The organism is Stenotrophomonas sp. VV52 (genome assembly GCF_002893095.1).
In the GTDB taxonomy this organism is placed as follows: Bacteria; Pseudomonadota; Gammaproteobacteria; order Xanthomonadales; family Xanthomonadaceae; genus Stenotrophomonas; species Stenotrophomonas aracearum.
In genome coordinates this window covers 1-55,419 of sequence record NZ_KZ622864.1, presented here as the reverse complement: position 1 = coordinate 55,419, position 55,419 = coordinate 1, and the positions used below count along the sequence as shown (strand labels likewise).

Genomic DNA, 55,419 nt, shown 5'->3' with positions numbered 1-55,419 from the left:
ACCATCATCATGATCGTGGCCGGCTTCCTGTTCGTCTCGGTCTCGGCCTACCTGGCCGGCCTGATCGGCTCGTCCAACAACCCGGTCTCGGGCATCACCATCTCCACCATCCTGTTCGCCTCGGCGGTGCTGGTGGTGCTGCTGGGCAAGAGCGGCCTGACCCCGGTCGGCATCGGCGGTGCCCCGCTGGGCGCGGTGGCGGCGATCATGATCGGCGCGGTGGTGTGCTGCGCCGCAGCAGTGGGTGGCGACAACCTGCAGGACCTCAAGGCCGGCTACATCGTCGGTGCCACCCCGTGGAAGCAGCAGCTGATGCTGGGCATCGGCGCGTTCTCGTGCGCGCTGATCATGGCCCCGGTGCTGAACCTGCTGGCCACCGCCTACGGCATCGGTGCGCCGACCGCCGAGCATCCCAACGCGCTGGCGGCCCCGCAGGCCAACCTGATGGCCTCGGTGGCCAAGGGCCTGTTCGGCGGCCAGCTGCCGTGGGACTTCATCGCCATCGGTGCGGGCATCGGTGCGGCCATCATCGCCTTCGACAGCTGGCTGAAGGCGCGCGGTTCGCGCTTCCGCGTGCCGGTGCTGGCCGCGGCCATCGGTATCTACCTGCCGCTGGAACTGATGGTGCCGATCTTCCTGGGCGGCCTGATCTCCTACCTGGTCGAGCGCTTCCACAAGGTGCGTGCCGACGATGAAGAAGGCCGCGACCGCGTGCACAAGCCGGGCGTGCTGTTCGCCGCCGGCCTGATCACCGGTGAGGCGCTGATGGGCATCGCCATTGCGATCCCGATCGTGGCCAGTGGCCGCGCCGACGTGCTGGCGGTGCCGTTCAGCCTGCCGGCCGCGCAGTGGATCGGCCTGGCCGTGCTGTTCCTGGTGGGCTGGCTGATCTACCGGACCGGCAAGAAAGCCCATTCGGTCTGATCCGGCCGCTGATTGAACCCGACAAACCCCGCTCCGGCGGGGTTTGTTTTACCCATGACGTGTGGCCTTTGCGCGAGGGGTATTTGCGCCATTACCATCGGCGTTTTGCCGTTCCGCGGAGAACCCGATGAAGCTTCGTTACGCCCTGTTGCCGTTGTGCCTGCTGACCGCGCTGCCGTCGCTGGCTGCCACGCGTGGCCTGGATGTGCGCGACATGATCGCGCTGGATCGGGTTTCGGCCCCGCTGCTGACCGCCGATGGCGGCAACGTGGTGTTCGCCAAGCGCGTGCTCGGCAGCGACAGCAAGGCGAGCACCGGCCTGTTCATCCGCAACCTGCGTACCCGCGACGCCGCGCCGCCGAAGCCGCTCACCCCGGCCGGCTGGAACGTCAATTCGGCCGCGCTCTCGGCCGACGGCCAGACCGTGTACTTCCTCAGCGCCAAGGGCGGCAGCCAGCAGCTGTACGCGATGCCGCTGGCCGGCGGCGCCCCGCGCCAGCTGACCGACTTCGCGGTGGACGTGGACAGCTACCAGATCTCGCCGCAGGGCGACCGCGTGGCGTTCAGCGCCGGCGTGTTCCAGGACTGCGGCTCGGACCTGGCCTGCACCAGCAAGAAGCTCGACGCACACAAGGCGCGCAAGAACACCGGCGAGGTGTTCGACAGCCTGTTCGTGCGGCATTGGGACACCTGGAACGACGGCCGCCGCAACACCCTGTTCGTGGCCCCGCTGCCGACCGGCAAGGCGGCCGCAGTGAAGGGCGCTTCGGCGATCAGCGCCACCCTGGCCGGCGATGCGCCGTCCAAGCCGTTCGGCGGCAATGACGATTTCACCTGGGCGCCGGACGGCAAGAGCGTGGTGGCCAGCATCCGCGTGGCCGGCCGCGAAGAGGCCTGGTCGACCAACTTCGACCTGTACCGCCTGGACGCCGAGGGCAAGCAGGCGCCGGTCAACCTGACCGCCGCCAACCCCGCCTGGGACGCCGGCCCGGTGTTCAGCACCGACGGCAACACCCTGTACTACCGCGCCATGAAGCGCCCGGGCTTCGAAGCCGACCGCTTCGGCGTGGTGGCGATGGACCTGGCCTCGGGCAAGACCCGCGAAATCGCACCGGGCTGGGACCGTTCGGCCGGCGAAGTGGTGCTGTCCGAAGATGGCAAGAGCTTCTACACCGCGGCCGATGACCTCGGCGAACACCGTCTGTTCAACATCGACATCGCGACCGGCAAGGCGACCGTGGTGGCCGAGGGCGGCAGCATCGGTTCGCCGGTGATCGCTGGCGGTACGCTGGCGTATACGAAGAACAGCCTCAAGAGCGGCGACCAGATCGTGGTGGCCGGCGTCGACGGCAGCAGCCCGCGCGAGATCACCCCGAGTGCCGGCCAGATGCTGCCGGACGTGGCCTTCGGCGACTACGAGCAGTTCCAGTTCAAGGGCTGGAACAACGAAACCGTGCACGGTTACGTGGTCAAGCCCTACAACTACCAGGAAGGCAAGAGCTACCCGGTGGCGTTCCTGATCCACGGTGGCCCGCAGGGCAGCTTCGGCAATGGCTGGAGCTACCGCTGGAACCCGCAGACCTACGCGGGCCAGGGCTACGCCGTGGTGATGATCGATTTCCACGGGTCCACCGGTTATGGCCAGGCCTTCACGGATGCGATCAGCCAGCACTGGGGCGACCGCCCGCTGGAAGACCTGCAGAAGGGCTGGGCAGCCGCGCAGAAGCAATACCCGTTCCTCAACGGCGACAAGGCCTGTGCGCTGGGCGCGAGCTACGGCGGCTTCATGGTCAACTGGATCGCCGGCAACTGGAACGAGCCGTGGAAGTGCCTGGTCAACCATGACGGCGTGTTCGACCAGCGCATGATGGGCTACGCGACCGAAGAGCTGTGGTTCACCGAGTGGGAGCAGGGCGGTACGCCGTTCGCCAAGCCGGAAAACTACGAGCGCTTCAACCCGGTCAACCACGTGGCCGACTGGAAGAAGCCGATCCTGATCATCCACGGCCAGCTCGACTTCCGCATTCCGGTCGAACAGGGCCTGGGTGCGTTCACCGCCGCGCAGCGCCAGGGCATCGAGTCGAAGTTCCTGTACTTCCCGGACGAGAACCACTGGGTGCTGAAGCCGCAGAACAGCGTGCAGTGGCATGACACGGTGAACGGCTGGTTGAAGCAGCACATCGGCAACTGATTCTTCGGCGCATCAAACCGTAGTGCCGGCCGCTGGCCGGCTCCACGCGATATCGGGAGCCGGCCAGCAGCCGGCACTACGATCCGTTGCACCCATCGAGAACCCCCTGCATGCCCCTGATCCAGAACGACATCGTCGTCTTCGGTTTGATCGCCGCTACCCTGGGCGCCGTGTTCTGGACCGCCTCGCGCGAGCAGGGGCTGTGGAAGCGCTTCTACACCTTCGTGCCGGCGCTGCTGCTGTGCTACCTGATTCCCGGCGTCTACAACACGATCGGGTTGATCGACGGGCAGAACACGAGCCTGTACAACCCGGTCGCGCGTGACATCCTGCTGCCCGCCGCGCTGGTGCTGTTGACCCTGGCGGTGGACATCAAGGGCATCCTGCGGCTGGGCCCGAAGCTGATCGTGATGTACCTGGGCGCGTCGTTCAGCATCATGCTGGGCGCGGTGGTGGCCTTCATGCTGATGAAGTGGGTGCACCCGGAAACCGTGGCCGGTGATACCTGGTCGGGCATGGCGGCGCTGGCCGGCAGCTGGATCGGCGGCGGCGCCAACATGCTGGCGATGCGCGAAGTGTTCGACGTCAACGCCACCACCTTCGGCCAGTTCGCGGTGGTCGATGTGGGCGTGGGCTATGTGTGGATGGCGGTGCTGATCTTCCTGGCCGGGCGCGCGGCGAAGATCGATGCGCGTACGGGCGCCGATACCTCGGCCATCGACGAACTGAAACTGCGCATCGAAAAGTTCCAGGCCGAACATGAGCGCGTGGCCAGCCTGACCGACCTGATGCTGATCGTGGCGGTGGCGTTCGGCACCGTGGGGCTGTCGCATGCGATTGCCGGGCCGGTCTCGGCCTGGTTCAAGGGCCATGTGGCGTGGGCGCCGCAGTTCAGCCTGGACGCGCCGTTCGTCTGGGTGGTGGTGATCTCCACCACCTGCGGCCTGGCGTTGAGCTTCACCAAGGCGCGCAACCTGGAAGGGGCAGGCGCTTCGAAGCTGGGTTCGTTGCTGCTGTACTTCCTGATCGCCTGCATCGGCATGCAGATGGACCTGCTGGCGCTGCTGCAACGGCCGTGGCTGTTTGCGCTTGGGCTGATCTGGATCGCGGTGCACATCGCGCTGCTGCTGGCACTGGCAATGGCGTTGAAGGTGCCGTTCTTCTATTTCGCGATTGGTTCGCAGTCGAACATTGGTGGGCCCGCGTCGGCGCCGGTGGTGGCGGCCGCGTTCCATCCGTCGCTGGCGCCGGTGGGTGTGCTGCTGGGGACGATGGGGTATGCGACGGGCACGTACCTGGCGTACATCGTGGGGATTACGTTGAGGGCCTTGGCCGGGGCGGGGTGATTACGCGTCCAACAACCCGCGTTCAACCAACCACGCTTTGGCATCTTCGGCATCCTGTTCAAACCACGCCTTCGTCGACCCCAACCGATACGTATACCCCCACGCATCCATGTCGGCCATCAACTGCGTGCTGCCCACGCCGGGCAACTGTCCGGCCAGCACGATCTGCAGGTAGCAGGTGGCGTCTTCTTCCGGAACCGAATCGGTCGCATCGGTGTGCACCAGCGCACGCCGCTCCGGCGGCAGCACGATCAGGTGGCAGGCTTCGTGCAGCATCGAATGCACGGGAGTGTCGTTACGCACATACACGTCGCTGGCGATGATGCCCGCTTCAGGCTCGCCCCAGTAACTCCCGGGAATCGGTGCGCCATCCGCCACGCGGTGCAGCCGCAGCGCGTGCCGGTCCAGCAACGCCACGGCGTCGTTGAAATCGATGTCGCCCACCCGGGTGACCTGCGGTTCTGCTTCAGCGGTGGCGGTCATGGCGTGTGCGTCGTGCGCCCCTTCCCGGCAGGGAAGGGGCCTTGAGATGAATTACTGCTGCGGGCCTTCCGGCAACGCCACCGAAATGTCCAGTACGTCGTGCTCACCGTCCTTGACCAGGTCCACCTTGACCGCGTCGGCGTCGATGTTCACGTACTTCTTGATCACTTCCAGCAGCTCGCGCTGCAGCAGCGGCAGGTAATCCGGGCCGCCGCGGTGGCTGCGTTCCTGCGCGATGATGATCTGCAGGCGGTTCTTGGCCGTTTCGGCGGTGGTCTTCTTGGTCTTGAGGAAATCGAACAGGCCCATGCTTACCCTCCGAACAGCTTGCTGAAGAAGCCCTTCTTCTCCACCGAGGTGAAGCGCATCGGGCGCTCTTCGCCGAGGATGCGGGCAACCGCATCGCCGTAAGCCTGGCCAGCGGCCGATTCCGGGTCCAGGATCACCGGCTCGCCCTTGTTGGAGGCGTTCAGCACGTCGCCCGATTCCGGGATCACGCCGATCGCCTTCAGCCCGAGCACTTCTTCCACGTCGGCAATGCTGAGCATCTCGCCGGTTTCCACGCGGGCCGGGCTGTAGCGGGTCAGCAGCAGGAAGGCCGGCACGTTCTGGCCGGACTCGGCCTTGTGGGTCTTCGAGTCGAGCAGGCCGATGATGCGGTCCGAGTCGCGCACCGAAGACACTTCCGGGTTCACCACCACCACCGCGCGGTCGGCGAAGTACATCGCCAGGAAGGCGCCCTTCTCGATGCCGGCCGGCGAGTCGCAGATGATGTAGTCGAAGCCGTCGGCGGCCAGGTCCTTGAGTACCTTGCCCACGCCTTCCTGGGTCAGCGCGTCCTTGTCGCGGGTCTGCGAGGCAGCCAGCACGTACAGGTTGTCGAAGCGCTTGTCCTTGATCAGGGCCTGCTTGAGGGTGGCTTCGCCGTGCACGACATTGACGAAGTCGTACACCACGCGGCGCTCGCAGCCCATGATCAGGTCGAGGTTGCGCAGGCCGACGTCGAAGTCGATCACCGCCACCTTCTTGCCCTGTTTGGCCAGGCCGCAGGCCAGGCTTGCGCTGGAAGTGGTCTTGCCGACGCCGCCCTTGCCGGAGGTGACTACGATGATTTCAGCCAAAGGACTTCTCCTGATGATTCTGTTGGGTTGCTGCGTCAGTCCAGCGCAGCGATCTTGATCTGGTCCTGTTCCAGCCAGACCTGCACGGCCTTGCCGCGCAGGGTGTCCGGGACATCGTCCAGTACCTTGTAATGGCCGGCAATGGCGACCAGTTCAGCGTGGAAGTCACGGCAGAAAATACGCGCCGTGGTATTGCCCTGGGCACCTGCCAGGGCGCGGCCCCGCAGCGTACCGTAAATATGGATGCTGCCGTCGGCAATCACCTCGGCACCGGCGCCAACCGTGGCCATCACGGTCAGGTCGCAGTTCTCGGCATACAGCTGCTGGCCCGAGCGGACATTGCTGGTCTGCATGCGGCCGGGTTGCGGGGCACCGCCCGTGGCGGCCGGCGTGGCCGGGGCCGGGGCGGGCTCAGCGGCGCGCGGGCGGCGGGCCGGTTCCGGGGCCGGCGCTACCGCCGCCACCGCCGGTTCGGCCTCGGCGCGCTCGTACTGGGCGCGGAACTTGGCCAGCAGCGGCAGGCCCAGCTGCTGCGAAAGCAGGTCGGTTTCGTTGCTGCCGTAGGCCAGTGCCACCGGCAGCACGCCGGCGCTGCGCAGGCCGTCGAGCAGCGCCTGGGCGGTGGCCACGTCGGGCATCTGGCTGAGCCCGCCGAAGTCCAGGATCACCGCAGCGCGGCCAAACAGCTTCGGCGCGCGGGCCACGCGGTCGTGCATTTCACGGGTGAGACGTTCCACATCCAGGGTGCGGATGCGCAGGTTGGCGATACCCACCTGGCCGATCTTCAGCTCGCCGGCCTGTTCAAAATCCATGTTTGCCGCCACTTCAGGTCCCCGTCGGTCGAGGCGCGCGCTGCAGCTCGCGACGGTGGCCCACCCAGGGCACGTCGGGCAGCGCATCGCCGTAGGTGTCGTGCACCCATTGGTAACTGCACAGGTCCTTGAGCAGCATGCTGGCGCGCACGTCCACGTGCGGCATGTTGTTCTGGCCGACCTCGCGGAAGCCGAAGCTGCCATGGAACAGCAGCGCCGCGTCGGCGCCATGGTCCAGGAACACTTCGCAGGTCAGCTGCGGGTAGCGCAGTTCGGCAAAGCTCTGGGCATCGGCATAGAACGCCCGGCCCACGCCGCCGCCGCGGCGGCGGCTGGCCACCACGATGCGGTCGATATAGAAGAATTTGCTGGTCAGGTGCTGCTTGAACCAGGCGAAGTTGCTGCTGTCGTGCTGGCTGTCGCTGCCGAAGCCGATCAGGAAGCCGGCCAGGTTGCCGTCGCGCTCGGCGACGCGGAAATACTCAGCGGTTTCGAAAAACAGGCGCAGCCGGGCGGCATCCAGCGGAAGGATGGCCAGGCCGGCGTTGTTGTTCAGGGCCAGGACGGAATCGAGCTCGTGCTCGCGCACGTCGCGGATGACAATCGACATTGTGACTCCGTGGGGTAACGCGGTTGGCCCCTCGCGGGACCCTGCCGCCGATTATTACATGGGTGGCCGGGCAGGGCACAGGCCGGGCATGACTTCTGCCGGGGTGCAGCGGCACAGGTTCAGCCTAAGATGCCCCCATGTTGGGATACCTCAGCCAAACCCGAGTACTGCGACTGGCCGGCCTGTTTACCTGGGTCATGCTGGGCCTGCCGCTGGTCTATTCCCAGTACGAAGCGCTGGTCCGGCGCGGCGGTGGCATGGACCTGCCGACCGCGCTGCTGTTCGTGGCCTACTTCGCGTTCGGCGGCGGCTACCTGTGGCTCACCCGTGGCCTGCGCGACGGCGGCGGCCATTCGGCCTGGTACGACCGCGCCATCCTGGTCCTGCTGACCATTTCGGCCCTGGCAGTGAGCTTCCTGAGCGGCTCGGGGCTGGGCAGCATCCTGATGATGGTCGCGGCCGGGGTCATTCCGTGGATGCTGCCGGCCCGGTTCGGGGTGATCTGGCTGCTGGTCAGCCAGCTGGCGGTGGCCCCGGTGTACTACCTGTTCCTGCCGTTTTCGCTGTTCGAGGCGGTCATGCAGTCGCTGCTGTATGGCGGCTTCTCCATGTTCATCTTCGTGACCAGCCTGGTCGCCCGCCAGCAGACCGACGCCCGCGAGGAGCAGCGCCGGCTCAACACCGAGCTGCGCGCCACCCGCGTGCTGCTGGCCGAAAGCGCCCGGGTCAACGAGCGCACCCGCATCTCCCGCGAGCTGCACGACCTGCTCGGCCACCACCTGACCGCGCTGAGCCTGAACCTGGAAGTGGCCGGGCACATCACCGAGGGCCAGGCCCAGGAACACGTGCACCAGGCCCATACCCTGGCCAAGCTGCTGCTCACCGACGTGCGCGAAGCGGTCAGCCAGCTCCGCGACAGCGGCGCCATCGACCTGGCCGCGGCGCTGCGCCCGCTGACCGAGCAGGTGCCCTCGCTGGACATCCACCTGGACATCGAAGAGCCGCTCAGCGTGGAAGACCCCGAGCAGGCCCATGTGCTGCTGCGCTGCACCCAGGAGATCATCACCAACGCGGTGCGCCATGCCCGCGCGCGCAACCTGTGGATCCAGGTGCAGCGCGAACCGCCTGGCCAGGTGGTGGTGCATGCGCACGACGACGGGGTCGGCGCCGACGGCATCGTGATCGGCAACGGCTTGCGCGGGATGCGCGAACGCCTGCAACAATGCGGCGGTGAGCTGCAGATCGAAACCCACCGGGGTCAGGGCTTCCGCCTGCGCGCCTCGGTCCCCGGCGTGCCAGTGCTGATGCTGGGTGCCATCCTGGAAGGAGTGCGTTGATGATTCGCGTCTGCCTGGTCGACGACCAAACCCTGGTGCGGCAGGGGATCCGCTCGCTGCTGGCACTGGACGACGGGATCGAGGTGGTGGCCGAGGCGGCCGATGGACGCCAGGCCGTCGACCTCATCCCCACGGTCCGTCCGGACGTGGTGCTGATGGACATGCGCATGCCGGTGATGTCCGGCCTGGAGGCGCTGCAGCACCTGTCGCGCACCGGCCAGCTGCCGCCGACCATCATCCTCACCACCTTCGACGACGACCAGCTGGTGCTGGCCGGGCTGAAGGCCGGGGCCAAGGGCTACCTGCTCAAGGACGTGACCCTGGAGCAACTGGTCGGCGCGATCCGCACCGTGGCCGACGGCGGCTCGCTGGTGCAGCCGGCAGTCACCCAGCGCCTGCTGTCCGGCCTGGAGCACATGCGCAACGAGTTCGTGAGCCTGGACCGGCCCGACCCGCTGACCGACCGCGAGACCGAGATCCTGCGCCTGATGGCCAGCGGTTTCTCCAACAAGGAGATCGCCAACTCGCTGGGCGTGGCCGAGGGCACCATCAAGAACCATGTCTCCAACATCCTGTCCAAGCTGGGCGTGCGCGACCGTACCCGCGCGGTGCTGAAGGCATTCGAACTGCAGCTGGTGTGAAGGCCTACGAATATTGAAAATGAACGCCAGTTGAAAGCCTTGCAGGGCAAGGCCTGTGGCCGACGCGGGCGGCCCATTTGCCGATACCGGCAAATAAATATCGCGCGGGGCCACGTGCGGGCCCACCTGATGCGCTATCTTTCCGCTCCTTGCCTCAAAAAACCGCTCCCGGTATGGAAACCGGTGCGCCAATCCTGATCCATAACACCCGCGAAGCCTGCTAGGATTGGCGCTTCGCTTCAATCAACCCGGCCGTGGGATCGGCCCCGGAGACTCCTGAATGACCCGTATTATCGAGTTCCTGATCGCCTTGGGGATCGTGGCTGGCCTGTTCGTCATCATTGGCGTTGTGCTGCCGGGCGAGCGTCACATCACTGAAAGCATCGAGACCAACCGCAAGATGACGATCGTGTACGACACGGTCAACAGCCTGCGCCGCTTCAAGGACTGGAACCCGCTCGTGCTGCGCGATCCCGCCGTTGAACTGAAGCTCTCCGGCCCCGCTGCCGGCGTCGGTGCCCGTCTGGACTTCAACTCCAAGGAGCCGTCGCTGGGCCAGGGCAGCTGGGAGATCACCGAGTCCGAGCCGAACAAGCGCGTGGCCATTGCCATCGATGACGCCACCAAGGGTCACGACAAGAAGACCAGCTTCACCCTCGAGCCGACCGGCAAGGGTGGCCGCAACGTCAAGATCACCCAGGACTACAGCGTCAAGTACGGTTTCAACCTGTTTGGTCGTTACGCGGGCCTGTACGTCAGCCGTCACGTCGGTGACGACCTGAAGCTGGGTCTGTCGCGCATGGCCAACATGCTGGCCACCGTGCCGAACATCGACTACCGCACCGCCGAAGCCCCGCTGACCGACCTGGCCATCATCGATGCCCCGGCCGAAGACCTGCTGGTGGTCACCGCCGGTAACGTCGATCGTGGCGAAGGCACCATCACCAAGTCGATCAAGGACAACCAGGAGTGGATCAAGCGCGTGATGGAGGCCAATGACCTCGAAGCCGCCGGTCCGTTCCGCATCATCACCACCGACTTCGGCCAGGAAAAGTACGCCTTCGACGTGGCCCAGCCGGTCAAGAAGAAGGGTACCGAAGGCGCTTCGGCTGAAGCCCTGACGGTGAAGATCGACGGTGGCGCCCCGGTCAAGTACGTGCACGTCGCACCGCACCGCACCGCGCATGCGAAGTACACCGGCCACATGGCTGGCCTGGACATCGCCCGCAACGCCCTGCGCGCCTGGGCCGTGACCGGTGGCAACGAAGTGATCGACCGTCCGTACGAGTCCTGGAACGCAGGCGTTGAGAAGTCCTTCACGCCGGAAGCGACCTACGACATCTACTGGGCCGTCAAGTAATCCGACGGTTGCCGTGATGTAACGCAGAACAGAAAACGCGCCGCTTCCTGCGGCGCGTTTTTTTTTTGGAGGATGCAGCATGCTCAACCTGGAACGACGCGCGCGTAAACCTTCGCTGCTGGCCTGCCTTGGCGGCTTGCTGGCGGCCACCGCGGTAGGCCTCTCGGCCTATGCATCGCACGGCATCGCCGAGCCGTTGGCGCAGTCGCACGTGAACACCGCCGCGCTGTTCGCGTTCGGCCACGGCGTGGCCCTGGCGGTGCTTGGTCCGACCCAGCAGAACGCGGTCGGCAAGCTGGCGCTGTACGTGTTGCTGCTGGGCACGCTGCTGTTCTCCGGCAGCCTGGTGGCCGGCGCGCTGTGGAAGCTCAGCACCGGGCTGGCCCCGGTCGGCGGGACCGCGCTGATGCTGGGCTGGGCGGTGTACGGCTTCAACGCGCTGAGGCGCTGAGATGCCGCGCTTCCGCCGTGGGTTCGACGTGGACGAGGCGCACGACTGGCTCTCACGGCGCGACCGTCGGCTGGGCACGTGGATGAAGCGCCTGGGCCCGATCGAGCCACCGCCGGGCTGGGCGCGCCGTTTCGACCCGGTGGACGCGTTGGCCCGCGCGATCCTGTTCCAGCAGCTCAGCGGCAAGGCCGCATCGACGATTGTAGGACGGGTGGAAACGGCGATCGGCAGCACCCGCCTGCACGCGGACACGCTGTCGCGCATCGATGATGCCGGCCTGCGCACCTGCGGCGTGTCCGGCAACAAGGCGCTGGCCTTGCGCGACCTGGCCCGTCGTGAAGCCGCCGGTGAAGTACCGGACCTGCGCCGGATGTCGGTGATGGAGCACGACGCCATCGTCGAAGCGCTGGTTCCGATCCGCGGCATCGGCCGCTGGACGGTGGAGATGATGCTGATGTTCCGCCTTGGCCGGCCGGACATCCTGCCGATCGACGACCTCGGCATCCGCAAGGGCGCCCAGCGCGTGGACAAGGCGGAGGTCATGTTGACGCCGAAGGAACTGGCCCTGCGCGGCGAAAAGTGGGGCCCGTTCCGGACCTACGCCAGCCTGTACCTGTGGCGGATTGCCGATTTCAGCGAAGTGCCGAAGACGGCGACGAACCGGTCGCAGGATTGATCGGCTGCGGTGACGGTCCGCGCAGCCACGCAGGGCGTGGCTCTACCGGGGTGACGCGCATTGTCGGGGGCAGCCGTACCGGTCTCCGGAGGGTAGAGCCACGCCCTGCGTGGCTGGTCACCGGCGCCAGCACCAATGCCAAGGCTCGTAGATAATCCCATGCGGATTGCCACGCGGATAACTCATCTGGAACCCATGCGTCCCGGCATGCTGCTGCAACCACGCAAACGCCGGCGTCGCCTCAAAACTTTCCTCGGCAGGCGGTTCACCGGGGGCACTGATGTCCAGCGCCCGCCCGCCGTGATGTTCGCTGTAACCCGGCGCGGCGTTGACCTGCAGGATGTCCGCCACTTCAAGGCCGCGCGAACGCTTCCGTTCGAAAATGCCCAGCTGGTAATCATGGCTGCGATAGCCGGAGATCGCTTCCAGTACCACGCCTTCGCGCGCGGCATGCTGCTGCATGCGCTGCCAGCCCTGCGCCGCACCGTGCTGCAGCCAGAGCGGTCGGCGATAGCGATCGAAGCCGGCGAGTGACAGTCGCGCAGGCTCGGCTTCCAGCACCAGCCCGGTGTCGTCTTCATAGCTTTCCGCGTCTATGCCCAGTTCCTCAAGCCGCGCCTGCAGCCCGCTCAGCGGCAGCAGGTCATCGGGCGCGTGGGCGCGCCGCGTGCCACTCAGGGCGTCATCAAGGGCGTCCAGCGCCTCCTCGATGCCCGGTTCGCGCATCAGGTGCGGCACCAGCGGCAGCAGCCCGTGCGCGGTGGCGGCGGCCAGGTACTGGCCGTCGCGCTTGCGCCGCACCACCCAGCGGGCCCTGGCCAGCGCCCGCGCATCGGCATTGCTGCGCGCGCGCAGCAGGCCACCGGGCCACAGTTCGATGTCGGCGGTATTGATCAGCAGGGCAGGGTATCGGCGCATGCGCCCAGCTTAGCGCGTGGCCTGCGCGTTCAGCGCATCCAGCAGCGCACGCGGGTTTTCCGGGCTCAGCAGCAACGCGCTGCCGTCGCGCAGCGGCAGGTGCAGCACCCGGCTGGCGTCGGTGACCAGGCAGAACACCTTCTTCCCGCCACTCCGGTAGTGGCCGGACTGGAAGCCGGGCATGCCGAAGCCGTTGATCTTGATGCCGGGCTTGAACTCGGCGTGCTCGGCCAGGTCCACGATGCGGGCCCGGTCCAGCTGCAGTGCCGACACCGCCGTGCGCCGGCGGTAGAACGTAGAGGTCACCACCAGTTCGGTGCCCTGCAGTTCGATCCTGCGGCGGAAGAACGCCCAGGTAAGCACGCCGCTGACCAGCAGCAGGAACGGCAGGGTGATCGCCAGATCCATCGGGGTGCGCTGTGCGGACTGCAGCGTGGTCGCCACGATCATCACCGCTACGCCCAGCATGGGCAGCCACAGCCAGAGCAGGCGCCAGACCGGGGCGGGGGCGACCGGGAATGCGGTGCGCATCTCAGCTCTCCTTCTTGAAGAACAGCAGCGCCACGCCCATCGGGGTGCCCTGCAGTACGTTCACCAGCTCCCAGCCGAGTTGGCCCTGGCGGTTCATTTCGGCCTGCAGGTCTTCAGGCTTCAAACCGGTCCACGAGGGCTTCACTTCCACGGTCAGGTACGTCCAGCGCTTGCTCATTCCTTGCTCTCCGGATCAGGTGCGGGTTTGGGAAGGCGTCCAGCCTTGCGCAGTGCGTCGCGCAGCACGTACTCGATCTGCGCGTTGAGGCTGCGCAGCTCGTCGTCGGCCCAGCGCTGCGCCGCCGCCAGCACGTCGGCATTGATACGCAGCGGGTAGGCTTTCTTCTCACTCATGCTCAGTACAACGAACCGGCGTTGACGATCGGCTGGGTGCCGCGGTCGGAGCACAGCACGGTGAGCAGGTTGCCCACCATCTGCGCCTTGCGCTCTTCATCCAGCTGCACGACGTTGTTCTTCTGCAGTTCGGACAGGGCCATTTCGACCATGCCGACCGCACCGGCGACGATGCGGGTGCGTGCGGCGATCACCGCGTTGGCCTGCTGGCGCTGCAGCATGGCCTGGGCAATCTCCGGGGCGTAGGCGAGGTGGCTGATGCGGGCGTCGAGCACCTGCACGCCGGCGTCGGCCAGGCGCTCGGCCAGTTCGTCCTTGAGATGCTGGGAGATCTCGGCGGCATGGCTGCGCAGCGAGAGCTGGCCTTCCTCATGCTGGTCATAGGGGTAGCTGGTGGCCATCGCGCGCAGCGCCGATTCGGACTGGATGTGCACGAAGCTTTCGTAGTCGTCGACGTTGTAGACCGCTTCGGAGGCGTCCACGACCTGCCAGACGATGACGGCGGCGATCTCGATGGGGCTGCCGTCCAGTTCGTTGACCTTGAGCTTGCCGCTTTCGAAGTTGCGCACGCGCTGGCTGACCTTCTTCTTGCTGAAGAAGGGGTTGTTCCAGCGCAGGCCGTTGTCCTTGACGGTGCCGACGTACTTGCCGAACAGGCTGAGCACGGCGGCCTGGTTGGGCTGGACGGTGTAGAGGCCGGTCAGGCTGAACAGGGCTGCCAGGCCGAGCAGCAGGCCGCCGACGATCAACAGCGGGTTGACGTTGCCGCGCTCCACCCCTGAGAAGAACAACCATGCAGCCACCGCCAACAGGGCCAGGACGGCCAGCAGGAAGGGCAGGCCGGAGAGCGAGCGGACAGGCTTTTCTTTCATGGCGGGGCATCCTTTGCGGGTGGTTTTGGATAGTGATATCAGATTGATATCACATCTGCAACCGGCAAGATCCTACAATGCGTTCCCGCCCCCGATGTCCGGAACGCACCATGATTACCCTCGGCACCCCGCTGTCCCCCTCCGCCACCCGTGTCCTGCTGCTGGGCTCGGGCGAACTGGGCAAGGAGGTCGCCATCGAGCTGCAGCGGCTGGGGGTGGAGGTGATCGCGGCGGACCGGTACGAGAACGCGCCGGCGATGCAGGTGGCGCACCGGTCGCATGTGATCGACATGCTGGATGCGATGGCGCTGCGGGCGCTGATCGCGGCGGAGAAGCCGCACCTGATCGTGCCGGAGATCGAGGCGATCCATACCGAGACGCTGGTGCAGCTGGAGCAGGAAACCGGGCAGCGGGTGGTGCCGACGGCGCGCGCGGCGCGGCTGACGATGGACCGCGAGGGCATCCGGCGGCTGGCGGCGGAGACGCTGGGCTTGCCGACCTCGCCGTACCGGTTCGTGGACACGGAGGCGGAGTACCGGGCGGCGGTGGCGGCGATCGGGCTGCCGTGCGTGGTGAAGCCGGTGATGTCGTCGTCGGGCAAGGGTCAGAGCACGCTGCGCGGCGAGGACGATATCGCGGCGGCGTGGGAGTACGCGCAGACCGGCGGTCGGGCGGGTGCGGGGCGCTGCATCGTGGAGGGGTTCATCGATTTCGATTACGAGATCACGCTGCTGACGGTGCGGCATGCGGGCGGGACGTCGTTCTGTGCGCCGATCGGGCATTGGCAGAAGGACGGGGACTATCGGGAGAGCTGGCAGCCGCAGCCGATGTCGCCGGCGGCGCTGGCGCGCGCGGAGGAGATTTCGCGGGCGATCACCGACGACCTGGGCGGTTGGGGGTTGTTCGGGGTGGAGTTGTTCGTGAAGGGCGACGAGGTGTGGTTCAGCGAGGTGTCGCCGCGCCCGCATGACACGGGGCTGGTGACGCTGGCGTCGCAGGAGCTGAGCGAATTCGCGCTGCATGCGCGGGCGATCCTGGGCCTGCCGATTCCGCTGATCCGCCAGAGCGGTCCGTCTGCGTCATGCGCGATGCTGGCGCACGGCGAGGGTGTGCCGGTGTTCGGGAATGTGGAGGCTGCATTGGTGCATCCGGACACGGCGTTGCGCCTGTTCGGGAAGCCGAGCGTGCACGGGCATCGGCGCGTGGGGGTTACGTTGGCGCGTGGTGCGGATGTTGACGAAGCGCGGAAGATTGCGCGTGAGGCGGCTGAGGCGATCTCGGTTGAGTTGCGCGCGTAAGGCGTTAGCGTTTTTGTTTCTACGTGCTGGGGGCGACCGTCGGGCAGCCCCGCTCCGGGACACGCCGCAAGTACGTCCTTGTAGGCTGCTAGAAAACATCCATGTTTTCTAGCGTCCCTCCGGGGGCTACCCGCCGGTCGCCCCCGATGGAATGCGTTGTGCGGAACGGACGGCAGCGACGCAGGGCGTCGCTCTACCGGGCGGCGTGATCGTCGGTAGGGTTGGGTCCCAACCAACCGCACGGGTGCGTCCCGCGCCCGGTAACGCATTCAAACAATCGAAACCGCTTTTACCGCACGTCCACCCACACCAGGTGGTGGTCGCTGCCATCGGCAATCTTGGCTTCGGGCGTTTCATTCGCCGGCCAGAACACGCCGCTGCCGATGTAACTGAACCCCACCGACGGCAATACGTAATCCAGGCGCATGGTGCCGGACTTCGGGCCGAAATCGCCGGTGGCGTGGAACGGGGCGCCCTTCCGGACGATGCCCTTTTCGGCGTACGCCAGGCTGGTCTGTTCGGCACCAAGGCTGCGTGGGGTGGGGTAACGCAGCACGCGCGGGTTTTCGATCAGTTCGACGATGCCTTCATGGCGGCCGTCGCCGTCGACGGGATCGTTGTTGAGGTCGCCGAGGATCACGAAGCGGGCGTCCTGGGCGAGGCCGCCGCACTGGCCACGGTCGTCGCACAGCCAGGGCTTGTCGCCGGCGGAGAGGTATTCCTGCCACAGGCGCAGTTCGTCGTGGTTGCGCGCGGCGTTGCGCTTTTCGGGGCCGTCGAACACGGGCGGGGTGGGGTGCGAGACCAGGGCGTGGACGACGCCGTTGGGGGTGTTCACCGGGACGTCCCAATGCGACTTGGAGGACAGGCGCAGCTGCGACCAGACGTGGTCGTTGTAGAACGATTTTCCGGTGCGCGGGTCGATCGGGCGCAGTGCGCCGGGCATCGTGCTCCACTTCAGCAGCTGGAAGCTGCGCACCTTGGCCTCGTCGATCGGGTAACGCGAGAGCACGAGCATGCCGTACTGCCCCGGGTGCAGGCCGTAGCCCCAGGCGTCGTTGCCGCGGGCGCGGCCGTCGCCGCCGATCTGGCCGTTGTTGTCCAGGTCCAAGCCGCTCTGCACGCCGGTATTGACCGGGGCCAGGTAGCGGTAGGCGAAGTGTAGGGGCTCGCCGCCGCCGGGCTGGGCCACTTCCAGGTAGCGCTGCTGGAACAGGTCGGCGGCGCGGTGGGCGTCGTCGAAGTCGAATTCGTTGAGCAGCACCAGGTCGGGACGGACCTGCTGCAGCACGGCGGCAATCTTGCGCGCGTGCGCGCTGTCGCCTTCGAGTTCGGCGATCAGGCCGCCGGTCTCGTCGCTGTACAGCGAGGTGTTGTAGGTGGCGATCCGCAGCGGTGCGGGGGAGGCATCCGGCATGGCGGCGGTCTTGGTCGAGGTTTGCGCGCAGGCGCCGCAGAGCAGGGCCAGGGCGAGGATCAGGGGATGGGCTTTCATGCGCCTATTCTGCACGGGCGCGCGTTGCAATGGCGGGTCAAATGCCGTCGCGGGCGTCGTCGAACGCGTGCCAGCGGCGGCCGTCGTAGGCCTCCAGCGGACGGAAGCGGCGCTTGTAGTCCATCTTGCGGTGGCCGCGGATCCAGTAGCCCAGGTACAGGTGCGGCAGCTGCTCGCGCCGGGCCCATGCGATCTGCTGCAGGATCGCGAAGGTGCCCAGGCCGCGATGGGCATGGTCGGGGTCGAAGAAGGTGTAGACCGCCGAGAGGCCGTGCGTGGTGACGTCGGTGACCGCCACCGCCAGCAGGGGGCCGCGGTGGCCGTCCACGGCAGGCCCGCGGACCTCCAGGAAGCGGCCCTGCGACCACCGGCCGATCAGGAACTGGTCGAACTCGTGCGGGCCGTGTTCGTCCATGCCGCCCTGGGCATGGCGATGGGTCAGGTAGCGGTGGTAGAGCGCGAACTGCTCGTCGGTCTGCTCGGCGGCGACGATGCGTACTTCCAGGTCATCGTTGCGCGCCAGGCAGCGGCGCTGGCTGCGGTCGGGGGCGAAGCGGGCCACCGGCACGCGGACCGAGACGCAGGCGTGGCAGTTGGCGCAGTGCGGGCGGTAGACCAGGTCGCCGGAGCGTCGGAAGCCCCAGCTCAGCGCCATCGGGTACAGGCTGCCCAGGCGCTGGTCGTGCGGGTCCAGCACCAGGTCGCGCGCAGCCCGGTCCGGCCAGTAGCCACAGGGATGGTCCCCGGTCTGGAACAGGCGCAGCTCGTCGTCGCGGTCGGTGTGGATCGCCATGCCCACAGCATAGCGCCGGGGCGTCGCAGGCGCCGCGACTGTCTGGCGGATTAACGCGGCCGGGGCGGCTGTCAACGCGGGCCACGGCCGGGCGTTTTCTCTCCCGTGGGTGCCGAGCACCGCACGACGCTTCCCCCCGAACAACCGGAGTACACCATGCGCAATCGCAAACCCCTCCTGCTGCTGGCCCTGCTGATGACCACCGGCGCTGCCGGCCTGGCGGTGGCTGCCGATACCCCGACCGCGCCCGCTGCGCCGGCCCGCGCGAAGCTGGATACCAACGGCGACGGGTTCGTCGACCGCACCGAAGCCGCCAAGGCACCGCGCCTGGCGGAGAAGTTCGACAGCCTGGACACCAACAAGGACGGCAAGCTCTCGCGTGAAGAAATGCCGCGCTGGCAGGGCAAGCGCCACGGGCGTGGCCCGGGTGGCGGCCATGAGCGGATGGAAAAGCTGGACGCGAACAAGGACGGCCGCATCAGCCGTGACGAAGCCAAGGCCGATCCGCGCCTTGCAGCGCGTTTCGACCAGATGGACGTCAACAAGGACGGCTGCCTCGACAAGACCGACCGCGAGCTGGGCATGAAGCAGCACCGTGACGCGTGGTTCGCTGCAGCCGACACCAACAAGGACGGCCAGCTCAGCAAGGCCGAATTCGATGCGGCGAAGAAGCCTTTCGCCGGCCCGCGTGGTGACAAAGCCCCGATGCCGCCTCGGGCGAAATAATGGGGTAGAGCCGGGCTCTGCCCGGCTGCTGCAACGTGCGATAAAAAACGCCGGTCATCGACCGGCGTTTTTTTATCCCTCAGATCAACCGGGCATCCCATGCCATCGCCAGCACGATGCCGACCACCAACAGGTTGGTCACGATCAACGCAGGCCGACCATACATCGACTGATACACCCAGCTCGGCCCTTTGCGCCCCTGCCGCGCCGCATCGCGCGCGATCATCGGCGCCATGATCCGTTGCAGGGGCACCAGGCACTGGTAGTTCACCACGCCGGTGCCCAGCACCATGACGATCAGCGGCCAGTGCAGCGGCGCGTGCAGCATCGTCAACGCGAGTACGGCCATGCAGACGAGCATTGCGGTGAAGGTGCTGTAATGCACGAAGCGAAAGACGGAAGCGCGCTCGGCCGGTGTTTCGGTGTAGCACAGCAGGTAGCGTCCGCCGAGATAGCTGCCGATGATGCCGCCGAGCATCGCGGTGATCGCCACGCCCAAGCCCATCCCGGGGCTCATCAGCGGGGTCTGGCTGACCGCAGCGCCCAGCGAGCCCATCGCGGCACCGCCGGTCAGGCTGGCGCCGCCCAGTCCCAACTTGCCGCTGCCCACCCCCACGCCGGTGCCCAGCAGGATCGCGGCACTGGCGGTGCCGGGCGCAGCAATGATCACCATCGACACCACCGTGGTGGCGAACGCAGCCCCGGGCGCGCTGCCACGTGCGAACTCCCCGAAGCGACGGAGCATTTCCTCGCGCACGCTGGCACGTGCACGCGACAGGCGCTTGCGCACGGCGGCGTCGCTGAGGCCGAGCAGGTCGGCCACCTGCTGCGAGCGCTGTCCTTCGCGGTAATACAGCAACAGGGTTTCGCGGCTGTCTTCGGGCAGTGCCGAGATGATTTCCTCTGCAGCCAGTTCTTCCTCCACCCGCTGCAGGTAGTCCGGCGCGCTGGGGCTGGGGTCGGCGGCCATGCTGATCGCGATCTCGGCGGCTTCGCCGGACAACGGCCGGCCACGATTCGCGCGCAGCCAGTCGCGGGCGAGGTTGCGGGTGATCTGGCGCAGCCAGGGCAGGAAGCTGGCGGTGTTGTGCAGCTGGTTGAGCTGCTGCCAGCCCTTGATGAAGGCTTCCTGCGCGATGTCTTCGCTGGCCTGCACGTCGCGGGTGATCGCCAGGGCGATGGCGGTAACGGTGTTCTGGCAGGCCAGCACGATGCGGCCATAGGACTGCTGGCAGCCGCTGGCGGCGGCGGGCAGTTCGCGTTCCAGCGTGTCGGTCAGGGGCAGGGTGGTCATGGCGTCGATCCCGGCGGGTGGTGACATCATGACGGGGTGGGGCGGGGAATGTGACCGGGTGGGGATCCCGTGGGACACGCGTGGCGTGTCGCTACGGTTGTTTGGCCGGTTCGATGCGGACGCGGATTTCTTCCTCTTCCTGCGCCGGAGGGGCTGCCGTCGGCTGCTGCTGTGTCGGCGCGGGCGCTGGCACCGCGGTGGGCGCGCTACGGTGGCGCATCATCACCACCATCGCCACGGCAGCGATGACCAGCAGCAGGCCGATGCGGATGCGCCAGGCCCAGTTGCGGCGCGGCGCGGTCTCGGCGACCTGGTCGCGGAAGGCGAATTCGGCGGTGGGGTGGTCGCGTCGGGTGGTTTCCAGCAGGCGTGCGTCGCGCAGGATTTCGCGGGCGCGCGGCTGGTCGTTGGCGTGCACCACCCACAGGGTCGGGTGGGTGCTGGCCTTGCTGGTGTCCAGGTAGCTGAACTGGCTGCCGCGCTTGCTGTGGTACGAACGGCCGTTGGTGATGCGCACCTCGATACCGGCATCGCGCAGCAGCTGGGCCACGCCTTCCACGGTTTCAACGCGCTGGCTGCTGAAGATCTGACGCATGGCGGATTATTCCTTGGCCGGTACGGCGGCGGCCGCGGCACTGTCGTCGACCACGCGGATCAAACCTTCCTGCGCGGTGCTGGCAACCAGGATGCCGTTACGGGTGTAGAACTGGCCACGTGCCAGCCCGCGCGAATCCTGCGCGCTGGGACTGTCCAGCGAGTACAGCAGCCAGTCGTCGGCGCGGAACGGGCGGTGGAACCAGATCGCGTGGTCCAGCGAGGCCATCTGCACGTGCGGCTGGTAGTAGCTGATCCCGTGCGGGAAGGTCGCGGTACCCAGCAGGTGGAAGTCGGAGGCATAGGCCAGCAGCGCCTGGTGCAGCTCCGGCGCATCGCCGACCTTTTCGTTCAGGCGCAGCCACACCTGGTGGTAGGGCGGGCGCTTGGGCGGGTGCAGTTCGTCGCGCGGGTACACGTGGCGGAACTCGAACGGGCCGCCGCGCGAGAGCCAGCGCTGCACCTTGATCGGCAGGCGCTCCAGCACTTCCTGCGGCAGCGGGCGGTTCGGTTCGATGTCTTCCGGCTGCGGCACGTCCGGCATCTTGTGCTGGTGCTCGGCGCCGCTCTCGGCCTGCTGGAACGAGGCCGCGCAGAAGAAGATCACCTTGCCGTGCTGGATGGCAGTGACCCGGCGCACCGAGAAGCTGCCACCGTCGCGGGTGCGGTCCACGTCGTAGACGATGGGGTGGTCGATGTTGCCGGCGCGCAGGAAGTAGGCGTGCAGCGAATGCACGTGGCGACCGTTGTCCACGGTCGCCTGCGCGGCCGACAGCGCCTGGCCCAGCACCTGCCCGCCGAACACGTACTTGGTGCCGATATCGCGGCTCTGGCCACGGAACAGGTTGTCTTCCAGGCGCTCGAGCGTGAGCAGGTCGATCAGCTCGGAAACGACGGGTTCTTGCGGCTGGGACAAGGCGGCGGCCATGGGGTGGCAAAGGAATGAGGGATTATACGTGTCCGTTGGCGCGGGCCGCCGGCGTCAGGTATTCCGTACGTACAACGAGCACGTACGCCGTAGTGCCGGCCGCCGGCCGGCTCCAAGCGGTGTCAGGCAGCGTCGGGAGCCGGCCGGCGGCCGGCACTACCCAGGCGCTCTACGAGGGTCTGCAGGGCCTGCTGGGCATCCGGTGCGTACCAGGCGTCCACGAAGCGGTCCAGCTGGATCAGGTCGGCGTGCAAGGCCTCGTGCAGGTCGGCGCGGGCGACGCTGCGGGTGTGCAGCATCGGCTGCCGGGGCAGCTTCAGCAGGCGACCCAGCCAGGCCACCGCGCGCGACACCACGTCGGCCGGGGCGACCAGTTCGTCCACCAGGCCGATCTCCAGCGCACGCTCGGCCGGCACCATTTCGCCGCCGATCAGCAGCTGCGAGGCCCGGTGGTGGCCGACCACGCGGCGCATCAGCCGCTGGATGCCTTCCGGCGCCACCAGCCCCACCTGCACTTCGTTCAGGCCGATCACGTTTGGCTGCGCCGGGTCCGTGCTGCGCGCCATGATCCGGTAGTCGCAGCACAGCGCCAGCACGCAGCCGCCGGCCGGGGCATGGCCGGTCAGCGCGGCCACCACCGGGATCCGGCTTTCGGCCAGGGTACGCACCGCGCCGAAGAACGCCTGCCAGCTGTCCAGCAGCTTGTGCCTGTCCTCGCCATGGCTGAGCAGGTGCGGCACGTCCATGCCGGCGCTGAAGATGCGCTCGCTGCCCGACAGCACCAGGCCGTGCACGTCATCGGCCATGGCCTGGTTGATCGCGTGGATCAGGTGACGGCACAGCTCGGTGTCCAGCGCATTGACCGGCGGCCGGGCCAGCCGCAGCTCGCGGATGGGGCCATGGTTGATCACCTCGATAAGCGTCGTCATGCTGCGATCTCGTTGCGGGCAGGGAACTGAGGCGATGATAACCAAACCATTCGTGTGCGTATTGTTGGGCCTGTGTGCGGCCGCAGCATCGGCCGGTGCGGCGGAACCGGCGTGTGTCAGCCTCACTGGGGGCTGGGTGCGGTTGCCGCCGCCGGGGATGACGATGGCGGCCGGCTACGGAACGATCCGGAATGACTGCAAGGCCGCCGTGACCGTGGTCGGCGTGGGCAGCAAGGCCTTCGACGATGTGTCGCTGCACGAGACCACGATGGCCGATGGCGTCAGCCGCATGCGCGCGGTGGAGGCGTTGGCGATTGCGCCGGGGAAGGAGGTCACGCTGAAACCGGGCGGGCTGCACCTGATGCTGATGGAGCCGGTGGTGAAAGTGACGGAAGGGGCAGAGCTGCCCGTGCGCCTGAGCCTGCAGGACGGGCGCAAGGTGGATGGAACGTTGAAGGTGCGCCGGTAGGGTCGCACCCCAGTCGACCGCACGTGGGGTGTCCACGTGCGGTAGGGCATGACCTCAGATCGAAAAAGGCTGTTGCAGGGCGTCAGCTCGACGCGCTGCGGATCGCGTCCGGCAGCGGGGCGCTCTTGCCGGTCTGGGTGTCCATCCAGACCACGACCACATTCCCGTCCGAATACAGCGTGCTGTCGTTCTTCTGGTCCACGATGCGGTGGCCGATGGTCACGCTGCTGTTGCCCAGGCGTTCGACGAACAGCTCCACCACGATGTCGTTGGGCCACACGATCGGCAGGCGATAATTCACGTTGGTGGCGGCCACCACCGGGGCGATGCGGTCGGTCATCGACACGCCTTCCACGCCCAGCATCCAGCGCACGCGCGCTTCTTCCAGGTAGGAAATGTACTTGGCGTTGTTGACGTGGCCCATGCTGTCCATGTCGCGCCAGCGCACGCTGATCGGTACGCGGGCCAGGATCTTGTGTTCGCTGCTCATTACTTCTTCTTCGCCTTCGTGGTCTTGGCAGGGCTGGTCTTGCTGGGTGTGGTGGCGCGCTTGGCCGCGACCGCCTTCTTGGCGACCTTGGCCGGCTTTTCCGGCTTGGCCTTGCGCGGCGGGCGGGCGTCCGGCTTGTTGGCCGTGGCGGCTGGGCGCTCCGGGCGCGCGCTGGTGGAGGGCAGCATCTTGGCCAGGAACTGGCCGGTGTACGAGGCCGGGTGCGCCGCCACGTCTTCCGGCGTGCCGGTGACCAGGATGGTGCCGCCCCGGTGGCCGCCTTCCGGCCCCAGGTCGACGATCCAGTCCGCGGTCTTGATCACGTCCAGGTTGTGTTCGATCACCACCACCGTGTTGCCCTCGTCGCGCAGCTTGTGCAGCACCCCGAGCAGCGCCTCGATGTCGTGGAAGTGCAGGCCGGTTGTCGGCTCGTCCAGGATGTACAGGGTGCGCCCGGTATCGCGGCGCGACAGTTCCTTGGACAGCTTCACGCGCTGCGCTTCACCACCGGAAAGCGTGGTCGCGCTCTGGCCCAGCTTGATGTAGCTCAGGCCCACGTCGACCAGCGTTTCCAGCTTGCGCGCGATGCTCGGCACCGGCTCGAACAGCTTCAGCGCATCTTCGACGGTCATCTGCAGCACGTCGTTGATGTTGTAGCCCTTGTACAGGATCTCCAGCGTTTCGCGGTTGTAGCGCTTGCCATGGCACACGTCGCAGGGCACATACACGTCCGGCAGGAAGTGCATCTCCACCTTGATCAGGCCGTCGCCCTGGCACGCCTCGCAGCGGCCGCCGCGCACGTTGAAGCTGAAACGCCCCGGCGAATAACCGCGCGCACGCGCTTCCGGCACCTGCGCGTACAGCTCGCGCAGCGGCGTGAACAGGCCGGTGTAGGTGGCCGGGTTGGAACGCGGCGTGCGACCGATCGGCGACTGGTCGATGTCCACCACCTTGTCGAACAGGTCCAGGCCATCGACCGACGTGTACGGTGCGATCGGGTGCGAGGAACCGTTGATCTCGTTGGCGGCCAGCGAGAACAGCGTGTCGTTGATCAGGGTCGACTTGCCCGAACCGGACACGCCGGTGATGCAGGTCAGCAGGCCCGACGGAATGTCCAGGTCCACGCCCTTGAGGTTGTTGCCGCTGGCCCCGCGCAGGTGCAGGGTCATCTTCGGGTTCGGCTTGTGCCGGCGCGCCGGGATCTCGATGGCGCGCTTGCCCGAGAGGTACTGGCCGGTGAGCGAACGCGGCGCCTCCAGGATGTCCTGCAGGGTGCCCTGGCCGACGATCTCGCCGCCATGCACGCCCGCGCCCGGACCGATGTCCAGCACGTAGTCGGCCAGGCGGATCGCGTCTTCGTCATGTTCGACCACGATCACCGTGTTGCCCAGGTCGCGCAGGCGGGTCAGGGTGCCGAGCAGGCGCTCGTTGTCGCGCTGGTGCAGGCCGATGGACGGCTCGTCGAGCACGTACATCACCCCGACCAGGCCGGCGCCGATCTGGCTGGCCAGGCGGATGCGCTGCGCTTCGCCGCCGGACAGCGTGTCCGCCTTGCGCTCCAGCGTGAGGTAATCCAGGCCCACATCGACCAGGAAGCCCAGGCGCTCGCCGATCTCCTTGACGATCTTGCCGGCGATCTCGCCGCGCCAGCCGGGCAGGGTCATGCCGCTGAAGAACTTCAGCGCTTCGTCGATCGGCAGCACGACCAGTTCCGGCAGCGCACGGTCGGCCACGAACACGTTGCGCGCCGCGCGGTTCAGGCGCTGGCCGTTGCACTCAGGGCAGTTGCGTTCGCTGATGTACTTGGCCAGCTCTTCGCGCACCGCGGCCGACTCGGTTTCCTTGTAGCGGCGCTCGAGGTTGGGAATGATGCCCTCGAAGCGGTGCTTGCGCTGGGTGCGGCCGCCGTTTTCGGTGAAGTAGGTGAAGGTGATGGTTTCATCGCCGCTGCCGTACAGCACCGCCTGGCGCACGCTGTCGGACAGGCTCTGCCACGGCGCGTCCACGTCGAACTTGTAGTGCTTGGCCAGCGAGGCGATCAGCTGGAAGTAATAGGCGTTGCGGCGGTCCCAGCCGCGCACGGCACCGGCCGAGAGCGACAGCTCCGGGTGCACCACCACGCGCGAGGGGTCGAAGAACTCGGCCATGCCCAGGCCGTCGCAGCCCGGGCAGGCGCCCACCGGCGAGTTGAACGAGAACAGGCGCGGTTCCAGCTCGGGCAGCGAGTAGTCGCAGACCGGGCAGCTGTACTTGGACGAGAACAGGTGCGCCGGCGCGTCTTCCACGTCCAGCGACTGCACCGACACCATGCCGTCGCCCAGCTTCAGCGCGGTTTCAAAGCTTTCGGCCAGGCGCTGCTTGATGTCCTCGCGCGGGCGGAAGCGGTCGATCACCGCCTCGATGGTGTGCTTCTGGCGCAGCGCCAGCGGCGGCACCGCGTCGATCTCATGCAGCGCGCCGTCCACGCGCACGCGCACGAAGCCCTGCGCGCGCAGCTGGTCGAACACCTGCGCATGCTCGCCCTTGCGCTCGCGGATCACCGGCGCCAGCAGCATGTAGCGCTGCTCCGGGTCCAGCGTGAGCACGTGGTCGACCATCTGGCTCACGGTCTGCGCTTCCAGCGGGTAGCCGTGGTCGGGGCAGCGCGGGCTGCCGACGCGGGCGTACAGCAGGCGCAGGTAGTCGTAGATCTCGGTGATCGTGCCAACCGTCGAACGCGGGTTGTGCGAGGTCGACTTCTGCTCGATCGAGATCGCCGGGGACAGGCCTTCGATATGGTCCAGGTCCGGCTTTTCCATCACGCTCAGGAACTGCCGCGCGTACGCCGACAGCGACTCCACGTAGCGGCGCTGGCCTTCTGCATAGATGGTGTCGAACGCCAGCGACGACTTGCCCGAACCGGACAGGCCGGTGATCACGATCAGCTTGTCGCGGGGCAGGTCGAGATCGATGTTCTTGAGGTTGTGCGTCCGCGCGCCGCGGATGCGGATGAAATCCATCGCCATGGGGGATCCGTTGTGGGGCTCTGGCCGGCAATCGGTCAGCCTACCGAGCTTGGGATTTGGGGGCAATCGGCGACATTGCCAGCCCGCCGTCTCATCTATTGAGACCCGGCGGGCCTGAACCTGAACGGGGTTCAGGCCCTGGCCGCCCGGGGCAGGGGGTGGGTTGACCCGGACCCGGTGCAGTCATTAAAATCCCGCTTCTGTCCGCCCTCGATGGCGGCAGTCCATAGACCACAATAACTACAGAGGAAGTCTGGTCATGTACGCAGTACTGGTAACCGGCGGTAAGCAATACCGCGTGGCGCAGGGCGAAACGCTCCGCGTTGAAAAGCTCGAAGTCGAAGTCGGCAACGAGATCAAGTTCGACGAAATCCTGATGCTGGGCGACAGCGACGGCATCAAGCTGGGCGACGCGCTGAAGGGCGCCTCGGTCACCGCCAAGGTCGTGTCCCAGGGTCGTGCCGACAAGGTCCGGATCATCAAGTTCCGTCGCCGTAAGCACCACATGAAGCGCCAGGGTCACCGTCAGTACTACACCGAAATCGAGATCACCGGCATCGCCGGTGGCAGCAAGTAATAAGGAGAAGCAGTCATGGCACATAAAAAGGGCGTAGGCTCATCGCGCAACGGTCGCGACTCCAACCCGAAGTACCTCGGCGTCAAGATCTTCGGTGGCCAGGCCATCGATGCCGGCAACATCATCGTGCGTCAGCGCGGCACCCAGTTCCATCCGGGCGCCGGCGTCGGCCTCGGCCGTGACCACACCCTGTTCGCGCTGGTCGACGGCAAGGTGGAGTTCTCGGTGAAGGGCCCGAAGAAGCGTCGTACCGTCAGCGTCGTCGCCGAAGCCTGAGCTTCGCGAGACCCGGGCGTCGCCCCCGCCTAGGCGTGGGGCCGCTTGCGAAAGCCCCGCTTCGGCGGGGCTTTTGTTTTTCACGTTAGACTCTGCGGTCGGGCGCGTTCCGTGCCTACCGCCTCCAGGTGGCATCCAGAATCATGAAACTTGTAGACGAAGCAGAAATCCAGGTTACCGCCGGCAATGGCGGCAACGGCTGCGTCGGTTTCCGTCGCGAGAAGTTCATTCCGCTGGGCGGCCCGGACGGCGGCGACGGCGGCAATGGCGGCAGCGTGTACATCCGCGCCGACGAAAACCTCAATACCCTGGTCGACTTCCGCCACGAGCGCATCTTCAAGGCGCAGCGTGGCGAGAACGGCATGGGCCGCCAGGCCTACGGCAAGGGCGGCGAAGATCTCATCATCACCGTGCCGGTCGGCACCGTGATCATCAACGTCGCCACCGACGAAGTCATCGGCGACCTGGTCCAGCACGACGACATCCTGCTGGTGGCCAAGGGCGGCAAGGGCGGCCTGGGCAACATGCACTTCAAGAGCTCCACCAACCGTTCGCCGCGCCAGTCGCTGCCGGGCGAGGAGGGCGAAGAGCGCCTGCTCAAGCTGGAGCTGAAGCTGCTGGCCGACGTGGGCCTGCTGGGCTTCCCGAATGCCGGCAAGAGCACCCTGATCCGTGCCGTGTCCGCTGCCACCCCCAAGGTGGCCGACTACCCGTTCACCACGCTCTACCCCAACCTGGGCGTGGTGCGCGTGGAGAACTACCGCAGCTTCGTGATCGCCGACATTCCCGGTCTGATCGAAGGCGCGGCCGACGGGGCCGGGCTGGGCGCGCAGTTCCTGCGCCACCTGCAGCGCACCCGCCTGCTGCTGCACCTGGTGGACATCTCCCCGATGGAAGGCGGCGTGGAAATCTCCCCGATCGAGCAGGTCCGTGCGATCGAGCGCGAGCTGGCCAAGCACGACCCGGAGCTGCTGGAAAAGCCGCGCTGGCTGGTGCTGAACAAGGCTGACCTGATGTTCGAGGACGAGGCCAAGGCCGCGGCCGAGAAGATCATCGCTGAGCTGGGCTGGACCCAGCCGTGGTACCTGGTCTCGGCGCTGGGCCGTGAAGGCACCTGGCCGATCATGACCAACATCATGGCGTTCTTCGACCGCCAGAAGGAAGACGAAGCGGATGCGCGCAACGCGCTCTGACGCTTTCGTCGCTGCACAGAAAAACCCGGCCTTGGCCGGGTTTTTCTGTGGCCGCCGGGCGGTAGAGCCGGGCTCTGCCCGGCTGCCCCACAACGCAAAAAACCCGGCCTGGGCCGGGTTCTTTCACCGCACGCCGCGCGTGGCGCGGCGTTGCGCCGGATCAGGCAGCCTTGAGGGCCTTGATGCGGGCGGTCAGACGGCTCTTATGGCGAGCGGCCTTGTTCTTGTGGATCAGACCACGCGAGCTGAAACGGTCGAGGATCGGCTGGGCGACGGCAAAGGCTGCCTCGGCGCCGGCGGCATCGTTGGCATCCAGAGCCTTGATCACCTTCTTGACAGCGGTGCGCAGCATCGAACGCTGAGCCGTATTGCGCGCGTTGCGCACGACGGTCTGCTTGGCGCGCTTCTTGGCGGACTTGATATTGGCCACAGTGGTGGTTTCCTGAAAAATCGGTGTAATGGGAACAGCAAGCTGGAAAGTATGATGGCTCGAAAAATGTACGTCAAGTCAATTGTCAAGAGGAAACACGGGTGAGTTCACCAAGGATGTTGCGCGGGCTGCTGTCTTTCAGCAGCATGACCATGATTTCACGGGTGCTGGGGCTGGTCCGCGACCTGGCCGTCACCACCACGTTCGGCACCAATGCGGTGACCGACGCCTTCTGGGTCGCCTTCCGGGTGCCCAACTTCCTGCGCCGCCTGTTCGCCGAGGGGTCGTTCGCGACCGCGTTCGTGCCGGTGTTCACGGAAGTGAAGGAAACCCGCTCGCATGAGGAGCTGCGCGAGCTGATGTCGCGCGTCGCTGGCACCCTCGGCGCGGTCCTGCTGCTGGTGACCGCGCTGGCGCTGATCTTCGCGCCGCAATTGGCCACCCTGTTCTCAAGCGGGGTAGAGACCGACCCGGCCAAGCACGGCCTGCTGGTCGACCTGTTCCGGCTGACCTTCCCGTTCCTGCTGTTCGTGTCGCTCACCGCGCTGGCGGGCGGGGCGCTGAACAGCTTCCAGCGCTTTGCCATGCCGGCGCTGACCCCGGTGATCCTCAACGTCTGCATGATCGCCGGTGCGCTGTGGCTGGCGCCCCGGCTCGGCGGCACCCCGGAGAAGCAGATCCTCGCGCTGGGCTGGGCGGTACTGGCGGCCGGCATGCTGCAGCTGCTGTTCCAGCTGCCTTCGCTGAAGGGCATCAACCTGCTGACCCTGCCGCGCTGGGGCTGGAACCACCCCGGCGTGCGCAAGGTGCTGACCCTGATGGTGCCGACCCTGTTCGGCTCGTCGGTGGCGCAGATCAACCTGCTGCTGGACACGGTGATCGCGGCCAAGCTGACCGACGGCTCGCAGTCGTGGCTGTCGCTGGCCGACCGTTTCCTGGAACTGCCGCTGGGCGTGTTCGGGGTGGCGCTGGGCACGGTGATCCTGCCGGCGCTGGCCCGCCACCATGTCAGCACCGACAAGGCGGGCTTCTCCAGCGCGCTGGATTGGGGCCTGCGCACCACGCTGCTGATCGCGGTGCCGGCCATGCTCGGCCTGTTGCTGCTGGCCGAGCCGCTGATCGCCACGCTGTTCCAGTACCGCCAGTTCACCGCCTTCGACACCCGTATGACCGCGCTGTCGGTGTACGGCCTGAGCCTGGCGCTGCCGGCCTTCGCCCTGCTCAAGGTGGTGCTGCCGGCGTTCTACGCCCGCCAGGACACTCGCACCCCGGTGCGTGCCGGCCTGGTCGCGCTGGTCGCCAACATGGTCTTCAACTTCATCCTGCTGGCGATCCTGTACCAGGTGATGGTGCCCGAAGCGCTCAAGGCGCAGGGCGTCTGGGTCGCGCTGGGCAAGCAGCCCGGCCTGCACCTGGCGCTGGGCATTGCCAGCGCGTTGTCCAGTTACCTGAACCTGGGCCTGCTCTGGTACTGGCTGGGCAAGACCGACGTCTATCAGCCGAAGGCAGGGTGGGGTGGCTACATCGCCCGGCTGGTGCTGGCCTGCGGGGCCATGGTCGCGGTGCTGCTGGTGCTGCGCGGGCAGATGCCCGACTTCACCGGCATGGACAAGTGGCACCGGATCGGCAACCTCACGCTGCTGGTCGGCGGCGGCGGCCTGACCTACCTGGTCGCCCTGGTCGCCATGGGCTTCCGCCCGCGCCACCTGCGCGAGCATTGATCGAAGACCCATTCGCCACCACCTCCGGTAGAGCCACGCCCTGCGTGGCTGCTTCCTCCCAACGCCCGGCTATACTTGAGGGTCATGCATTGCAATACGTTGGCCCGGGTGGGCCGGATCTCGATCAGATGAGCACCTTGTTCCGATCCATCGAAGGCAAGCCCCTGTTCCCGCAAGGGAGCGTTGTCTGCATCGGCGCATTCGACGGCCTGCACCTGGGCCATCGCGCGCTGGTGCGGCATGCGGTGGCGCGTGCCCGCGCGCTCGGCGTGCCGGCCGTGGCCGTCGCCTTCGAACCGCTGCCGCGCGAGTACTTCGCCCAGGGCGAGCCGCCGCCGCGGCTGACCCTGGCCCGCGACAAGGTGGCGATCCTGCGCGAGTGCGGCGTGGACGCCATCGGCCTGCTGCGCTTCGACGCGCGCATGGCCGCCATGCCGGCCGAAGCTTTCGTCGAGCAGCTGCTCGCCCACCGCCTGGGCGCGCGCGAAGTGTGGATCGGCCCGGAGTTCTGCTTCGGCAACCGCCGCCGCGGCGACCTCGCCCTGTTGCAGGCCATGGGCGAGACGCTCGGCTTCAGCGCCGGTGAGATCGAAGCGGTGGACCTGCACGGCGACCGCATTTCCAGCACCCGCATCCGCCAGCTGCTGCGCGAAGGCGATTTCAACCGTGCCGCAGACCTGCTCGGTCGCCCGTATACGATCAGCGGCCGTGTCGTGCGCGGGCGCCAGCTCGGCCGCACCCTGGGCTTCCCGACCGCGAACCTGCGCTTCCCGAAGACCCCTGCGCTGGCCGGCATCTACGCCACGTGGGTGCACGGCGTGTTCGACCAGCCGTGGCCGTCGGTGTCCAGCTTCGGCACCCGTCCCACCGTGGACGGCGTGGAGCCGCTGCTGGAAGCGCACCTGTTCGACTTCCAGGGCGACCTGTACGGCCGCCACATCGAAGTCGAATTCGTCGCCAAGCTGCGCAACGAAGAAAAGTTCCAAGACCTGGCGGCGTTGACCGTCCAGATGCACCGCGACGCCGATCAGGCGCGTCGCATCCTTTCCGAACACAGATTGCGAGCCACTGCGTGAGCCAGGACTACAAAGCCACCCTTCATCTGCCGGCAACCGAATTCCCGATGCGCGGCGACCTGCCCAAGCGCGAGCCGGGCATTCTGTCGCGCTGGGAAGACGAGGGCCTGTACGCCCGCCTGCGCGAAAACGCGCAGGGTCGCCCGCTGTTCGTGCTGCACGACGGCCCGCCGTACGCCAATGGCCAGATCCACCTGGGCCATGCGGTCAACAAGATCCTCAAGGACATCATCGTCAAGTCGCGCTACCTGGCCGGCTTCGACGCGCCGTACGTGCCGGGCTGGGACTGCCACGGCCTGCCGATCGAAATCGCGGTCGAAAAGAAGTGGGGCAAGGTCGGCGTCAAGCTCGATGCCGAACAGTTCCGCCAGAAGTGCCGCGAGTATGCTGAAGAGCAGATCGAGCTGCAGCGCCGCGACTTCAAGCGCCTGGGCGTGATCGGCGATTGGGACAACCCGTACAAGACCCTCAGCTTCGACTTCGAAGCCAACGAGATCCGCGCGCTGTCCAAGATCTTCGCCAACGGCCACATCGTGCGCGGTGCCAAGCCGGTGCACTGGTGCTTCGACTGCGGCTCGGCGCTGGCCGAAGCGGAAATCGAATACCAGGACAAGACCTCGCCGGCCATCGACGTGGCCTACGTGGCGCGCGACAGCGCGCAGCTGGCCGCGCGCTTCGGCGTGACCCTGCCGGCCGATGTCGAAGTGGCCGTGCCGATCTGGACCACCACGCCGTGGACGCTGCCGGCCTCGCTGGCGGTGTCGCTCGGTGCGGACATCCAGTACGCGCTGGTCGAAGGTCCGGCCCATGCCGGCAAGCGCCGCTGGCTGGTGATCGCCGCCAGCCTCGCCGAGCGCGCGCTGCGCCGTTACGGCGTGGAAGACGTGGTCGCGCACGGTCATGCCGCCGGTGCCGCGCTGGAAAACCTGCTGCTGGCCCATCCGTTCTACCCGCAGCGCGACATCCCGCTGCTCAACGGCGCGCACGTCTCCGATGAAGACGGTACCGGTGCGGTGCACACCGCGCCGGGCCACGGCCAGGAAGACTTCGTGGTCAGCCAGCAGTACGGGCTGATGGACAACTACAACGCCGGCCAGATCAACCCGGTCGACGGTCGCGGCGTGTACCTGCCGTCCACCCCGCCGGCGGGCGAGGTGGTGCTGGCCGGCGTGCACCTGTGGAAGGCGCAGCCGCTGATCGTGGACGTGCTGCGCGACTCCGGCGCGCTGCTCGCCTTCGTCGAGATCGTGCACAGCTACCCGCACTGCTGGCGTCACAAGACCCCGGTGGTGTTCCGCGCCACCCCGCAATGGTTCATCTCGATGGACAAGGCCAACCTGCGCAGCGACGCGATGGCCGCCATCGACAACGTCGGCTGGTTCCCGAGCTGGGGCAAGGCGCGCATCGGCAGCATGGTCGACGGCCGCCCGGACTGGTGCATCAGCCGCCAGCGCACCTGGGGCGTGCCGATCGCACTGTTCACCCACCGCGAAACCGGCGAGCCGCATCCACGCACCGTTGAACTGATGCAGCAGGTGGCCGATCGCGTGGAGCAGGGCGGCATCGACGTCTGGTACGCGCTGGACGCCGCCGAACTGCTCGGCGATGAAGCCGCGCATTACGAGAAGGTCACCGACATCCTCGATGTCTGGTTCGACTCCGGCGTCACACATGAGGGCGTGCTCGCCGCGCGTGGCTTCGGCAAGCCGGCCGACCTGTACCTGGAAGGCTCCGACCAGCACCGCGGCTGGTTCCAGTCCTCGCTGCTCACCGGCGTGGCCATCGACCGCCATGCGCCGTACAAGCAGTGCCTCACCCACGGTTTCACCGTGGATGAGAAGGGCCGCAAGATGTCCAAGTCGCTGGGCAACGGCATCGAGCCGCAGGACATCATGAAGACCCTGGGCGCGGACATCCTGCGCCTGTGGATCGCCTCGGCCGACTACAGCAATGAAATGTCGCTGTCGCAGGAAATCCTCAAGCGCAACGCCGACGCCTACCGGCGCCTGCGCAACACCGCGCGTTTCCTGCTCGGCAACCTGGACGGCTTCGACCCGGCCGCGCACCTGGTGGCCCCGGCCGACATGGTCGCGCTGGACCGCTGGATCGTGCATCGCGCCTGGGAAGTGCAGGAGAAGATCAAGGCGGCGTACACCGGCTACAACATGGCCGAGATCGTGCAGCTGCTGCTGAACTTCTGCAGCGTCGACCTCGGTTCGCTGTACCTGGACGTGACCAAGGACCGGCTGTACACCATGCCGACCGACTCGCGTGGCCGCCGTTCGGCGCAGACCGCGATGTACCACATCGCCGAAGCGTTCACCCGCTGGGTGGCGCCGATCCTGACGTTCACCGCCGACGAGCTGTGGGGCTACCTGCCGGGCGCGCGCAAGGACAACGTGCTGTTCGCCACCTGGTACGAAGGCCTGGCCCCGTTGCCGGCCGATGCCCCGTTGAACGCGGCCGACTTCGACCAGCTGCTGGCCCTGCGCGAGCAGGTGGCCAAGGTGCTCGAACCGATGCGCGCCAACGGCGCTATCGGTGCTGCGCTGGAAGCGGAGATCACCGTGGCCGCCAGCGAAGAGACCGCCGTGCGCTGGCAGCCGCTGGCCGATGAACTGCGTTTCCTGTTCATCAGTGGCGACGTGAGCGTGCGCCCGGCGACCACCGACGAGGTGTTCGTCAGCGCCCAGCCGACCACCAAGCAGAAGTGCGTACGCTGCTGGCACTACCGCGCCGACATCGGCACGGTGGCCGCCCACCCGGAGCTGTGCGGTCGTTGCGCAAGCAACGTCGACGGTGCCGGCGAAGACCGGAAGTGGTTCTGATGGCCGCCCCGCGTCCGCGTCCCAGCGCGCTGGTGTGGCTGCTGCTTTCCGCAGCGGTCATCGTCCTGGACCAGTGGAGCAAGGCCTGGGTGCTGTCCAGCCTGCCCGAGTTCCAGCCGGTCACCGTCATCGACGGCTTCTGGAACTGGTACCGCACCTACAACACCGGTGCAGCGTTCAGTTTCCTGAGCGACGCCGGTGGCTGGCAGCTGTGGTTCTTCACCGCGCTGGCGGTGGGCATCAGCGGCCTGATGGCGTTCTGGCTCTCGCGCACCCCGCGCGCCCACTGGCGCAGCGCGGTGCCGTACGCGCTGGTGATCGGGGGTGCCATCGGCAACGTGATCGACCGCCAGGTGCACGGCCATGTGGTCGACTTCATCCAGTGGTACGTGGGCGAGCACTACTGGCCCGCGTTCAACATCGCCGATGCGGCGATCGTGGTCGGCGCGATCGGTATCGCCGTGTTCGGCCTGTTCGACGGCAAGACCGCCAAAAAGGCGGATAATGCCAACCCGTAACCCCTTGCCGGCCGCTGCCGGGAGACCTGTCTGATGGATGTGCTGCTCGCCAACCCGCGTGGATTCTGTGCCGGTGTCGATCGTGCGATCGAGATCGTCAAGCGCGCGATCGAAACACTGGGCGCGCCCATCTACGTGCGCCATGAAGTGGTGCACAACCGCTTCGTGGTCGACGACCTCAAGCAGCGCGGCGCGATCTTCGTCGAAGAGCTCGACGAAGTGCCCGACAACAACACCGTGATCTTCAGCGCCCACGGCGTGTCCCAGGCCGTGCGCCAGGAAGCCGAGCGTCGGGGCCTGAAGGTGTTCGACGCGACCTGTCCGCTGGTGACCAAGGTCCACTTCGAAGTCGCCCGTCACTGCCGTGCCGGCCGCGACGTGGTGCTGATCGGCCACGCCGGTCACCCGGAAGTGGAAGGCACCATGGGCCAGTGGAAGCAGGAAGCGGGCAGTGGGCACATCTATCTGGTTGAAGACGTGGAGCAGGTGGCCACGCTGGAACTGAACCAGCCGGAAAACTTCGCCTACACCACCCAGACCACGCTCTCGGTGGATGACACCCGCGGCATCATCGACGCCCTGCGCACGCGCTTCCCGGCGATGCAGGGGCCGAAGAACGACGACATCTGCTACGCCACCCAGAACCGCCAGGACGCCGTGCGCGACCTGGCCAAGCGCTGCGACCTGGTGCTGGTGGTCGGCTCGCCGAACAGCTCCAATTCCAACCGCCTCAGCGAACTGGCCCGCCGTGATGGCGTGGAGTCGTACCTGATCGACGGCGCGCATGAGATCGACCCGGCCTGGGTCGTAGGCAAGAAGCATATCGGCCTCACCGCCGGCGCCTCCGCGCCGCAGGTGCTGGTGGATGGCGTGATCGAGCGCTTGAAGGAACTGGGCGCCACCGGCGTCGGCGAACTCGACGGCGAACCAGAATCGATGGTATTCGCGCTGCCGAAGGAACTGCGGTTGCGGTTGATCTCGTAACGGTTTGGATCCAAACCCGGGCGCCTGCATGACCTTTGGCCATGTGGCGCACGCCCGCGCAGGTCTACGATCGAACGTTTCGTACCCCGGAACCTTCGCCTGATGAAACTGCGTGCCGCCGTCCTCTCCGTGCTTCTCGCCGCCACCGCCACCGGTGCCCACGCGCAGACGCCACCGCCGCAGGACGTCGCCTTCCCGGGCCTGCTGCGCATCGACGTGGACGCACGCGACATCGGCCGCCGCATCTTCAAGGTCAAGGCCACCGTGCCGGCCCAACCCGGCCCGCTGACCCTCCTGTACCCCCAATGGCTGCCCGGCGCGCACTCGCCCAGCGGCCCGGTCGACAAGGTCGCCGGCCTGGTGGTCACCGCCAACGGCAAACCACTCACCTGGAAGCGCGACCCGTACAACGTGTACGCCTTTACCGTGGACGTACCGCAGGGCGCCAGCGAAGTCGTCGCCGAATTCAAATTCCTCTCCTCGCAGGGCGCAGGGCAGGGCCGGGTGGTGATGACCCCGGAAATGCTCAACCTGCAGTGGATCGCCAACTCGCTCTACCCGGCGGGCGTGAACACCCGCAACATCCAGGCCCAGGCCAGCGTCACCCTGCCGCCCGGCTGGGCTTACGCCACCGCGCTGGACACCGAGCGCCGCGACGGCGACACCGTGGTGTTCAAGCCGATCAGCTACGACCATCTGGTCGACTCCCCGTTGTACGCCGGCCGCCACTACCAGCAGTTCGACCTCGACCCCGGCGCCAAGGTCCCGGTGCACCTCAACGTGTTCGCCGACGACGCCAAATCGCTGGTCGCCAAGCCCGAGCAAGTGCAGGCCCATCGCGCGCTGGTGCAGCAGATCTACAAGCTCTACGGCGCTCGCCACTTCGACCGCTACGAATTCCTGCTGGCCCTGACCGACAAGCTCGGCGGCATCGGCCTCGAACACCAGCGTTCCAGCGAAAACAGCGGCGACACCGGCTACTTCACCGAGTGGGACAAGACCTGGCTCGGCCGCGACCTGCTGCCGCACGAGTTCAACCACTCCTGGAACGGCAAGTACCGCCGTGGCGCCGACCTCACCACCGCCAACTTCAACGTGCCCATGGGCGACAGCCTGCTCTGGCTGTACGAAGGCCAGACCCAGTTCTGGGGCCACGTGCTGTCCGCGCGCTCGGGCCTGTGGACCACCGACCAGACCCGAGACATGCTCGCCAACGTGGCCGCCACCTATGATCGCGGTCGCCCCGGCCTGGCCTGGCGCAACCTGCAGGACACCACCAACGACCCCACCATCGCCCAGCGCCGCGCGCTGGCGTACCGCAACTACCAGATGAGCGAGGATTACTACTCCGGTGGCCAGATGGTGTGGCTGGAAGTGGAAGGCAAGCTGCGCGCGCTTACCGGCAACAAGCGCAGCCTGGACGATTTCGCCAAGGCCTTCTTCGGCATGCACGACGGCGACTGGAACGTGAACCCGTATACGTTCGAAGACGTGGTCGGCACCTTGAACGGCATCGCTCCGTACGACTGGGCCAGCTTCCTGCGCGAGCGCCTGGACGGCCACGGCCCGCTCACCGGCGGGCTGGAAGCAGCGGGCTGGAAGCTGGTCTACACCGACACCCCGAACGACGCCTTCAAGGCGCAGGAAACCCGCGCCAAGAACACCAACCTGCTGTACTCGCTGGGCTTGGCCGTGAATGACGCCGGCGCCATCAGCGACGTGCTCTGGGACAGCCCCGCCTTCAACGCCGGCCTCTCCCCGGGCATGACCGTGCTCGCACTCAACGGCCGCGTGTTCAAGGGCGAAGACCTCAAGGACGCCGTGACCGCAGCCAAGACCGACAAGGCACCGCTGACCCTGCTGGTCAAGAACTTCGACCACATCGACACCGTCAAGCTCGACTACCACGGCGGCCTGCAGTATCCGAAGCTCGAGCGCATCGCCGGCAAGCCCGACCGCCTGGCGGAGCTGTGGAAGGCGCGATGAACCTGCGCCGCGACGTGCCGATTTTGCTGGCGGCGACAGCCGCCATCATCGGCGCGTCGCTCGACGGCGACGGCCGCTGGCTGCATTGGGTAGCCAAGCCGCTCACCACGCTCCTGATAGCCGCCATAGTCTGGCAAGCCCTGAAAAACAACGCACAGGAACCCCGTAGTGCCGGCCGCCGGCCGGCAACCTCGCACCCCATCACCGCCCGAACATACAACCGCGCCATCCTGCTCGGCATGGGCTTCTCCTGCATCGGCGACATCGCCCTGATGCTACCGTTCGACGCCTTCGTCCCCGGCCTGATCGCCTTCCTGCTCGCCCATGTCTGCTACATCGTCGCCTTCCGCGCAGGCTTCAAGGCAGGGAAGGGCCTGGTGCTGGCAGGCGCACTGCTCACCCTGTTCGCCGGCATCAACCTTGCCGGCCTATGGCCGCTGTTGCCCGGCGATCTACGCATTCCGGTCGTCGTCTACGTAGTAGTGCTCGCATTGATGGCCACACTCGCCTTGGCCCGCGCGTGGTCACCCAACTCCACCGATACAGCCGCCGGCACGAACTGGGCCGCCTTCGGCGCCGTGCTCTTCGTGATCAGTGACTGCACCCTAGCCTGGGACCGCTTCGGCGGCGGCCTGCCCCTGGCATCCCTGTGCATACTCGCCACCTACTACGCAGCGCAGTACTGCATAGCGCGCTCGGCAAGCGATTGAGTGATCACTCCCCAACATCCCCCGCACTCTCACACCGCTTCCCCTCCGCGCACAACCGATCCAACAACGCCAACGTAACCCCATTACTCCACCCAAACCCATCCTGCAGCGGATACTCCCCGCCACCCCCACCGCCCGCAGACCCGTCCACCACATACTTCTCCACCAACTTCCCCTCGCGGTCATAAACCGTCTGCACCGTACGCAGGAACCGCACCCCGATCTGCCGCGCCAGCGCGTCCTGCCGATATCGCTGCAACCCATCCACCGCGACCCACTGCAACGGCGCCCAGCCGTTCGGCGCATCCCACTGTTGCCCGGTGTTCTCCGTGGTGGTCAACAACCCACCCGCGCGCACCAACTGCGGCTGCACCGCGTCCGCCGTACGCCGCGCCTGCGTCGAATCCGCCACCTGCAACCACAACGGAAACAGCGCCGCCGCCGTCAGCGCAGGGCGGGGCGTACCGCGTTCCATATCCCGATCCGCATACCACCCCTGTCGCTCATCCCACAGCAGCGCATTGATCGCCCGCTTGCGCTGCTCCGCCTGCCGCTCGAAATCACGTGCCTCGGCACGCTCGCCAGAAACGCGACTCGCCCGCGCCAACGTAACCTCCAGATGGAACAACAGACTGTTCAGATCCACCGGCACGATCTCGGTGGTATGAATGCTACCCAGCTCCGCCGGATGCACCAGCCAGCGCGAACTGAAATCCCACCCCGACTCCGCCCCCGCACGCAGATCCCGATACACCTGCGAAGGCGCCCGGTCCGGCACCGACGCCGCCGTAGCCAGGTCATCCGTCCACGATTCCGTACGCGGCACCGCCCGCGCATCCCAATAGCGGTTGAGCAGGCTGCCATCATTCATCCGCACCACGCGTTCACTAGCCGCACCCGGCGCCAAACCCTCCGCCCCACGCATCCAGAACGCATGCTCCGTGCGTAGCTGCGGCAGATAGCGTCGATACGCGTCATCGCCCTCATGTGTCGCCAGAAGGTCCACCATCAAGCTGAAGAACGGCGGCTGCGACCGGCTCAGGTAATAACTGCGGTTGCCATTCGGGATATGCCCGTACTGGTCCAGCTGCCACGCGAAGTTGTCCACCATGTCGCGCACCTGCTGCCAGCGCCCGCTGGAGGCCAGACCCAGCAAGGTGAAGTAGCTGTCCCAGTAATACACCTCGCGGAAGCGCCCACCCGGCACTACGTACGGCTTGGGCAACGGCAGCAGCGACCCGCGCGGATCCACCGTCTCCGTGCTCCGGGTCAGCACCGGCCACAACCCCTCGATATGCGCGCGCAGGGTTTCACCGGCAGGCGGCACAAATGGCGTGCCCTCGGCGGGCACCGTGAAATGGTCGGCCACGAAGGCGGGCAGGGCATACCCCGGCTGCACCTGGGCCCGCGTCCACTCCGCCAGCAGCGCATCCGGATCCTGATGCGGCACCGCGTCGGCAAAGGTCTTCTGGTCCTTGAACAGGTGTGCCCGCTGGACCTGCTGGAACAAGGGTTGCCACTGAAGGTCCGGCGGCTGCGGAGCCTGGGCAGGCGGGGCGGCTGCCGCCGCAGCGGAGCAGAGCAGGGTGGCCAGCAGCAGGCCGGGCAAGCGCAGGGGTGGCTTCATGAACGGCATCCGGAAGGCAACACCCCCGACTCTAGGGGCAGGAACGTCAACACCGGGTGCGCCCCAGCCAGTACAGGCCTCGGTGCCGATTGACCCACCCAGCCGCTCCCCTTAGAATTGCCTGCTCAGCCGGAATAGCTCAGTTGGTAGAGCGGCGCATTCGTAATGCGTAGGTCGTAGGTTCGATTCCTATTTCCGGCACCAGTTTCAAGCTCGAAAAAGCAGTAAAATCAAGGGGTTGGCCGGGTATCCGTCCAACCCCTTTTTCTTGGCACCCCCAGTCCACCCCGGGAAAAACAGGGATTTCCAGGGATCGTTTTTCCCCACTTTTTCCCCAGCCCATGACCGGAATGCTGCCCATCCTGCGCGCCATGTTCCCCGACAAGCCGCTCTTGTCGGTCGAGGACGTGGCGCGGGTGCTCAACCGAACGGGGGCCGGCGGCTACGAGCAGACCCGCGAGCAACTGGCGGCCGGCGTCATCGTTCCGGGCCTGCGCAAGCTGGGCGGCAGTTGGCTGGTCCCGGTGACCGCGCTCGCCGAGGCGCTCGACGGGCTCACAGACACCGACGCGGCCGGGCAGGCCACCCCCAAGTCACTGCCAACCCGGCACACGGTCACCCGTGCCAACCCCATCGTGCCGCGTAAGGGGGGGCGGGTTCCTGACCGGGCCAAGCACATGGCACTGGCCGACATGACGTCCTTGGCCTTTGCATTGACCACCTTCGATGCAGCGGAGTTTTGGGGCGAGGTGCTGGCCGTGCTGGGGCAGCCTCAGCAGCGCCCTGCGCTGACCGCAACGCCCGCCGACTGCTTCGCCGAGCTTCAGCCCTGGGTGCGGCGGGACGGGCGTTTGGTGGGCCATGTGCAACTGCTGCCCATCGAAGAGCGCGACAGGGCCTTGGACATGGGCGAAATCTGGGAGGCCCCCTTGGTCGACGCCCTGCTGGAGCCCTGGGTCAGCATGGAGGCGCGCGAGCGATTCGATGACGCAATGGAGGCGGCACAGTCCGCGTTCCAGGCGGCGTGGAGCGAGGTCCGCAATCAAGCCCGTGCTCAAGGCTTGGACGAAGGCCTGCCGCCCGCGGCGGGTCCAATCACTCGCACGCCGTTCCGCTTCTAAGCATCTGCAGTCCCCTCAGATACTGATGGTTGCCAAGCATGTCGTTTGATTCAAAAGCAAAGACCGAAGCGGCGCTGATCCGTCGCTATGCCGACCGCTACGGGCACGCGGACGACACGTTCGCGGGCGGGTGGGGCGTGCCATGGGGGAAGCTGATGCGCGTGCTCGACAACGAACTGGCCGTTGAGAGAAAGCAGCGCCAGGAGCTGGCGGCCGGCAAGCGGAAGGCGGTGCGGACGGACACATGGACCGCCGCCGAGGCCGCGGGCCTGCTGAACATGACCTACGAAGCCTTCAACGCGTGGGCTCGAAAGACGGGCGTGGTCGTGGACAAACCGGGGCAGGCACGCACCCATGCCGCCATATCGCTGGTGGATCTTATTGACGCCGCTGAGGACGAGAAAAACCGTCCGAGCGGCCGCCCATGGCGGGACGCGAGGGAGCCAGGCCATCTCTTGGGGGCCACGCGAACGTTGCCAGAAGGCTTGGCGACGTTTCGAGAGCAGCTCAATGGCGACCTCCTGCTCACGATTGGGGTCGATGAGCGAGGCGAGCGGGTGGTGGCGTCGGTGAGACCTGGTCAAACCTTGGGCGCGAAGGATCACCTTCGGATGTTCTTCCGAGGCAAGAGCATCGCTGAGGTTGATCCACACAACTACTTCAAACTCGAGGTCGAGAAGTGCGGACTGGCCGAAGCGTTCGGCATGCCTTGGGCACAGCCCGCACTGAAAGACGCGTTGCTCCAATGCCACAAGGACTGGCTGGGTGCCGTTTCCGACTACATGGCGTGGGAGGAATCCCTGGCCATCAAAGACGCATCGGAAGCCCGGGCTGCATTCGATGCCGAAGAGGACCCGCAGGCCGCGCCAGCCATGGTGCTGAAAGCGCGCGAAGCAGAGCGACTGAAGGACGCCAAGATGGCACTCACGGCCCGCAACGAAGCGAGGGCGGAGCTGCTGGACGTCTCGCTTCCCGCCCCTGCCCCGAGCAGAAAGGGAACGCCCTTTTAGACGGCCCTTCAAGGGCGCAACGCCCCTGTCTCGCCGGCTGCCCGCCGGCTCGGTCGTGGAGAGATAAAAGCGGGGAGGCAGCGGCTTCCGCCGCCGCCCCAGCGTGGCTGGATGAATGAGGATTCAGGTCCAAGAGGGGAGGCCCTCTTAGGGCATCGAAGCGCGCGGATCGTGACTGGAAAATGGAGCCACACCAGCACGGAGACAGTCATGCAACCGCTCATCCTCTCGCTCGACCCCTCGCTCTTGAACCAGTTCTCTAACGTGACCCCGCAGGCCCTCGCGGACGCCCTGGCCGACGTTCTGCCCCACGCGTTGGGCGTGCTTGCCGCCGACACCAGCACGTCGGTCATCGTGCCCAACCGCGACCTGCGGGGCGTGCCCTCCGGCCAGGTGCTCACCCTGCAGCTGGCAACGCTGGACGCCTTCCTCGACGTCCAAGACGCCGCCAACGGCTAAGCCAGCAGCGCAGCGGTAGCCCGCGGCCAGGTCTGGCCCAACCCCTCAACCCTCTTCGCGAAACGCGGCCGACCAGCCGTGCTGGCGGAGCTTTGCCCCAAAAAACTCAAACCTGGAGATTTCCCATGAACGCTGTTGCTCGCCCCCTCCCTGTTTCGACCAAGCCGAAGAAGCCCGCGAAGAAGCCCGCGAAGAAGCCCAAGCAGACCAGGCTTTCGCTCGCCGTCGCCAACAACGTTGGTTACGACCGGGCGCCGGAAGGCATCACGACCGAAACCTGGCTCACCCCGCCGGAGATCGTCCACGGCCTGGGTCCGTTTGACCTGGATCCCTGCATCCCGCAGCAGGGCATGCCCTGGCGCACGGCCACCCGGATGCTGAAGCCCAGCGACGACGGGCTCAAGACGCCTTGGCCAAAGTCGGCGTTTGTGTGGATGAATCCGCCCTACGGCGGGCACAAGAACAGCCCGACCAGCCAGCACCGCTGGATGGAGAAGGCCGCCGAGCATGGCAACGGGATTGCCCTTGTGCTGGCGCGGATGGAAACGAGCTGGATGCAGGAGTCGGTGCTCAACCACCCCAGCGTTTCAGCGGTGGTGTTCACGAAGGGGCGTCTGTCGTTCTGCCGCCCGGATGGGACCCTGGGCACGAGTTGCCCGGCGGGATCGGTGTTCATCGGCTACGGTGCTGCAGCCGCGCGCAGGCTCAAGCGGGGAGTGGAGTCTGGCCTGATTCGCGGAAGCTACTTTGACATGGCCCGCGTGGGCCGGGTGGCGGGCGCTGACGTGGGGGCGGCTAACGATGAATAAGCGCACTCCGAAGAAAGCCAAGCCGACCTCCCGCCGCAACAATGCTTACCAGCGGTTGTTGAAGGCTATCCAAGCCATCCCCGGGGAATCGCCCAGGGAAAAGATGCGCAAGTTCACCGCGCTTGCGCTGAAGGTTCTCGTGCTCAAGCAGGCGGAGTTGGCCGTCGGGCGAGGTGGGCCTTTGGCTCCCTGGTGCGACTTGACGCTGCTTGGGACCGATGTGGATGGGACCGAGGATTGGTGCCTCGAGGCGGGCCAGGCCTATGGGGGCGCAGTGGAAACCTTCGAGCCGTTCGAATGCATCCTGGGGCAGCTCTTTGGAGAGTTCGTGGGGAATGGGAATAAAAACGACGCTCAATATTTCACCCCTTGGGACTTTGCGAGGGCGCTGACTGCCTTTGCTCCAACTCCTCAAAAAGACAAGTGGTCCATGGGTGACCCCACCTGCGGAGCCGGCACGCTGTTGCTTGCGAAGCTTCACGAACTGGTCAGGAACGATCCGAAGGCCCTTCTGGGGCTTACCGTGAAAGCGAATGACCGCGATCCGTTGTGCGCGGCGATTACAGCCCTGCAACTGCTGTCAAACCAGGTGATTTGGAGGATGCCCATCGGGAGCGTGGTGGTCGAGTGCAAAGACATCATCACTCAATACCTGGAAACGCGAGTGGTGTTTTGGTCTCTCACGCGAGATCGGTTCATCGCCATGGGCGAGGAAATCCGCTTGGAGAAGGCCAGCCGTCGATGAGCATTGGCCTAAATCCTCCCAAGACTCGGCGGCGAGCAGCCGCCGGCTCTTGCTCCAAGCCGCTTTTGCTTTTGCTCTTCAACCCGCAGAAACCGGGTAACAAGTGCTTGTTACCCCGCTTTCCTGAAAGCCATTCCATACGAAAAATAATCCAACCGTATCGGTTTGTTAGGAAAGACTGCTGGTTAACGCTCCTGCTGGTTAACGCCAAAACCGTTAACCAGCATACAAACCAGCAGCAAAACCCCTGCCACGTAAGGCTTTGAAGGCCCCTGCTGGTTTGCTGGTTAATTTTTTCACTTTTTCTCTGCAACTATAAAATGTTAAGAGTGAGTGAAAATCTCTCGACCAGATGAGACGTTGGCGCGTAGCGTAAACCTGTTTTTTTAACCAGCAAACCAGCAGTTAGCTTATTTTTTGAACAAAAACGAGATTAAACAATCACTTGGAAGGTTTTTAGTTGCTGGTTTGGCTGCTGGTTTAAGAAAAAACAGAAAACCAGCAGGAAAGTTAACCAGCAGCTAAAAAATATTTCTGGGAAAGGGGCTTGACGGTTTCAAGAAACCTGCTTTCTTGAATGTATTACGGATGCAACACGGAGAACCCATGAGCACGCAGCAGAACCAAACCCCACGCAAAGACCCTTTCAATGCCCGCATGGAAAGGGCGTTGATTGAGCGGCTGAAAGCCGAAGCCAAGCGGTCGGGGATTTCTCCCAGCGAGAAGCTGCGCCGGATCCTCGACAACGCGTTGCCGCACGTCGCCTAACCCCACAAACGCGAAACCCCGCCTTGCCGGGCGGGGAATCGTTGGAGCCAACTACAATGTCTACGAACAATCTCCCTCAAGATCCGTCGGTCGTCAACCCCCCTGAGGTTGCTTTTCTCATCGAAAAGCACTGGGAGAAAAACCGGCGAGATTACGCCAGCAATCTCAAGGTCGAACAACGCGCCTTGGATCGCCACAAGCAAGCTAAGCTCAACAAAGGCGAGCTGCGACCGGAAAGCCTGGACTTCCTGTTCGCTCGCCACCTCCAGTTGGGGCTTGACGGCCACCTCTGGGCCAGCGTCCGCGACGAATCCGCGACGCAATCGACGTTGGTGTACCGTTGGAGTGCAAATCACTGGGCGCTGGTTCACCGCGGCCTCGGCGACGGCCTGGCGTCCGACTGGCTCGATGCCAACATCCCCGCAAAGGCCAGCGACAAGCTCGCTTCCAGCTGCTGGGCCTACGCCCGCACTCGGCTGGGCCAGCAAAGCGCGCTGCCGCAGTTGGAACCCAAGCGTGCGGTGGTCCCCTGCGCTGACGCTTACCTGGAAATCACGGCGGACAGCATCCAGGCGCTGGAACCCCAGCCGCGCTATGGCATGACCCACGCCCTGAACATCGCCACGGGCGCCACGCCCGGCGAGCGCTACATCCCCAGCCCCGTGCCGGCCGATAGCCTGCTGGGCAAGTTCCTGGCCCACGCGTTGCCCGACGAGGGCGTGCGCGCCCTGGTGCAGGAGCAGTGCGGCATGACCTTGCTGCCCGGTTCCTACCAGATTGCAGCGTGGTGGCACGGCGCCGCCGGCAGCGGCAAATCGACGCTGGCCGAATGCGTGGAAGGCGTCCACAACAAAGTGGCTCGCTTGGACCTGGCCACCCTGGGGGACACGTTTGCGCTCGAAGGCATCCTCGGCAGCCAGCTGATCCTGGTGGATGAGGTGGAGTGCGAGAAGTGGAAGGAAGGCACGTTCAAAACGCTGGTGAGTGGCAATGGGATCGGCATCAACCGAAAACACCTCTCCGTTCTGAACTACCACTCCAAGGCCAAGTGGATCATCAGCAGCAACTCCGCGCCGTTCTACCGCGACAAGTCCGGTGGCGTCGCCCGACGCCTTTCCATCGTGGAGTGGGCCAACGTCATTCCGGAAAAAGACCGCGTGGAGGACTTCAGTCGTAAGTTGCTGGAGGAAGAAGGGCAGCTGTTCCTCGATTGGATGCTCGAAGGCGCCCGCCGAGTCGTGGCCCGCGGTCGCTTCATGGCCGACCACGAACTCCCGGAGGCCGCGCGTGCTTACAAGCAGGCCGTCATCCACAACGCCGATTCCATCGCCGCCTGGGCCCATGCCGACCGCGTGCTGTTCGGCGCTGCCGCTGGCAGTGAGCAATGGCAGAGCGTCAAGGCGATCCATGCCCGCTATGTGGCCTGGTGCGAGAAGAAGGGCTTTGAACCGGAGGAAATCCTCTCGCAGCGCCAGTTCACCCGTGGCCTGAAGACCGCCGGGCACCTGCGTGGGCGCCCGTCGAATCGGCGCGTGGAGGGCGAGCAGTTGGACTGCTACCTCTGCTGCTGGAAGGGCGAGCAGACCGACGCCGAGCGCGCACAAGAGCAGGAGCTCAAGCGGCTGGAGGCCCTGACCCCAGAAGCCCGCCAATCCGAATCTGAGCAGGCCAAGGCGGCCAACGACGCCCAGAACGAAGCACTGGCCGTCGCCGCCGAACGGCAAGACGAGCAGGACTTCGCCGACATGCCCGATGCCATCCGAGACGTCTTTGGCTTCACCAATACGCCCTACGAGCAGGTCCAGGCGGAACGCCGCGCCGAACGGGAGCGCCAAGCCAAGAACGCCGCCGCATGGGAGAGGCAGGATCGCCGGGAGCGACAGGCGCGCGAGCAACGCAAGGCCGAAGCGGAAAAGAAGAAGGCCGGCTAACCCAGCAACGCCGGGCATTTCCGGGGCAGGCCTTTACAACCGGCGACGTTGCGCTATTGCAAAGGGGTATCCAAACCAAAACGGAGCCCCCATGCCATCGCCCAACCACATCCCCGACGACGCGTTCCCCGAATCGGCCATCAGCCTGGCCGATCTAGAGAGCCCAGAGACACCGGAAGCGGACCCGCAATACTTGCTCGTGCAAAGCGGGTTTGGTCTCCATGTCCGTCTGGGAAAAGACGGCGACCAGGGATTGCGCAGCGAGGACGAAATCGCCGAGCTGGTGCGGCGAGCGTTGTATCACCGCAAGAGTCTGACCCTTCATATCGAGTTCTGACCCGACCCCACCCACAACCACCCGCTTGGAGGCGCAGGAGGTTGAAAAAGATTTGAGGCAACCCCGCATGTCCAAGTATTCCGATCTCATCCAAGCCACCGCCGAGCGAATGCTTGCGCTCATGCAGCAGGGCACCATCCCCTGGCGCCGCCCATGGAATGATCCCGACGCCCCGCAGAACGGCTCGATCAACGGGCCTTGGAACCCGACCACGGGCAAGGCTTATCGCGGCAGCAACACACTCATCCTGCGCGGTGCCCAACTAACCCATGGCTACCAAGACGACCGCTGGCTGACCTATCGCCAGGCCGAAAGCATTGGCACCCAGGTCAAGCGCGGCGAAAAGGGGCAGCGGATCGCCTACTGGGATTTCAGCAAGACGGGCAAGGCCAAAGACGGGGCCGAGCCGTTGACCGAGGGCGAAGAGAAGAACGGATACCAAGGGCCATCGGTGTTCGTCGCCACGGTGTTCAATGCCAGCCAAATGGACGGCATGCCCGAGCCCCCGCCGCCCTTCGTCATGCCCGAGTCGATCCGCCACTTGCGTGTGCGGGAGTTGTTGGACAAGCACCAGCCAAAACTTCATCACGACGGTGGCAACCGAGCGTTCTACTCCATCGCCGCGGATTCGATTCACCTGCCGAAGCACCACACTTTCAGAGATGACGTCAGCTATCAGGCCACGTTGCTCCACGAGTTGGCCCACTGGACCGGCGCCAAACACCGGCTCGACCGCGACCAGGCCGGTCGGTTCGGCAGCCAGGACTACGCCAAAGAGGAGCTGGTAGCGGAGCTCTCAAGTTTGTTCATTTCCGAGCGCCTTGGAATCGGCCTGGGGAAAGAACACGAAAAACAGCACGCGGCTTACTTGAAGAGTTGGATGAAGGCCCTCGCCGATGACCCCAGGACCTTGTTCCGCGCGGCAAGCTCTGCAGAGAAGGTCATGACCTTTCTGGACATCCCGGCGTTTGAACGCGAGCCGCTGCCGCATGTCAAGAAGGAGCAGGACATGGAGCAGGGGCGAAAGACGGAAGCCGGTCGAAGGACCCCATCGCGACGCAAGGAACGCCAGGTTGCTTAGCGCAGGTAGGGGGTTGACCTTTTGAGGTTTCGAGTTAGAAATGAATGTGCTGGGGGAAGTCCCGGCTGTGGTCCGATTCCTCTACTTCTAACTGAGAACTTTTCCAGGGTGAGCGGTTAGAAGGTGGTTGGGTGGTTATCCTTGCTGTATTGGTGGTTTCCGGTGGTTGCTGTCGCCGGGGTGGAAGGAATGCTTAGTTAGTGATTTCCTGGGTCGGTTAACTAAGCGCCATGTTGTTTCTTGAGCTTCTTACGCTGGATTGAGAGGGGCGGCGAAAGCCGCCCCTTTTCTCTTTGCAGCCCCTTGCGCATCCCCCTTTCTTTGTTAAGACATGAGTATCACTCACCAAGCGGAGGAACCATGGCTGGCAACGTCTTTTCAAATCTACTTCGACCCTTCATCCGTCAAAAGGACACGGAACTACCAGGCGTGGCTTCTTCTGAGCCGCCTGAACCCCCGGTCCGGGAGCGCTTGGATGATTCAAGCCAGCGGCCAGTGGCTTCAGCGGAGCCGGCAACCCTTTCGCCCGTTGAGGGCCCTCAAAGTGTGCCCCCATCGTTCAACGATGAGGCAACGGATCGGTTGGGGAACACTTTGGCCTTCGCTGGTCTGAAGACGAAGGGTCGCTTCGAGGACGAGGTAAGGCAGGCCATCGAAGACGGCGCCGATGTGAAAGGGTATCGCGACGCGCGCGGCGATTCCGCCTTGCATAAATGTCAGGAGCCGTGGCAGATGGAACTGCTTATCTCGGCTGGGGCGGATGTTCACGCGTTGGACAAACAAGGGCGTTCGCCTTTTGATCGCCTGTTGAGCACATACCAAAGGGAACCCGCTTGGTCCGAAAAACCTACTGCGGAAGGTTTGGCGCTGTTGGCGAAGGCCGGAGCGGATGTCAATGCCCTAAGCCAAGGGCAATCCGCTCTGCATGTTGCTGCGAAGCGAGGGCTTGAAGGCGAAATCCACATGCTTGTCGATGCCGGCGCCGACGTGAATCTGCGGACGGACACAGGAGACACGCCGCTCCATCTGGCCAGCAACCCAGGCGTTGTGCTGCGCTTGCTGGATGCCAAGGCCGATCCCTTCCTGCTGAACTCGAATGGCGAGCCAGCGCTAAAACATGATCCTGTGCTTTATCGAGAAAGTGTTCGGAACCACCGAGACGATTTTTCGCCGCGTGAGCGCGTCGATGCGGCGACCGACCCGATTTTCCTGGCCGAGACGCCCAGCGAGCTTGTCGCTGCGTTGGGGCAGGGCGGTAGTGTGAGGGACACCGATGCGCTGGGCCGAACCGCGCTTCATTACGTCAAAACGGGGGAGATGGTGCAGGCGTTGGTGTTGGCCGGGGCCCAGGTTGACGCAAAAGACATGGAGGGAAACATTCCTGCCCATACCGCGGACGAGCGCGCGATGGAAGAGTTGGTCGATGGGGTGGGGCGAGGCGTTCCCCAGCACCACGTAGAGAACGACAGGGGGGAAACCCCTTATGCGACCCGGGATTACTACCACGAGGCTCGGTATTGGGATGCCGAAGCGGAAGAGCAGGCCGCGGAAAAGGCGGAGCAGACGAAGGAGGAGCAGGACCGCGTGCTCAACATTGTGGCCCTCGTTGAGGCCGGCGACGCCAAACGTCTGCTGGAGCAGGTGGATCCCAACGAAGAACTGGTCAGTCGGAACCGAACGTTCAACATCGACGGAGACGAGGGCTGGGCCTACAACAACTATGCCGGCTACAGCGTCCTCCATGAAGCGGCGAAGCAGGGAAAGACGGAACTCTGCCGAGAACTGGTGTTCGCAGGGGCGGACTGGGACAAGGGGTGTAAGCTCGTCGGCGAGCAAGGCTTTGACAACCATGTCAACGGCTTTCGAAACGAGCCTGGCATGAAGCCCATCGATTTTGCGAGCAACCGAGAGACCAAGTCGTTCTTGGACAACGCTGAGAACGAGCTGCGAGCCCACAACCGATCCAAGCTCTTGGACGAGCTTCTTCCCGCTGCCAATGCTTGGAAGCCACCGGAAGGCGGGTTTGCGGCCGACGCCCAACGCCAGGTCGGTGCGGCCATGAAGGCCCACGGGCAGGACGGCCAAGCCCAGGAAGCCCCTCGCTTGCGAGCGCGCTTCTAAGGCCAAGGGAAAGGGCGGCGAAGGCCGCCTTTTTCTTTTCCATATCCCCTTGCGCATCTCCTTTTCTTTGTTATGGGTATTTCTACCTACACAAAAAAGGAAGATGTATGCGTAATCTTTGTTTGTCGGCCATCGCCGGTGCGTTGTTGCTCTCTGCGGGGTGTTCCAGTCAACCCAGCGCCGCTGCACTTGAAAGAGAAGCTGCGCCCACTGCGGTGATTCTGTTGGGCGAGGTAGACCTGCCCAAGGGGGCGACCCTGGACGATTTCCCCAGCCTTCTCAATGCCGGGGGCATCCCTTGGGAGAAGGTTCAAGAAAGAAAGGTTCAGCTCGAAGGCTCCTTCGACCGTCCTTGGAGCGACGGCCGTTCGTTGGCCGTGACCGCTGACGTTCTCGGCCGAACCACCCGGTTGATCGTGCGGGCTGGCGACCAGCCACGGCTTTCATCGCCGGCCATTTGTGTTCGCGGTGTTGGGTGGGATGCCGTCGCGTCGGATATTTCGGAAGCGCATCCCTGCAAGTAACGACAAAGGCGGCGGAAGCCGCCTTTTTCTTTTCCCGATCCCCTTGCGCATTTCAAACCTTTTGTTATGGGTAGTGCAACCCATTCATAAAATTAGGCCTCATGCGCGTTTTGGTTCTTTCTCTGGCCCTTGCCAGCCTGCTCCCATTCACTGCCTCCGCTGCGGACAACAGTTCCGCCCGTCGTTACGGCACCAGTGAAACCTTGAGTGTTCAGAACGCCCGCCTGGGCGAGGTGCTCATGGTCCGCGAGGTCGTCCTCCAATCGGACAAGAAGGTTAACGCCGGCAGCGCCATCGGCGCGGCCGTGGGTTATGGGGCCGCTCGCGAGGTTAAAGGCGATTACCGCAGCGCCGCCAAGGTGGCGGGTGGGGTGATTGGGGGCGTCGCCGGCACGGCCGTTCAAAACGGTTTTCGCAAGCGCCGGGGCGTGGAGGTGTATGTCCGGGATCTGGAGAGCGGAAAAGTCATTGCCATTGTTCAGGCCGATGACCTGCCGATCCGCGCCGGGGACAAGGTGTTCCTGACCGGGAAGGGCAGCAAGACCCGCGTTGTGCCGATTGAGGGACAAAGCCGATGAAGTGGAACGCATTTCCTCGTAAGCGCTCCGCTGCCTCATTGACCGTCGAAGACTTCAAGCAATGCGGGCATCTAATCCTGGATGGCATGGACTGCTCCCCTGCGCAACCTCGCGAGCTGCACCACCTGCCAATGGCATGGAATCTCAAGCCCAGCCAGTGGGGCCAACCTCGCACATTCCAGGCGCGCCCGCTGAAGAGCGAAGCAGGAGGCCGCCCATGGTGAGCACGATCCTTCTACTGACCCTGCTTGGCCTCATGGTCCTAGTCCCGCTCTGGACGTTCAAGCGCTTTGGCGACGCCAAGGCAGCCTGGCAACGGGTAAGAGGCGGTGAGCGAGACGCTCGCGCGCAGGGCCGCTTCGTGATCCATGGCGGACTGTTTGGAGTTGGGATGGTGGTCATCGCCGCGTTCCTGGCCCAAGCCACCTTCACCGTCTGGCACCAGGTCGCCACCGGGGGAGGCCTGTTTGTCCTCGGCACGGTCGCGGTGCTCTGCCTGCTGGCGCTTGTTTGCCGCAAGGGGAGGTCGCGCGGATGAGTGCGTTGACGATGCTGGTCCTATCCGTGCTGGTCCTTGCCGTGTTTCTCTGCTCGGCAGCTTTTCTCTCTTTTATGATCGCGTTGACTTACCCGACCGTAAAGCAATCGCTGGCCCTTTTCTGGACGGGGAAGCGCGACGCTTCGCTCTACGTGGATTTCGCGATTTTTGGGGCAATCTTCGCGGGTTGCGTCCTCACGCTCGCATTCGGGGCGGTGGTAATGGCCCTCAACATTTCCAGCGCTGAGGACGCCGCTCTATACGCGGCCACCTTGCTTAGCGCGGGACTGGGCTACTGGGTGGGCCGATGACACGCGAGCTTTCCACCTTGTTTGTCCCAGGCACTCTTCCCGGGCCGGACGGCATCGAGCTGCTCCCCATGCCTGCGGACATCCAAGCCATCTACGACGCAGCCCAACGCAACACGCCTTTCAGCAAGGACGTGGACGACGCCCTGGCCGCGCACCGCAACGCACACGGCGAAGCGGAGCAAATCGAGCACGCCCAACGCGTAGACCCGTCCGATGCCATGCCCATCGACCCGGAGGTGCGTCGCCAAGCCTATGCACGCCAGAGGAGGTATGCGATTCGGGCCGGCATGACTGCAGGCCTGACGCCCGAGGCCATCGCGCAAGCGCTGGGCGTGTCGCCCTCGGTGATTCGTGGCGACTGGGCGGCGATGGTTCGATGAGTCCACGCAAAGGCTTTCTCGGCGGCCGCTCCCCGACTGAAATCCAATCCTTGCTGGACGAAGGGGTGACCCAGCGCGCCTTGGCCCAACGCCTCGGCGTCACCCACCAAGCCGTGAACCGCTTTGTCAGGCGACACCGCTTGGCCGGTTCCGGACGGCAGGCCTTCCGGGACCGCCAAGCCCGCGAACTCGCTGAGCGTCGCCAGCAGGTGCAGCGGCTGGTCCAAGCCGGGCTCACATCGGCCGAGGTGGCCAAGCGCTTGGGGGTGTCGGCGGCCACCATCGGCCTGGACCGCCAAGCGCTTCGGTTGGGGCGCGTCTTGAAAGGGCCAGAGCACCGCACCTTGCGCGGGCTGGCCCTGGACCAGGTTCGGGCTCGCTTGAAGGAGGTCAGCCGGGCTCACTTGGCGCGGGAGCTTGGGGTGAGCGGCTCGGCGGTATACAGCTACTGCAGAAAAGCGGGTCTCAGCACTTAGCAGCAGAGAGGTGCCTCCCGTCCCTCCGCTTGTCACATGGTCCAGGGTCTAGCGGCTGGCCGGGCTCCGATTTCCTGAAGGTCTTTGTGATCAATGGATTAGGGACGGGTGGACGCCTAAGGATTGGCCCAAATGCACCCGCTGAACGATACTTGGAGCCTGTTCGAGGGGATGTATTCAATGCCACTGCTCAACTGGTCCGACCGTGATGAGGACCTGACCCGCTCCGCCCTGACGCCCTACCGACTCTTGGAGCCGGTGGCCAGCTTGTCTTATGGGGAGGTGGACTCGCCCAACATGCTGATCGAGGGCGACAACCTGGATGCGCTGAAGGCGTTGTTGCCCTACTACGCGGGCCAGGTGAAGTGCATCTTCATTGATCCGCCTTACAACACCAAAAGTGCATTTGAGCAATACGACGACAACTTGGAACACGCCAAGTGGTTGTCGATGATGTATCCACGGCTAGAGCTTTTGCGGGAGCTACTTAGCGAAGATGGAGCGATATGGATTGCACTTGATGACAACGAGGCGCACTACTTCAAGGTCATTGCTGACGAGATTTTCAAGCGTGGGAACTTCGTCGCTAGCGTTATATGGCAAAAGATATACTCGCCAAAAAACTCAGCTAGACACTTCTCGGTAGATCATGATTACCTCTTTGTCTACGCCAAAGATGCTGAAAAGTGGGTTCCAAACCCAATGCCTCGGACGGAGAAGCAGGATAGGGCATACAAAAATCCAGACAATGACTCGCGTGGTCTCTGGAAGGCTGGCGATCTTTCTGCTCGCAACTTTTACGGCGCAGGAACGTATTCGATAACTACACCTTCTGGACGGGTGATCCCCGGTCCACCGAATGGGATGTTTTGGCGCGTGTCCGAGTCACGTCTTAGGGAGCTCGATGCCGACGGGCGCATCTGGTGGGGCAAGGACGGAAGCAATGTCCCAGCAATCAAACGATTCCTTTCTGAAGTAAAGCAGGGGCGCGTGCCGCAGACGTTTTGGCCCTATGAGGAGGTCGGACACACTCAAGACGCGAAGAAAGAGGTTGTCGCTCTGTTTGGCGATGAGCATTTCGCAACTCCTAAACCGGAAGCCTTGCTGAAACGCGTGATTGAGATGACAACTCAGCCCGGCGACATCGTGCTGGATAGTTTTTTGGGTTCAGGGACTACTGCGGCAGTGGCGCAGAAGCTTGGGCGTCGATGGATCGGGATCGAGATGGGTGAGCACGCCCGCACGCGTTGCCAGCCGCGTCTCGCGAAGGTGGTCGATGGAGAGCAAGGCGGCGTTTCGGAAGTGGTGGACTGGAAGGGCGGTGGTGGCTTTCGCTTCTACAAGCTGGGCGTGCCGGTGTTTGATGACGAGGGCCACATCCGCGACGGCATCAAGTTTGAGCACCTGGCGGCCCATGTCTGGTTCGCCGAAACCGGCACGGCACGCTCCACACGTGCCCCCAAGCAACCGTTCCTGGGTGCGCACCATGGGATCGGCTACTACCTGCTGTTCAACGGCATTCTCGGGGATGAAAGCAAGACCGGCGGCAACGTGCTGACCAAGCGGGTGTTGAAAAGCTTGCAGACCTTCGATGGTCCCAAGGTGATCTACGGCGAGTCTTGCGATGGGTTCTACCCCGATATCACGGACGGTTCT

The 55,419-nt window shown here is 65.5% G+C and carries 58 protein-coding genes and 1 tRNA gene (1 of these 59 only partly in view); 39 read left to right on the top strand and 20 right to left on the bottom strand.

What is annotated here, in order from left to right; all coding sequences use genetic code 11:
* From C2U58_RS00290 to C2U58_RS00280, 3 genes are all read left to right on the top strand, one after another.
* Positions 1–924, top strand: the 3' end of a protein-coding gene (locus C2U58_RS00290; protein ID WP_102944056.1) for an oligopeptide transporter, OPT family. 1,047 nt of this gene lie to the left of the window's left edge; only the last 924 of its 1,971 coding nucleotides appear in the window; its start codon lies off the left edge, out of view; its stop codon occupies positions 922–924.
* A gap of 127 nt (positions 925–1,051) precedes the next feature.
* Entirely contained in the window at positions 1,052–3,115 is a 2,064-nt protein-coding gene (locus C2U58_RS00285; protein ID WP_102944055.1) for a S9 family peptidase, read from the top strand.
* Positions 3,116–3,225: 110 nt separating this feature from the next.
* Positions 3,226–4,461 carry a DUF819 family protein gene (locus C2U58_RS00280; protein WP_102944054.1) on the top strand — a complete coding sequence of 412 codons (1,236 nt, stop codon included), beginning with the start codon at positions 3,226–3,228 and terminating at the stop codon, positions 4,459–4,461.
* Here C2U58_RS00280 and C2U58_RS00275 read toward each other — a convergent pair whose 3' ends face one another.
* The 5 genes from C2U58_RS00275 to C2U58_RS00255 are packed head-to-tail and all read right to left on the bottom strand — an operon-like array spanning position 4,462 to position 7,487.
* Entirely contained in the window at positions 4,462–4,944 is a 483-nt protein-coding gene (locus tag C2U58_RS00275; RefSeq protein WP_102944053.1) for a hypothetical protein, read from the bottom strand.
* A gap of 51 nt (positions 4,945–4,995) precedes the next feature.
* On the bottom strand, positions 4,996–5,253 hold the full coding sequence (gene minE / locus C2U58_RS00270; RefSeq protein ID WP_070206828.1) for a cell division topological specificity factor MinE: 258 nt from the start codon (positions 5,251–5,253) through the stop codon (positions 4,996–4,998).
* A gap of 2 nt (positions 5,254–5,255) precedes the next feature.
* On the bottom strand, positions 5,256–6,065 hold the full coding sequence (gene minD / locus C2U58_RS00265; protein ID WP_102944052.1) for a septum site-determining protein MinD: 810 nt from the start codon (positions 6,063–6,065) through the stop codon (positions 5,256–5,258).
* A gap of 35 nt (positions 6,066–6,100) precedes the next feature.
* Entirely contained in the window at positions 6,101–6,877 is a 777-nt protein-coding gene (gene minC / locus C2U58_RS00260) for a septum site-determining protein MinC (protein ID WP_102944255.1), read from the bottom strand.
* A gap of 13 nt (positions 6,878–6,890) precedes the next feature.
* Positions 6,891–7,487 carry a GNAT family N-acetyltransferase gene (locus C2U58_RS00255; RefSeq protein WP_102944051.1) on the bottom strand — a complete coding sequence of 199 codons (597 nt, stop codon included), beginning with the start codon at positions 7,485–7,487 and terminating at the stop codon, positions 6,891–6,893.
* Between the two features lie 137 nt (positions 7,488–7,624).
* Between C2U58_RS00255 and C2U58_RS00250 the strand changes: the two genes are divergently transcribed.
* The 5 genes from C2U58_RS00250 (at position 7,625) to C2U58_RS00230 (ending at position 11,952) form a co-directional block, all read left to right on the top strand.
* A complete protein-coding gene (locus tag C2U58_RS00250) occupies positions 7,625–8,824 on the top strand; it encodes a sensor histidine kinase (protein WP_102944050.1) in 1,200 nt (399 codons plus the stop codon).
* The gene (locus tag C2U58_RS00245; protein ID WP_102944049.1) at positions 8,824–9,465 is read left to right on the top strand and encodes a response regulator transcription factor; all 642 of its coding nucleotides are present in this window, start codon (positions 8,824–8,826) and stop codon (positions 9,463–9,465) included. Before C2U58_RS00250 ends, C2U58_RS00245 begins: the two co-directional genes overlap by 1 nt.
* A gap of 280 nt (positions 9,466–9,745) precedes the next feature.
* The gene (locus C2U58_RS00240; RefSeq protein ID WP_102944048.1) at positions 9,746–10,825 is read left to right on the top strand and encodes an SRPBCC family protein; all 1,080 of its coding nucleotides are present in this window, start codon (positions 9,746–9,748) and stop codon (positions 10,823–10,825) included.
* A gap of 79 nt (positions 10,826–10,904) precedes the next feature.
* Complete coding sequence (locus tag C2U58_RS00235) at positions 10,905–11,276, top strand: DUF423 domain-containing protein (RefSeq protein ID WP_070206835.1); 372 nt, start codon at positions 10,905–10,907, stop codon at positions 11,274–11,276.
* A 1-nt stretch (position 11,277) separates the two neighbouring features.
* Positions 11,278–11,952, top strand: coding sequence for a DNA-3-methyladenine glycosylase (locus tag C2U58_RS00230; protein WP_102944047.1), 675 nt, complete (start codon positions 11,278–11,280; stop codon positions 11,950–11,952).
* Positions 11,953–12,069: 117 nt separating this feature from the next.
* Here C2U58_RS00230 and C2U58_RS00225 read toward each other — a convergent pair whose 3' ends face one another.
* The 5 genes from C2U58_RS00225 to C2U58_RS00205 are packed head-to-tail and all read right to left on the bottom strand — an operon-like array spanning position 12,070 to position 14,627.
* Positions 12,070–12,870, bottom strand: coding sequence for a M15 family metallopeptidase (locus tag C2U58_RS00225; RefSeq protein ID WP_102944046.1), 801 nt, complete (start codon positions 12,868–12,870; stop codon positions 12,070–12,072).
* A gap of 9 nt (positions 12,871–12,879) precedes the next feature.
* On the bottom strand, positions 12,880–13,401 hold the full coding sequence (locus C2U58_RS00220) for a PH domain-containing protein (protein WP_102944045.1): 522 nt from the start codon (positions 13,399–13,401) through the stop codon (positions 12,880–12,882).
* 1 nt (position 13,402) lies between these two features.
* The gene (locus tag C2U58_RS00215; protein ID WP_102944044.1) at positions 13,403–13,579 is read right to left on the bottom strand and encodes a DUF4177 domain-containing protein; all 177 of its coding nucleotides are present in this window, start codon (positions 13,577–13,579) and stop codon (positions 13,403–13,405) included.
* A complete protein-coding gene (locus tag C2U58_RS00210) occupies positions 13,576–13,755 on the bottom strand; it encodes an Arc family DNA binding domain-containing protein (RefSeq protein ID WP_070206839.1) in 180 nt (59 codons plus the stop codon). Before C2U58_RS00210 ends, C2U58_RS00215 begins: the two co-directional genes overlap by 4 nt.
* A 2-nt stretch (positions 13,756–13,757) precedes the next feature.
* Positions 13,758–14,627, bottom strand: a complete 870-nt coding sequence (locus C2U58_RS00205) for an SPFH domain-containing protein (RefSeq protein ID WP_102944043.1) — start codon at positions 14,625–14,627, stop codon at positions 13,758–13,760.
* A gap of 110 nt (positions 14,628–14,737) precedes the next feature.
* On the opposite strand from C2U58_RS00205, the gene purT reads away from it, so the two are divergent.
* Positions 14,738–15,925 (top strand): formate-dependent phosphoribosylglycinamide formyltransferase, encoded by a 1,188-nt coding sequence (gene purT / locus C2U58_RS00200; protein ID WP_102944042.1) that lies wholly within the window; start codon positions 14,738–14,740, stop codon positions 15,923–15,925.
* 289 nt (positions 15,926–16,214) lie between these two features.
* On the opposite strand, the gene C2U58_RS00195 is transcribed toward purT, so the two are convergent.
* Entirely contained in the window at positions 16,215–17,420 is a 1,206-nt protein-coding gene (locus C2U58_RS00195) for an endonuclease/exonuclease/phosphatase family protein (RefSeq protein WP_102944041.1), read from the bottom strand.
* Between the two features lie 37 nt (positions 17,421–17,457).
* On the bottom strand, positions 17,458–18,213 hold the full coding sequence (locus tag C2U58_RS00190) for an arginyltransferase (protein WP_102944040.1): 756 nt from the start codon (positions 18,211–18,213) through the stop codon (positions 17,458–17,460).
* Positions 18,214–18,369: 156 nt separating this feature from the next.
* Here C2U58_RS00190 and C2U58_RS00185 point away from each other — a divergent pair, with 156 nt between their 5' ends.
* The gene (locus C2U58_RS00185) at positions 18,370–18,939 is read left to right on the top strand and encodes an EF-hand domain-containing protein (RefSeq protein ID WP_102944039.1); all 570 of its coding nucleotides are present in this window, start codon (positions 18,370–18,372) and stop codon (positions 18,937–18,939) included.
* A gap of 79 nt (positions 18,940–19,018) precedes the next feature.
* Here C2U58_RS00185 and C2U58_RS00180 read toward each other — a convergent pair whose 3' ends face one another.
* The 4 genes from C2U58_RS00180 to C2U58_RS00165 form a co-directional block, all read right to left on the bottom strand.
* Positions 19,019–20,233 (bottom strand): RNA polymerase sigma factor, encoded by a 1,215-nt coding sequence (locus C2U58_RS00180; protein WP_102944254.1) that lies wholly within the window; start codon positions 20,231–20,233, stop codon positions 19,019–19,021.
* A gap of 91 nt (positions 20,234–20,324) precedes the next feature.
* Positions 20,325–20,828 carry a DUF2007 domain-containing protein gene (locus tag C2U58_RS00175; RefSeq protein ID WP_102944038.1) on the bottom strand — a complete coding sequence of 168 codons (504 nt, stop codon included), beginning with the start codon at positions 20,826–20,828 and terminating at the stop codon, positions 20,325–20,327.
* Positions 20,829–20,834: 6 nt separating this feature from the next.
* Positions 20,835–21,755: an acyl-CoA thioesterase II gene (gene tesB, locus C2U58_RS00170; RefSeq protein ID WP_102944037.1), complete on the bottom strand. Its 921-nt coding sequence runs from the start codon at positions 21,753–21,755 to the stop codon at positions 20,835–20,837.
* Positions 21,756–21,877: 122 nt separating this feature from the next.
* Positions 21,878–22,684 carry an enoyl-CoA hydratase/isomerase family protein gene (locus tag C2U58_RS00165; RefSeq protein ID WP_102944036.1) on the bottom strand — a complete coding sequence of 269 codons (807 nt, stop codon included), beginning with the start codon at positions 22,682–22,684 and terminating at the stop codon, positions 21,878–21,880.
* A gap of 34 nt (positions 22,685–22,718) precedes the next feature.
* Here C2U58_RS00165 and C2U58_RS00160 point away from each other — a divergent pair, with 34 nt between their 5' ends.
* Positions 22,719–23,153 carry a copper chaperone PCu(A)C gene (locus tag C2U58_RS00160; protein ID WP_102944035.1) on the top strand — a complete coding sequence of 145 codons (435 nt, stop codon included), beginning with the start codon at positions 22,719–22,721 and terminating at the stop codon, positions 23,151–23,153.
* An 82-nt stretch (positions 23,154–23,235) separates the two neighbouring features.
* Here the strand turns inward: C2U58_RS00160 and C2U58_RS00155 are convergent, their stop codons facing one another.
* Both C2U58_RS00155 and uvrA read right to left on the bottom strand, forming a co-directional pair.
* On the bottom strand, positions 23,236–23,643 hold the full coding sequence (locus tag C2U58_RS00155; RefSeq protein ID WP_070209172.1) for a thioesterase family protein: 408 nt from the start codon (positions 23,641–23,643) through the stop codon (positions 23,236–23,238).
* The gene (gene uvrA / locus C2U58_RS00150; protein WP_102944034.1) at positions 23,643–26,648 is read right to left on the bottom strand and encodes an excinuclease ABC subunit UvrA; all 3,006 of its coding nucleotides are present in this window, start codon (positions 26,646–26,648) and stop codon (positions 23,643–23,645) included. The genes C2U58_RS00155 and uvrA overlap by 1 nt, the downstream gene beginning before the upstream one ends.
* Before the next feature lie 259 nt (positions 26,649–26,907).
* Between uvrA and rplU the strand changes: the two genes are divergently transcribed.
* The 3 genes from rplU to cgtA all read left to right on the top strand — a co-directional run bounded on the left by rplU (position 26,908) and on the right by cgtA (position 28,694).
* Positions 26,908–27,225: a 50S ribosomal protein L21 gene (gene rplU / locus C2U58_RS00145; RefSeq protein WP_102944033.1), complete on the top strand. Its 318-nt coding sequence runs from the start codon at positions 26,908–26,910 to the stop codon at positions 27,223–27,225.
* Between the two features lie 15 nt (positions 27,226–27,240).
* On the top strand, positions 27,241–27,501 hold the full coding sequence (gene rpmA, locus C2U58_RS00140) for a 50S ribosomal protein L27 (RefSeq protein ID WP_070209175.1): 261 nt from the start codon (positions 27,241–27,243) through the stop codon (positions 27,499–27,501).
* 143 nt (positions 27,502–27,644) lie between these two features.
* Positions 27,645–28,694: an Obg family GTPase CgtA gene (gene cgtA / locus C2U58_RS00135; RefSeq protein ID WP_102944032.1), complete on the top strand. Its 1,050-nt coding sequence runs from the start codon at positions 27,645–27,647 to the stop codon at positions 28,692–28,694.
* A 160-nt stretch (positions 28,695–28,854) separates the two neighbouring features.
* On the opposite strand, the gene rpsT is transcribed toward cgtA, so the two are convergent.
* Positions 28,855–29,124 carry a 30S ribosomal protein S20 gene (gene rpsT / locus C2U58_RS00130; RefSeq protein ID WP_017354922.1) on the bottom strand — a complete coding sequence of 90 codons (270 nt, stop codon included), beginning with the start codon at positions 29,122–29,124 and terminating at the stop codon, positions 28,855–28,857.
* A gap of 116 nt (positions 29,125–29,240) precedes the next feature.
* On the opposite strand from rpsT, the gene murJ reads away from it, so the two are divergent.
* From murJ to C2U58_RS00095, 7 genes are all read left to right on the top strand, one after another.
* Complete coding sequence (gene murJ, locus C2U58_RS00125; protein ID WP_102944031.1) at positions 29,241–30,845, top strand: murein biosynthesis integral membrane protein MurJ; 1,605 nt, start codon at positions 29,241–29,243, stop codon at positions 30,843–30,845.
* A gap of 128 nt (positions 30,846–30,973) precedes the next feature.
* Entirely contained in the window at positions 30,974–31,921 is a 948-nt protein-coding gene (locus tag C2U58_RS00120; protein WP_102944030.1) for a bifunctional riboflavin kinase/FAD synthetase, read from the top strand.
* On the top strand, positions 31,918–34,749 hold the full coding sequence (ileS, locus tag C2U58_RS00115; protein ID WP_102944029.1) for an isoleucine--tRNA ligase: 2,832 nt from the start codon (positions 31,918–31,920) through the stop codon (positions 34,747–34,749). The genes C2U58_RS00120 and ileS overlap by 4 nt, the downstream gene beginning before the upstream one ends.
* Entirely contained in the window at positions 34,749–35,267 is a 519-nt protein-coding gene (gene lspA / locus C2U58_RS00110; protein ID WP_102944028.1) for a signal peptidase II, read from the top strand. The genes ileS and lspA overlap by 1 nt, the downstream gene beginning before the upstream one ends.
* A 33-nt stretch (positions 35,268–35,300) precedes the next feature.
* Entirely contained in the window at positions 35,301–36,251 is a 951-nt protein-coding gene (ispH, locus tag C2U58_RS00105; protein WP_102944027.1) for a 4-hydroxy-3-methylbut-2-enyl diphosphate reductase, read from the top strand.
* Between the two features lie 102 nt (positions 36,252–36,353).
* Entirely contained in the window at positions 36,354–38,237 is a 1,884-nt protein-coding gene (locus C2U58_RS00100) for a M61 family metallopeptidase (protein ID WP_102944026.1), read from the top strand.
* Positions 38,234–38,947: a lysoplasmalogenase gene (locus tag C2U58_RS00095; RefSeq protein ID WP_102944253.1), complete on the top strand. Its 714-nt coding sequence runs from the start codon at positions 38,234–38,236 to the stop codon at positions 38,945–38,947. Before C2U58_RS00100 ends, C2U58_RS00095 begins: the two co-directional genes overlap by 4 nt.
* Positions 38,948–38,951: 4 nt before the next feature.
* Here the strand turns inward: C2U58_RS00095 and treA are convergent, their stop codons facing one another.
* Positions 38,952–40,574, bottom strand: a complete 1,623-nt coding sequence (treA, locus tag C2U58_RS00090; RefSeq protein ID WP_102944252.1) for an alpha,alpha-trehalase TreA — start codon at positions 40,572–40,574, stop codon at positions 38,952–38,954.
* 128 nt (positions 40,575–40,702) lie between these two features.
* Between treA and C2U58_RS00085 the strand changes: the two genes are divergently transcribed.
* The 18 genes from C2U58_RS00085 to C2U58_RS00005 all read left to right on the top strand — a co-directional run.
* Positions 40,703–40,778 (top strand) — tRNA-Thr (locus C2U58_RS00085).
* Between the two features lie 146 nt (positions 40,779–40,924).
* Positions 40,925–41,695, top strand: coding sequence for a hypothetical protein (locus C2U58_RS00080; protein ID WP_146033374.1), 771 nt, complete (start codon positions 40,925–40,927; stop codon positions 41,693–41,695).
* Between the two features lie 38 nt (positions 41,696–41,733).
* Positions 41,734–42,705, top strand: a complete 972-nt coding sequence (locus C2U58_RS00075) for a hypothetical protein (protein ID WP_102944024.1) — start codon at positions 41,734–41,736, stop codon at positions 42,703–42,705.
* 210 nt (positions 42,706–42,915) lie between these two features.
* Positions 42,916–43,164, top strand: coding sequence for a hypothetical protein (locus C2U58_RS00070; protein WP_057502480.1), 249 nt, complete (start codon positions 42,916–42,918; stop codon positions 43,162–43,164).
* Between the two features lie 125 nt (positions 43,165–43,289).
* A complete protein-coding gene (locus tag C2U58_RS00065; protein WP_102944023.1) occupies positions 43,290–43,973 on the top strand; it encodes a DNA N-6-adenine-methyltransferase in 684 nt (227 codons plus the stop codon).
* A complete protein-coding gene (locus C2U58_RS00060) occupies positions 43,966–44,718 on the top strand; it encodes a hypothetical protein (RefSeq protein ID WP_146033373.1) in 753 nt (250 codons plus the stop codon). The genes C2U58_RS00065 and C2U58_RS00060 overlap by 8 nt, the downstream gene beginning before the upstream one ends.
* A gap of 606 nt (positions 44,719–45,324) precedes the next feature.
* Entirely contained in the window at positions 45,325–45,486 is a 162-nt protein-coding gene (locus tag C2U58_RS19755; RefSeq protein WP_136191690.1) for a DUF3450 domain-containing protein, read from the top strand.
* A 56-nt stretch (positions 45,487–45,542) separates the two neighbouring features.
* Positions 45,543–47,417, top strand: coding sequence for a DUF5906 domain-containing protein (locus tag C2U58_RS00050; RefSeq protein WP_146033372.1), 1,875 nt, complete (start codon positions 45,543–45,545; stop codon positions 47,415–47,417).
* Between the two features lie 91 nt (positions 47,418–47,508).
* Positions 47,509–47,754: a hypothetical protein gene (locus tag C2U58_RS00045; protein ID WP_049433832.1), complete on the top strand. Its 246-nt coding sequence runs from the start codon at positions 47,509–47,511 to the stop codon at positions 47,752–47,754.
* 67 nt (positions 47,755–47,821) lie between these two features.
* Complete coding sequence (locus tag C2U58_RS00040) at positions 47,822–48,835, top strand: zincin-like metallopeptidase domain-containing protein (protein WP_102944019.1); 1,014 nt, start codon at positions 47,822–47,824, stop codon at positions 48,833–48,835.
* 360 nt (positions 48,836–49,195) lie between these two features.
* On the top strand, positions 49,196–50,956 hold the full coding sequence (locus C2U58_RS00035; RefSeq protein ID WP_102944018.1) for an ankyrin repeat domain-containing protein: 1,761 nt from the start codon (positions 49,196–49,198) through the stop codon (positions 50,954–50,956).
* A 107-nt stretch (positions 50,957–51,063) separates the two neighbouring features.
* A complete protein-coding gene (locus tag C2U58_RS19750; protein WP_146033371.1) occupies positions 51,064–51,480 on the top strand; it encodes a hypothetical protein in 417 nt (138 codons plus the stop codon).
* 101 nt (positions 51,481–51,581) lie between these two features.
* Positions 51,582–52,058 (top strand): hypothetical protein, encoded by a 477-nt coding sequence (locus C2U58_RS00030; protein ID WP_102944017.1) that lies wholly within the window; start codon positions 51,582–51,584, stop codon positions 52,056–52,058.
* A gap of 217 nt (positions 52,059–52,275) precedes the next feature.
* Positions 52,276–52,596, top strand: a complete 321-nt coding sequence (locus tag C2U58_RS00025) for a hypothetical protein (RefSeq protein WP_102944016.1) — start codon at positions 52,276–52,278, stop codon at positions 52,594–52,596.
* A 5-nt stretch (positions 52,597–52,601) separates the two neighbouring features.
* The gene (locus tag C2U58_RS00020; protein WP_146033370.1) at positions 52,602–52,907 is read left to right on the top strand and encodes a hypothetical protein; all 306 of its coding nucleotides are present in this window, start codon (positions 52,602–52,604) and stop codon (positions 52,905–52,907) included.
* Positions 52,904–53,287 (top strand): hypothetical protein, encoded by a 384-nt coding sequence (locus tag C2U58_RS00015; RefSeq protein ID WP_102944014.1) that lies wholly within the window; start codon positions 52,904–52,906, stop codon positions 53,285–53,287. Before C2U58_RS00020 ends, C2U58_RS00015 begins: the two co-directional genes overlap by 4 nt.
* Entirely contained in the window at positions 53,284–53,763 is a 480-nt protein-coding gene (locus C2U58_RS00010) for a helix-turn-helix domain-containing protein (protein ID WP_146033369.1), read from the top strand. Before C2U58_RS00015 ends, C2U58_RS00010 begins: the two co-directional genes overlap by 4 nt.
* Positions 53,764–53,895: 132 nt before the next feature.
* The coding region (locus C2U58_RS00005) for a site-specific DNA-methyltransferase (protein ID WP_301182345.1) at positions 53,896–55,419 on the top strand (1,524 nt) is incomplete at its 3' end.

Bases quoted from the DNA above. Each gene is read 5' to 3' on its own strand.
- C2U58_RS00285 (WP_102944055.1), top strand. From the start codon at position 1,052: ATGAAGCTTCGTTACGCCCTGTTGCCGTTGTGCCTGCTGACCGCGCTG.
- C2U58_RS00280 (WP_102944054.1), top strand. From the start codon at position 3,226: ATGCCCCTGATCCAGAACGACATCGTCGTCTTCGGTTTGATCGCCGCT.
- C2U58_RS00275 (WP_102944053.1), bottom strand. From the start codon at position 4,944: ATGACCGCCACCGCTGAAGCAGAACCGCAGGTCACCCGGGTGGGCGAC.
- minE (WP_070206828.1), bottom strand. From the start codon at position 5,253: ATGGGCCTGTTCGATTTCCTCAAGACCAAGAAGACCACCGCCGAAACG.
- minC (WP_102944255.1), bottom strand. From the start codon at position 6,877: ATGGATTTTGAACAGGCCGGCGAGCTGAAGATCGGCCAGGTGGGTATC.
- C2U58_RS00255 (WP_102944051.1), bottom strand. From the start codon at position 7,487: ATGTCGATTGTCATCCGCGACGTGCGCGAGCACGAGCTCGATTCCGTC.
- C2U58_RS00250 (WP_102944050.1), top strand. From the start codon at position 7,625: ATGTTGGGATACCTCAGCCAAACCCGAGTACTGCGACTGGCCGGCCTG.
- C2U58_RS00245 (WP_102944049.1), top strand. From the start codon at position 8,824: ATGATTCGCGTCTGCCTGGTCGACGACCAAACCCTGGTGCGGCAGGGG.
- C2U58_RS00240 (WP_102944048.1), top strand. From the start codon at position 9,746: ATGACCCGTATTATCGAGTTCCTGATCGCCTTGGGGATCGTGGCTGGC.
- C2U58_RS00235 (WP_070206835.1), top strand. From the start codon at position 10,905: ATGCTCAACCTGGAACGACGCGCGCGTAAACCTTCGCTGCTGGCCTGC.
- C2U58_RS00230 (WP_102944047.1), top strand. From the start codon at position 11,278: ATGCCGCGCTTCCGCCGTGGGTTCGACGTGGACGAGGCGCACGACTGG.
- C2U58_RS00225 (WP_102944046.1), bottom strand. From the start codon at position 12,870: ATGCGCCGATACCCTGCCCTGCTGATCAATACCGCCGACATCGAACTG.
- C2U58_RS00220 (WP_102944045.1), bottom strand. From the start codon at position 13,401: ATGCGCACCGCATTCCCGGTCGCCCCCGCCCCGGTCTGGCGCCTGCTC.
- C2U58_RS00215 (WP_102944044.1), bottom strand. From the start codon at position 13,579: ATGAGCAAGCGCTGGACGTACCTGACCGTGGAAGTGAAGCCCTCGTGG.
- C2U58_RS00210 (WP_070206839.1), bottom strand. From the start codon at position 13,755: ATGAGTGAGAAGAAAGCCTACCCGCTGCGTATCAATGCCGACGTGCTG.
- C2U58_RS00205 (WP_102944043.1), bottom strand. From the start codon at position 14,627: ATGAAAGAAAAGCCTGTCCGCTCGCTCTCCGGCCTGCCCTTCCTGCTG.
- purT (WP_102944042.1), top strand. From the start codon at position 14,738: ATGATTACCCTCGGCACCCCGCTGTCCCCCTCCGCCACCCGTGTCCTG.
- C2U58_RS00195 (WP_102944041.1), bottom strand. From the start codon at position 17,420: ATGAAAGCCCATCCCCTGATCCTCGCCCTGGCCCTGCTCTGCGGCGCC.
- C2U58_RS00190 (WP_102944040.1), bottom strand. From the start codon at position 18,213: ATGGCGATCCACACCGACCGCGACGACGAGCTGCGCCTGTTCCAGACC.
- C2U58_RS00185 (WP_102944039.1), top strand. From the start codon at position 18,370: ATGCGCAATCGCAAACCCCTCCTGCTGCTGGCCCTGCTGATGACCACC.
- C2U58_RS00180 (WP_102944254.1), bottom strand. From the start codon at position 20,233: ATGACCACCCTGCCCCTGACCGACACGCTGGAACGCGAACTGCCCGCC.
- C2U58_RS00175 (WP_102944038.1), bottom strand. From the start codon at position 20,828: ATGCGTCAGATCTTCAGCAGCCAGCGCGTTGAAACCGTGGAAGGCGTG.
- tesB (WP_102944037.1), bottom strand. From the start codon at position 21,755: ATGGCCGCCGCCTTGTCCCAGCCGCAAGAACCCGTCGTTTCCGAGCTG.
- C2U58_RS00165 (WP_102944036.1), bottom strand. From the start codon at position 22,684: ATGACGACGCTTATCGAGGTGATCAACCATGGCCCCATCCGCGAGCTG.
- C2U58_RS00160 (WP_102944035.1), top strand. From the start codon at position 22,719: ATGATAACCAAACCATTCGTGTGCGTATTGTTGGGCCTGTGTGCGGCC.
- C2U58_RS00155 (WP_070209172.1), bottom strand. From the start codon at position 23,643: ATGAGCAGCGAACACAAGATCCTGGCCCGCGTACCGATCAGCGTGCGC.
- uvrA (WP_102944034.1), bottom strand. From the start codon at position 26,648: ATGGCGATGGATTTCATCCGCATCCGCGGCGCGCGGACGCACAACCTC.
- rplU (WP_102944033.1), top strand. From the start codon at position 26,908: ATGTACGCAGTACTGGTAACCGGCGGTAAGCAATACCGCGTGGCGCAG.
- rpmA (WP_070209175.1), top strand. From the start codon at position 27,241: ATGGCACATAAAAAGGGCGTAGGCTCATCGCGCAACGGTCGCGACTCC.
- cgtA (WP_102944032.1), top strand. From the start codon at position 27,645: ATGAAACTTGTAGACGAAGCAGAAATCCAGGTTACCGCCGGCAATGGC.
- murJ (WP_102944031.1), top strand. From the start codon at position 29,241: ATGTTGCGCGGGCTGCTGTCTTTCAGCAGCATGACCATGATTTCACGG.
- C2U58_RS00120 (WP_102944030.1), top strand. From the start codon at position 30,974: ATGAGCACCTTGTTCCGATCCATCGAAGGCAAGCCCCTGTTCCCGCAA.
- lspA (WP_102944028.1), top strand. From the start codon at position 34,749: ATGGCCGCCCCGCGTCCGCGTCCCAGCGCGCTGGTGTGGCTGCTGCTT.
- ispH (WP_102944027.1), top strand. From the start codon at position 35,301: ATGGATGTGCTGCTCGCCAACCCGCGTGGATTCTGTGCCGGTGTCGAT.
- C2U58_RS00100 (WP_102944026.1), top strand. From the start codon at position 36,354: ATGAAACTGCGTGCCGCCGTCCTCTCCGTGCTTCTCGCCGCCACCGCC.
- C2U58_RS00095 (WP_102944253.1), top strand. From the start codon at position 38,234: ATGAACCTGCGCCGCGACGTGCCGATTTTGCTGGCGGCGACAGCCGCC.
- treA (WP_102944252.1), bottom strand. From the start codon at position 40,574: ATGAAGCCACCCCTGCGCTTGCCCGGCCTGCTGCTGGCCACCCTGCTC.
- C2U58_RS00080 (WP_146033374.1), top strand. From the start codon at position 40,925: ATGCTGCCCATCCTGCGCGCCATGTTCCCCGACAAGCCGCTCTTGTCG.
- C2U58_RS00075 (WP_102944024.1), top strand. From the start codon at position 41,734: ATGTCGTTTGATTCAAAAGCAAAGACCGAAGCGGCGCTGATCCGTCGC.
- C2U58_RS00070 (WP_057502480.1), top strand. From the start codon at position 42,916: ATGCAACCGCTCATCCTCTCGCTCGACCCCTCGCTCTTGAACCAGTTC.
- C2U58_RS00065 (WP_102944023.1), top strand. From the start codon at position 43,290: ATGAACGCTGTTGCTCGCCCCCTCCCTGTTTCGACCAAGCCGAAGAAG.
- C2U58_RS00060 (WP_146033373.1), top strand. From the start codon at position 43,966: ATGAATAAGCGCACTCCGAAGAAAGCCAAGCCGACCTCCCGCCGCAAC.
- C2U58_RS19755 (WP_136191690.1), top strand. From the start codon at position 45,325: ATGAGCACGCAGCAGAACCAAACCCCACGCAAAGACCCTTTCAATGCC.
- C2U58_RS00050 (WP_146033372.1), top strand. From the start codon at position 45,543: ATGTCTACGAACAATCTCCCTCAAGATCCGTCGGTCGTCAACCCCCCT.
- C2U58_RS00045 (WP_049433832.1), top strand. From the start codon at position 47,509: ATGCCATCGCCCAACCACATCCCCGACGACGCGTTCCCCGAATCGGCC.
- C2U58_RS00040 (WP_102944019.1), top strand. From the start codon at position 47,822: ATGTCCAAGTATTCCGATCTCATCCAAGCCACCGCCGAGCGAATGCTT.
- C2U58_RS00035 (WP_102944018.1), top strand. From the start codon at position 49,196: ATGGCTGGCAACGTCTTTTCAAATCTACTTCGACCCTTCATCCGTCAA.
- C2U58_RS19750 (WP_146033371.1), top strand. From the start codon at position 51,064: ATGCGTAATCTTTGTTTGTCGGCCATCGCCGGTGCGTTGTTGCTCTCT.
- C2U58_RS00030 (WP_102944017.1), top strand. From the start codon at position 51,582: ATGCGCGTTTTGGTTCTTTCTCTGGCCCTTGCCAGCCTGCTCCCATTC.
- C2U58_RS00025 (WP_102944016.1), top strand. From the start codon at position 52,276: ATGGTGAGCACGATCCTTCTACTGACCCTGCTTGGCCTCATGGTCCTA.
- C2U58_RS00015 (WP_102944014.1), top strand. From the start codon at position 52,904: ATGACACGCGAGCTTTCCACCTTGTTTGTCCCAGGCACTCTTCCCGGG.
- C2U58_RS00010 (WP_146033369.1), top strand. From the start codon at position 53,284: ATGAGTCCACGCAAAGGCTTTCTCGGCGGCCGCTCCCCGACTGAAATC.